36 protein-coding genes and 1 other annotated feature (1 of these 37 only partly in view) are annotated in these 42331 nt (G+C 28.0%); of the genes, 4 read left to right on the top strand and 32 right to left on the bottom strand.

The window, feature by feature from the left end; all coding sequences use genetic code 11:
- Nucleotides 1–62: 62 nt before the first annotated feature.
- The 3 genes from NG904_RS12530 to eno all read right to left on the bottom strand — a co-directional run bounded on the left by NG904_RS12530 (nucleotide 63) and on the right by eno (nucleotide 4368).
- A complete protein-coding gene (locus tag NG904_RS12530) occupies nucleotides 63–2090 on the bottom strand; it encodes a sodium-translocating pyrophosphatase (RefSeq protein WP_252231819.1) in 2028 nt (675 codons plus the stop codon).
- 460 nt (nucleotides 2091–2550) lie between these two features.
- The gene (gene secG / locus NG904_RS12525) at nucleotides 2551–2784 is read right to left on the bottom strand and encodes a preprotein translocase subunit SecG (protein ID WP_252211960.1); all 234 of its coding nucleotides are present in this window, start codon (nucleotides 2782–2784) and stop codon (nucleotides 2551–2553) included.
- Between the two features lie 288 nt (nucleotides 2785–3072).
- Nucleotides 3073–4368 carry a phosphopyruvate hydratase gene (eno, locus tag NG904_RS12520; RefSeq protein ID WP_252231818.1) on the bottom strand — a complete coding sequence of 432 codons (1296 nt, stop codon included), beginning with the start codon at nucleotides 4366–4368 and terminating at the stop codon, nucleotides 3073–3075.
- A 334-nt stretch (nucleotides 4369–4702) separates the two neighbouring features.
- Between eno and NG904_RS12515 the strand changes: the two genes are divergently transcribed.
- Nucleotides 4703–6100, top strand: a complete 1398-nt coding sequence (locus NG904_RS12515; protein ID WP_252231817.1) for a hypothetical protein — start codon at nucleotides 4703–4705, stop codon at nucleotides 6098–6100.
- An 81-nt stretch (nucleotides 6101–6181) separates the two neighbouring features.
- On the opposite strand, the gene NG904_RS12510 is transcribed toward NG904_RS12515, so the two are convergent.
- From NG904_RS12510 to NG904_RS12500, 3 genes are all read right to left on the bottom strand, one after another.
- Nucleotides 6182–6766, bottom strand: coding sequence for a protein kinase (locus NG904_RS12510; RefSeq protein ID WP_252211955.1), 585 nt, complete (start codon nucleotides 6764–6766; stop codon nucleotides 6182–6184).
- A 195-nt stretch (nucleotides 6767–6961) separates the two neighbouring features.
- Nucleotides 6962–8500, bottom strand: coding sequence for a 2,3-bisphosphoglycerate-independent phosphoglycerate mutase (gpmI, locus tag NG904_RS12505; RefSeq protein WP_252231816.1), 1539 nt, complete (start codon nucleotides 8498–8500; stop codon nucleotides 6962–6964).
- Nucleotides 8501–8808: 308 nt separating this feature from the next.
- Complete coding sequence (locus NG904_RS12500) at nucleotides 8809–9411, bottom strand: HD-GYP domain-containing protein (protein WP_252211951.1); 603 nt, start codon at nucleotides 9409–9411, stop codon at nucleotides 8809–8811.
- 291 nt (nucleotides 9412–9702) lie between these two features.
- Between NG904_RS12500 and NG904_RS12495 the strand changes: the two genes are divergently transcribed.
- On the top strand, nucleotides 9703–10764 hold the full coding sequence (locus NG904_RS12495) for a PocR ligand-binding domain-containing protein (protein WP_252231815.1): 1062 nt from the start codon (nucleotides 9703–9705) through the stop codon (nucleotides 10762–10764).
- Between the two features lie 107 nt (nucleotides 10765–10871).
- Here the strand turns inward: NG904_RS12495 and tpiA are convergent, their stop codons facing one another.
- The 18 genes from tpiA to NG904_RS12405 all read right to left on the bottom strand — a co-directional run bounded on the left by tpiA (nucleotide 10872) and on the right by NG904_RS12405 (nucleotide 30958).
- Nucleotides 10872–11618, bottom strand: coding sequence for a triose-phosphate isomerase (tpiA, locus tag NG904_RS12490; RefSeq protein WP_003371300.1), 747 nt, complete (start codon nucleotides 11616–11618; stop codon nucleotides 10872–10874).
- Nucleotides 11619–11739: 121 nt separating this feature from the next.
- Complete coding sequence (locus tag NG904_RS12485; RefSeq protein ID WP_252231814.1) at nucleotides 11740–12930, bottom strand: phosphoglycerate kinase; 1191 nt, start codon at nucleotides 12928–12930, stop codon at nucleotides 11740–11742.
- A gap of 116 nt (nucleotides 12931–13046) precedes the next feature.
- A complete protein-coding gene (gene gap, locus NG904_RS12480) occupies nucleotides 13047–14063 on the bottom strand; it encodes a type I glyceraldehyde-3-phosphate dehydrogenase (RefSeq protein WP_252211945.1) in 1017 nt (338 codons plus the stop codon).
- 72 nt (nucleotides 14064–14135) lie between these two features.
- Nucleotides 14136–15167 carry a sugar-binding transcriptional regulator gene (locus NG904_RS12475; protein ID WP_252211943.1) on the bottom strand — a complete coding sequence of 344 codons (1032 nt, stop codon included), beginning with the start codon at nucleotides 15165–15167 and terminating at the stop codon, nucleotides 14136–14138.
- A 240-nt stretch (nucleotides 15168–15407) separates the two neighbouring features.
- A complete protein-coding gene (gene rpoN / locus NG904_RS12470) occupies nucleotides 15408–16790 on the bottom strand; it encodes an RNA polymerase factor sigma-54 (protein WP_252211941.1) in 1383 nt (460 codons plus the stop codon).
- A gap of 390 nt (nucleotides 16791–17180) precedes the next feature.
- Nucleotides 17181–18017 (bottom strand): DegV family protein, encoded by an 837-nt coding sequence (locus NG904_RS12465; protein WP_252231842.1) that lies wholly within the window; start codon nucleotides 18015–18017, stop codon nucleotides 17181–17183.
- An 18-nt stretch (nucleotides 18018–18035) separates the two neighbouring features.
- Complete coding sequence (locus tag NG904_RS12460; protein ID WP_252211940.1) at nucleotides 18036–18497, bottom strand: tRNA (cytidine(34)-2'-O)-methyltransferase; 462 nt, start codon at nucleotides 18495–18497, stop codon at nucleotides 18036–18038.
- Between the two features lie 175 nt (nucleotides 18498–18672).
- Nucleotides 18673–20196, bottom strand: a complete 1524-nt coding sequence (locus NG904_RS12455; protein ID WP_252211939.1) for a VanW family protein — start codon at nucleotides 20194–20196, stop codon at nucleotides 18673–18675.
- A 203-nt stretch (nucleotides 20197–20399) separates the two neighbouring features.
- Nucleotides 20400–21341, bottom strand: coding sequence for a glycoside hydrolase family 25 protein (locus tag NG904_RS12450; RefSeq protein ID WP_252211938.1), 942 nt, complete (start codon nucleotides 21339–21341; stop codon nucleotides 20400–20402).
- An 83-nt stretch (nucleotides 21342–21424) separates the two neighbouring features.
- Complete coding sequence (locus NG904_RS12445) at nucleotides 21425–22948, bottom strand: sensor histidine kinase (RefSeq protein WP_252225553.1); 1524 nt, start codon at nucleotides 22946–22948, stop codon at nucleotides 21425–21427.
- Nucleotides 22938–23648, bottom strand: a complete 711-nt coding sequence (locus NG904_RS12440) for a response regulator (RefSeq protein ID WP_252211935.1) — start codon at nucleotides 23646–23648, stop codon at nucleotides 22938–22940. Before NG904_RS12440 ends, NG904_RS12445 begins: the two co-directional genes overlap by 11 nt.
- 315 nt (nucleotides 23649–23963) lie before the next feature.
- Nucleotides 23964–24869, bottom strand: coding sequence for a D-alanine--D-alanine ligase (locus NG904_RS12435; protein WP_252211933.1), 906 nt, complete (start codon nucleotides 24867–24869; stop codon nucleotides 23964–23966).
- Nucleotides 24870–25084: 215 nt separating this feature from the next.
- Nucleotides 25085–25711, bottom strand: coding sequence for an endonuclease III (gene nth / locus NG904_RS12430; RefSeq protein WP_252227142.1), 627 nt, complete (start codon nucleotides 25709–25711; stop codon nucleotides 25085–25087).
- Between the two features lie 18 nt (nucleotides 25712–25729).
- A complete protein-coding gene (locus NG904_RS12425) occupies nucleotides 25730–26434 on the bottom strand; it encodes a lysophospholipid acyltransferase family protein (protein WP_252211931.1) in 705 nt (234 codons plus the stop codon).
- Nucleotides 26435–26478: 44 nt separating this feature from the next.
- Nucleotides 26479–27480, bottom strand: coding sequence for a tRNA epoxyqueuosine(34) reductase QueG (gene queG, locus NG904_RS12420; protein ID WP_252211929.1), 1002 nt, complete (start codon nucleotides 27478–27480; stop codon nucleotides 26479–26481).
- Between the two features lie 11 nt (nucleotides 27481–27491).
- Nucleotides 27492–28076, bottom strand: coding sequence for a serine O-acetyltransferase EpsC (epsC, locus tag NG904_RS12415; RefSeq protein ID WP_252211928.1), 585 nt, complete (start codon nucleotides 28074–28076; stop codon nucleotides 27492–27494).
- Nucleotides 28077–28216: 140 nt separating this feature from the next.
- Nucleotides 28217–29128 (bottom strand): cysteine synthase A, encoded by a 912-nt coding sequence (gene cysK, locus NG904_RS12410; RefSeq protein WP_252227140.1) that lies wholly within the window; start codon nucleotides 29126–29128, stop codon nucleotides 28217–28219.
- 239 nt (nucleotides 29129–29367) lie between these two features.
- Nucleotides 29368–29628 (bottom strand) — a binding site (T-box leader).
- A 79-nt stretch (nucleotides 29629–29707) separates the two neighbouring features.
- Nucleotides 29708–30958, bottom strand: a complete 1251-nt coding sequence (locus NG904_RS12405) for a magnesium transporter MgtE N-terminal domain-containing protein (RefSeq protein ID WP_252211925.1) — start codon at nucleotides 30956–30958, stop codon at nucleotides 29708–29710.
- A 614-nt stretch (nucleotides 30959–31572) separates the two neighbouring features.
- Between NG904_RS12405 and NG904_RS12400 the strand changes: the two genes are divergently transcribed.
- Nucleotides 31573–33621 carry a YgiQ family radical SAM protein gene (locus NG904_RS12400; RefSeq protein WP_252231813.1) on the top strand — a complete coding sequence of 683 codons (2049 nt, stop codon included), beginning with the start codon at nucleotides 31573–31575 and terminating at the stop codon, nucleotides 33619–33621.
- 64 nt (nucleotides 33622–33685) lie between these two features.
- Here the strand turns inward: NG904_RS12400 and NG904_RS12395 are convergent, their stop codons facing one another.
- Nucleotides 33686–34342, bottom strand: a complete 657-nt coding sequence (locus NG904_RS12395) for a hypothetical protein (protein ID WP_252211922.1) — start codon at nucleotides 34340–34342, stop codon at nucleotides 33686–33688.
- An 87-nt stretch (nucleotides 34343–34429) separates the two neighbouring features.
- Entirely contained in the window at nucleotides 34430–35308 is an 879-nt protein-coding gene (locus NG904_RS12390; protein ID WP_252231812.1) for a YegS/Rv2252/BmrU family lipid kinase, read from the bottom strand.
- Nucleotides 35309–35527: 219 nt separating this feature from the next.
- Here NG904_RS12390 and pssA point away from each other — a divergent pair, with 219 nt between their 5' ends.
- Nucleotides 35528–36049, top strand: coding sequence for a CDP-diacylglycerol--serine O-phosphatidyltransferase (pssA, locus tag NG904_RS12385; protein ID WP_252231811.1), 522 nt, complete (start codon nucleotides 35528–35530; stop codon nucleotides 36047–36049).
- Between the two features lie 134 nt (nucleotides 36050–36183).
- Here the strand turns inward: pssA and NG904_RS12380 are convergent, their stop codons facing one another.
- The 6 genes from NG904_RS12380 to NG904_RS12355 form a co-directional block, all read right to left on the bottom strand.
- A complete protein-coding gene (locus NG904_RS12380) occupies nucleotides 36184–36549 on the bottom strand; it encodes a hypothetical protein (RefSeq protein ID WP_252211917.1) in 366 nt (121 codons plus the stop codon).
- A gap of 303 nt (nucleotides 36550–36852) precedes the next feature.
- A complete protein-coding gene (locus NG904_RS12375) occupies nucleotides 36853–37257 on the bottom strand; it encodes a hypothetical protein (RefSeq protein WP_252231810.1) in 405 nt (134 codons plus the stop codon).
- 14 nt (nucleotides 37258–37271) lie between these two features.
- Complete coding sequence (locus NG904_RS12370; protein WP_252231809.1) at nucleotides 37272–37817, bottom strand: rubrerythrin family protein; 546 nt, start codon at nucleotides 37815–37817, stop codon at nucleotides 37272–37274.
- Between the two features lie 201 nt (nucleotides 37818–38018).
- Nucleotides 38019–39389, bottom strand: coding sequence for a SpoVR family protein (locus tag NG904_RS12365; RefSeq protein ID WP_252231808.1), 1371 nt, complete (start codon nucleotides 39387–39389; stop codon nucleotides 38019–38021).
- 4 nt (nucleotides 39390–39393) lie between these two features.
- Nucleotides 39394–40569 carry a YeaH/YhbH family protein gene (locus NG904_RS12360; RefSeq protein WP_252231807.1) on the bottom strand — a complete coding sequence of 392 codons (1176 nt, stop codon included), beginning with the start codon at nucleotides 40567–40569 and terminating at the stop codon, nucleotides 39394–39396.
- Between the two features lie 8 nt (nucleotides 40570–40577).
- Nucleotides 40578–42331, bottom strand: partial view of a PrkA family serine protein kinase gene (locus NG904_RS12355; RefSeq protein WP_252231806.1) — the 3' portion only. Its footprint extends 169 nt past the window's final position; the window shows 1754 of its 1923 coding nt (coding positions 170–1923); the start codon falls outside the window, past its right edge; it ends in the stop codon at nucleotides 40578–40580.

Below are 42331 nucleotides of genomic sequence, written 5' to 3'. Positions count from 1 at the left end.
TCTGCTAAAACAGAGCCTTAAATTTAATTTGCAATCTTTTTAATTTATTTTAAACTAATTATTTATTTAATAAATAGATTTATCAAAACTCCACCATATTTTAATATTACTGGTGCAAATACTACTGAAACTATTGTCATAAGTTTTATTAAAATATTCATAGATGGGCCAGAAGTATCTTTAAATGGATCTCCAACTGTATCTCCAACAACACCTGCTTTATGAGCATCACTGCCTTTTCCACCATGTACTCCACTTTCAATGTATTTCTTAGCATTATCCCATGCTCCACCAGCATTTGCCATCATAATTGCTAGCATAACGCCTGTAACTACGCCACCACCAATTAGACCTGCAAGAGCTTCTGCTCCTAATAATATCCCAACTAATAATGGTACTAATATAGCTAGTAATCCTGGAACAATCATTTCTTTTAATGCTGCATTGGTTGATATTTCAACACATTTTGAATAGTCAGGTTTTTGTGTTCCTTTTAATATTCTATCATCTTCTCTAAATTGTCTTCTTACTTCTTCAACCATTTGAGTTGCAGCTTTTCCTACAGATTCCATAGTTAATGCACCAAAAAGAAATGGCAACATACCACCAATTAAAACACCTACCAATGTCAATGGATTAAGTAAATTTATAGTTTCTAGATTTACTATTTGTGAATATGATGCGAAAAGTGCTAATGCTGTAAGTGCAGCTGAACCTATAGCAAAACCTTTACCTATAGCTGCTGTTGTATTACCAACAGAATCTAATTTATCAGTTATTTCTCTAATACTTTCGTCTAATTCACACATTTCTGCTATTCCACCAGCATTATCTGCTATTGGGCCATATGCATCAACTGCAACAGTTATAGCTGTTGTTGAAAGCATTCCTACAGCTGATAAAGCTATACCATATAATCCTAACGCAGTATCTTTTGCTCCACCTATTGCAAAAAATGATATTATTATGCCTATAACAATTAGTAATATAGGTATAACTGTTGATCTCATTCCAACTGATAATCCTGCTATAATATTTGTTGCAGCACCTGTCTCTGACTCATTTGCAATGAATTTAACTGACTTGTAATCAGCAGAAGTATAATATTCAGTAATTTTACCAATTAGTAGCCCTACAAGTAATCCAGCTATTACAGGTAAGAAAATTTTGTAGTTTCCAAGTAAAGATTTACAAGCTATAAATCCTACTATTAATACTATTACACCTGAAATTGTACTACCTAAATTTAAAGCTTTTTGTGGATTGTCTCCTTTATATGATTTTACAAATATAATTCCTATCAATGATGCCAAGATGCCTATTGACGATAAAACTAAAGGAAAAATTACTATTTCTTTTCCCCATGCACTAACCAATACAGCACCTAGTGTTATTGCAGATATAATTGAACCAACATAAGATTCAAACAAATCTGCGCCCATACCTGCAACGTCGCCAACATTATCACCAACATTATCAGCTATAACCGCTGGGTTTCTTGGATCATCTTCTGGAATGCCAGCTTCAACTTTACCAACTAAATCTGCTCCGACATCAGCTGCTTTGGTATAAATCCCACCACCAACTCTTGCAAATAAAGCAATAGAGGATGCACCTAATCCAAATCCAGTTATATACTCTACATTTAAATCAAATACAATTGAAAAAATACTTAATCCAATTATACCTAGTCCTACTACACATAATCCCATTACTGTTCCACCTGAAAAAGCAACTGATAGTGCTTCTTTTATTCCTGATTTCGCAGCTTCGGCTGTTCTAACATTAGATTTTACAGCTATTCTCATGCCAATATAACCTGCTATAATTGAAAATAGTGCACCAACAACAAATGCTATTGCTGTTTTATAATTTAAAAATACTAGTATAGCAATAGCAACTACTACTATAAACACACATAAGTAAGAATATTCCTTTCTTAAAAAAGCCATTGCGCCTTCTTCAATGTAACCAGAAATTTCAATCATTTTTTCATTTCCAGGGCTTTTTTTCAAGATATCCTTTGCTAAAAAAATGACAACAATAAGAGCAATAAAACCAGCAATTAATGAAACGTATAATAGATTCATACATTTCCTCCTTATATTTTATTGGTTTTCGTATATCATTTATTCTTATGTATAATTTTTGTATTTCATGACAACAAAATAATTTTATTTGTCTATTTAGTATACATTATTATATTATATGTCTATTAGTACAAAATCTTAGTTTCATATTTTATTTAAGTAAAGAACTCTTAATTTTAAGTTAAGCCTTTAGCATATAGACTTTTAGATTTTAAATATCTTATATTTTACTATACATAAAAAATCATTAAGGCTACTTTATCATAATTCCTTTTACATATTTTATATTCGTATTCTTTAATGTAATTATTTTTATTTTAATCTATATTTATATATATGCAATAGGTTAAATATCATTGCAATTTAACTTTTGCAATTCTTAATCATATATTGTTATATTTACTGATTTTATAATTTTCTAAAAAAATAAAAGTAAGGACTACTNNAGTAGTCCTTACTTTTATTTCATAAAGTTTAATATTAATGTATTAAGTGCAAATAATGCTGTAAAAATCCAAGTTAATCTTACAAGCATTACTTCCTTAGTTCTTGCTTTATTTTTTGAAAAGAATGTATCTTTTGATCCACCTTGTATTAATCCACTTAAAGCATCAGCTTTACTAGGTTGCATAAATATAGTTACTACTATTAATAAACCTAATAGTACTTCTACACCCATTAACATACTTCGCATAGGTAATCCCTCCTATATAGTTAACTCGTTACAAATAATATATCTATTAAAATTGTAACATAACATTTATTTTATTACAACTTTTCATTAATGTAAAGCTTCTAAATTTATACAGAATAAATCTTTTCAAATCCAAATTTCTAATATATAAATAATACTTAATTCCTGTTGGTATTGCCATTATTTGAATTAACATCTTCTAGAAATCATAAAACTAAAAAACAGCTACAAATTGCAGCCGTTTTTTAGTTTTGTTAGATGCTATATATCTTATTTCGTTTTATAAATTTATTTTTTTATATTAAAAAATGCTTTTCTTCCTCTATATTCAGCTACATCTTCTAACTCTTCTTCTATTCTTAACAATTGATTGTATTTTGCAACTCTTTCAGATCTAGCTGGTGCACCTGTTTTTATTTGACCTGCATTAACTGCAACAACTAAATCAGCAATTGTTGTATCTTCTGTTTCTCCTGATCTATGAGAAATAACAGCAGTATATCCTGCTCTATTAGCCATTTCTATTGCATTTAAAGTTTCAGTTAAAGTACCAATTTGATTTAACTTTATAAGAATTGAATTACCTGCACCAAGCTCTATTCCCTTTTCTAATCTTTCAGTGTTAGTAACAAATAAATCATCACCTACTAATTGAACTTTCTTTCCTAGTCTTTCAGTTAATAATTTCCATCCATCCCAATCTTCTTCTGCCATACCATCTTCAATTGAGATTATTGGATATTTATTTACCCAATCTTCAAAGAAGTCAACCATTTCAGCTGATGTTAATGTTTTTCCTTCATTTTCTAATACATATTTTCCATCTTTATAATATTCAGATGATGCTGCATCTATTGCAATAAATATATCTTCTCCTGCTTTATATCCTGCTTTTGTTATTGCTTCTATGATTACATCAATAGCTTCTGCATTTGATTTTAAATTAGGTGCAAATCCACCTTCATCACCAAGACCAGTAGCATATCCTTTATCTTTAAGAGTGTTCTTTAATGTATGATATACTTCAGCACACATTCTTAATGCATCACTAAAACTTGTCGCTCCCACTGGCATAATCATAAATTCTTGCAAATCTACTGAATTATCAGCATGAGATCCTCCATTTATTATGTTCATCATAGGTACTGGTAGTACTTTTGCATTTACACCACCAACATATTTATATAAAGATAATCCTAATGCATTAGCAGCAGCATTTGCAACAGCTAATGACACTCCTAAAATTGCATTAGCACCTAATTTTCCTTTATTATTAGTTCCATCTAATTCTATAAGCATTTTATCTATATATGGTTGATCAAATACATTACAACCTACTAAAGCTTCAGCAATTGTTTCGTTAACATTTTGTACTGCGGTTAATACACCCTTACCTAAGTAGTTAGCTTTATCTCCATCTCTTAGTTCTACAGCTTCATACATACCAGTTGAAGCACCTGATGGTACAGCAGCTCTTCCCATTGTTCCATCTTCAAGATATACCTCTACTTCTACAGTTGGAAAACATCTTGAGTCTAATATTTGTCTTGCAACAACGTCTATTATTTCTAAGTAATCGTTCATTTAATTACCCTCCTTTGAATTATATAAAGTTATTTGATAATGTTTATCAATATCATTTTAATATATAAAACATAAAATGAAAAGATTTTTTTTAATTACCTTAATATTATTGCTAATATTCAACCCTAATATTCAAAAAACATTTTTAAATATTTTTTCCACTAATCTACGTTTTAAGATGTGTTAATATATTAAATTACTCTATCCACTTTGCTTATGCATATATCAACATCCTTCTAAAATACAACCTTATATTTTAAAGTTTATTTTGGTACATATAGGAGTTATAAGTCATAATTTGTTAGTAAACAATATTATAGGAGCTTGTATCTATATGATTACATTATCAGCTATTCACTGGGTCTACTTAGTATTTATAGGATTAATCTTACTGTCTGTTATACTAAAAAAAGATATTTCAATTATATGTATAATAGGAATATTAGTAATATCATTTATGATTAAATTTTCCATTTCAGAATCTATTATGTCTGTTTTCAATGGTTTTCTTTATGCAATCAAAGAATTACTTCCTATAATACTCATAATTTCCGTAATTACTGCTCTTAGTAATCTTCTTTCTGTAACTGGAATAAATGAAGTTATGATTTCTCCTTTAGCTAAATTAATAAAAAATAAAGTATTAGCGTATTGGATTATTGGTATTTCAATGATGATAATTTCATGGTTTTTCTGGCCTTCTCCAGCCGTAGCACTAATTGGAGCTATTTTAGTTCCAGTAGCAGCAAAAGCAGGCTTACCTAAATTAGGTGCTGCAATTGCTATGAATATATTTGGACATGGTATTGCTTTATCAAGTGATATCATAATACAAGGTGCTCCAAAAATAACTTGTGACGCTGCTGGCATAGCTATTAATGAGTTTATGCCATCAATAATAATTCTAGAGTTAGTTATGGGATTTACTACAAGTATTTTAGCTTTTTATTTTATAATGAAAGATATTAAAAATAATAACCTTAATTCAATAAGTGATAGTACAGATTTAGAAACGGATTTTAAAGAGGATTTTAAAGATAATATATCTAATTGGAAGAAAAGATTTTTAGCTTTTCTAGTGTTATTTTCTTATGCACTAGATGTTACTTTTATGTTTTTACTATCTATTAAAGGTGAGAATGCAACTTCATTAATTGGTGGAACCACTTTATTTTTATTACTTATAATCTTTTTAAGTATATTTAAAGATATAAAAAAAACTCAACTAACATCTTACTTAATAGATGGTTTTCAGTTTGCATTTAAAGTTTTTGGTGCTGTAATTCCTATTGCTACATTTTTTTATTTGGGTGGTAGTGGTTTTGAACAAATTATAGGACATTCCTTATCTAATAACTCTCAAGGAATAATTAATGATTTAGGTGTTGCTCTTTCCAATGCTGTTCCTTTAAATAAAATCATTGCAACATTTACCGTTTCTGGTGTTGGAATATTAACTGGATTAGATGGTTCCGGTTTCTCTGGTCTCTCCCTTGTTGGTTCATCAACTAGGTTATTCTCTTCATCTCTAGCGCTAAACTCATCTCCATTAGCAGCTTTAGGTCAAATCTGTACAATTTGGATTGGTGGTGGAACTTTAATACCCTGGGCATTAATTCCTGTTGCTGCCGTCTGTAAAGTATCCCCATTTGAGCTAGCAAGAAAAAACTTTCTTCCTGTTACAATAGGATTAATTACAACTATGCTGTTTGCTTTAATTTTTCTAATCTAAAAATAAGACTATGTTTTAAAATAAAAATTACCGTTAATCTAAATGATTATATTATCAGTTAGATTAACGGCCTTAATTTTTTTATTTTTCATTGTCAAAATACCTGTCGAATTTAATGCTCCATTGATTTGCTTTGTTTTTATCTATTTCCTTAATGCCCTCAAGAAATTCATCTAAAACACCAATTCTTTTTAGTCCTTTCATTAAGTGTCTTGGATAATCTACTTTTCTAGAATATGCTTTTTTAGGATCAATTATCATTAGCTTTTCATCTTCAGATACAAATATATCCTTACATCTAGTATCAAGTTTAGTAAATTTAAGTTTTTTAAACTCTGTTAACAAATTATATATCTTTTTTATTAATTTTTTACTTAAACCATTTTTCTTAATATAGTAATCTAATCTTTCTCCATCAACTATTTCTCTTACTACATATAGTTTACCTCTTTTATAAAGTCTAGGAAAATATTTTGAACCATTTGTTCTATACAATATACCTCCCTCATCCTTACATACTTTTTGTGTCAAGAAAATTTTTACCACTTTATTTCCTGGTAATTCATAAACTATTCCGTTATTTCCTTGACCAAGATATTTCCCTTCTTTAAATAATTTTTCTGTCTTTTCATCAAAATCAGCAGAATAAGCAAAATTTCTTTTCATTTCATCAACCCTAAGCCTTTTTTATAAATATATTATATAAATTCTAACTTTATGCAAATAAAAAAATCTCTCTCAACTAAAAAAGCTTTCTATAATGAGGTTTTATCATATTTAATAGTAAAAATTTTCTATAATTTTATGTACAAAAAAGAGCTTAATAAGTTATACTTACTAAACTCTTTTAAAGATCATTTATTATTTAGTTGTCACTAAATTTTCCCCTGTCATTTCAACAGGAACTTCTAGTCCTAATTGATTTAACATTGTTGGAGCTATATCTGCTAGCTTACCATCTTTTATAGTTTTTCCTTCTGTGTTATTTGCAACCCAAACAAAAGGTACTGGATCTATTGTATGAGCTGTAAATGGATTTCCTGTTGAGAAGTCTATCATAGTTTCAGCATTACCGTGGTCAGCTGTTATGAATAAACATCCATCTTTTTCTAACATTTTGTTAGCAATTTTTCCTAAGCATTCATCAACAGATTCTATAGCTTTAACAGCTGCTGGAATAACCCCTGTATGTCCAACCATATCTGGATTTGCAAAGTTTAAAATTACCATATCATATTTATCTGAATCTAATCTATTTAATAGTTCATCAGTTACTTCGTATGCACTCATTTCTGGTTTTAAATCATATGTAGCAACTTTAGGTGATGGAATAACAACTCTTTCTTCACCTGGATTTTCTTTTTCAACTCCACCGTTAAAGAAGAATGTAACATGAGCATATTTTTCAGTCTCAGCAATTCTCAATTGATTTAATCCTTTTGAACTTACATATTCTCCAAGAGTATTAGCTAAAGTTTGAGGCTTATAAGCTACTTCAACACCTTCTAAAGTTTTGTCATATTGAGTCATTGTTACAAAAGTAAGATTTAAAGTTTCTCTCTTAAATCCATCAAATACTTTATCATTAATAGCTCTAGTTATTTCTCTTGCTCTATCTGGTCTAAAGTTAAAGAATATAACTGAATCTCCATTCTTTATTGTTGCTGTTGGAGCTCCATTTTCTAAAACTACTGTTGGTAAAACAAATTCATCAGTTTTATTATCATGGTAAGATTTTTCCATTGCTTCTACTGCACTATTAGCAGTTTCACCTTTACCTAATACTAATGCATTATAAGCAAGTTCTACTCTTTCCCATCTGTTGTCTCTATCCATAGCATAATATCTACCACTTATAGTAGCTATTTTACCTACGCCAACTTCAGCCATCATAGCTTCAGTTTTTTCTACAAATTCTTTACCTGATGATGGTGCAACGTCTCTACCATCCATAAATGCATGAACATATACATTTTGAATTCCTTCTTTTTTAGCGAATTCTAAAAGGCCTCTTAAATGTTCTATGTGTGAATGTACTCCACCATCTGATAACAATCCCATTAAATGTAATGTAGAATTATTCTTTTTAGCATTAGCCATAGCTTTCATTAAAGATTCATTTTCAAAGAAATCTCCATCTTTAATAGCTTTAGTAATTCTAGTTAATTCTTGATATACTATTCTACCAGAACCAATATTTAAATGACCTACTTCTGAATTTCCCATTTGTCCTTCTGGTAATCCAACTTCTAATCCACTTGCTTGTAATTGTGATGCTGGATAATTTTTTACTAATCTATCAAAATTAGGTTTTTTAGCTAAGCTTACAGCATTTCCTTCAGATTTTGGTGCTATTCCAAAACCATCTAATATCATTAACATAACCGGTCTTTTTGACATATTCCTATCCCTCCAGATTTATTATTAAAATATCATAATATACTAATATTATCTTTTATTCTCTATATTTTTAACCATTTTAATTATATTATTTTTTTAGATGTATTGCAACTTATAAAACTGTGAAGATTATATCTCCTTTAATGTATATCCTCAATAATATATATACTAAATTCTTTATGTAAAAGTTGAATTCATTATGTTTTATTTAAAATCTATTTTTTTTGTATAAGGCAAAAAGAGTCAAGTCTAAAAACAAATCTTAAAACTCATTTTAGATTTAACTCTATTCTATTAATCTATTAAGACTATAAACTGCCATAATACTTAGTTACTATATCATTCCAATTTTCTAATATACAATCTGTAATTTCAGGATCATACATTACTCCTCTATTTGTTAAAATTTCTTTAAAACATTCTTTATCACTTATTAAATCTCTATATGGTCTATTGCTCTTCATCGCATCTATAGAATCACAAATTGCTATTATTCTAGATCCTAATGGTATTTCATTTTTCTTTAAACCCTTAGGATACCCCTTTCCATCCCATCGTTCATGATGATGTAATACTATATAAGATATATTTTTCAAGCTCTTTGCTTTACTCAAAATTTTATACCCTATTTCAGGGTGTTTTTTCATCATTTGCCACTCTTCAAAATCTAATCTACCTTTTTTATTTAAAACATTATCTGAAACTCCTATCTTTCCTATATCATGCAAATGAGCAGCTATATGATACATTTCTAAAGTTTCCTCTGACAAATTCAAATGCTGACATAATTTATATGTCATATCACTTACTCTTGTAGAATGCCCTGATGTATATAAGTCTCGAGCTTCTAATGCTGCAACCATGCTCTCTATTATGTCATGATATATTATACCTTCATTTATTATTGACATTTTTATTACCTCTTTATTTAAATTTAACATGTTAATATTTACTAATATATTATCATATTATTCTTGTGTATTAAATAATTATTTTGATAATCATTATCATTTTTATTCAACATTTATATAACATTGTTTTATTATTTCAATAAATATTTTTTAAAAATTTATCTTACTTAATAAAATTTTTGCTATTTTTTGATTATTAATTATGTCTACTGTATAATATAGATCGATAAGGAATAATTGTTTTTTCTTGTTGAATTTTACAAAAATTAAATAAAAGGGAGCTTTTTTTATATGAAAAATACTAACTTATCTAATGTAAAGTTAACGGATGTAATAAATGTAGATACACTTCAAAAAATTTTAGATGCATTTTCAGATACTACTGGAATTTCAACAGTAGCTGTTGATCTTGACGGTCCTGTTACGAAAATGACTAAACCATCAAGGTTTTGTATGAATCTAACCCGAGGTACTTCTGAAGGGTTAAAAAGATGTAATGAATGTGATATTAAAGGTGGACTTAAATCTGGAAAATCAAAAAAACCTACTGTTTATTATTGTCATGCTGGATTAATGGATTTTGCTGCTCCAATTTTAATAGGAAATATTCAAATTGGTTCTTTAGTTGGTGGTCAAGTTTTGCCTCAAGCCCCTAAAGAAGATAAAATTAGAATAGTAGCAAAAGAAATAGGAATTAACGAAGATGAGTATATTGATGCAGTTAGAGAAATAAGAGTTCTTTCAAAAGAATCAATTGAAGCTGCTGCGAATTTACTTTTTATAATAGCTAATACTCTTTCAGATGTTGGATATCAAAAATATATAGGTAAGGATTTAACTAAAAAATTATTTGAAGTTTCTCATAATATATACGAAAGAATCACTGAAGTTGAAAGTTATGTGAATAAAGTCAATGAAATAAATAGTAATCTAGTAAATAGGTTTAACACATTAATTACTTCAGCTAATATTTCTGCTGATCAAGTAGAAGAAATTGATCAAGTTGCAAAATACATAAATAATGTTTCTTCACAGACTAATTTATTAGGACTTAATGCTTCAATAGAAGCTTCTAGAGCTAAAGAATTTGGTGCTGGATTTGGTGTTATTGCACAAGAAATAAGAAAATTATCTAATATGAATAGTGAACAATCTAAAAAAATAGGCACTGTTCTTCATAGTGTAAAAGATTCTATTTTTAATATGAGTGAGCAAATTCAGGATACTAACGAAAATGTTAATGAAAATGTTGAAGCTTTAAATCAAATTATTAATTCCATTTTCGAGCTTCATAAAGATGCAGAACTTCTTGAAACTTTTGGAAATAAACTATCCGATTTAAATAATAAGTAATAATTTATTTAAACACAAAATTTCATAAATTATTATAGGATTTCTAAATGTACATAATTTCTTAAAAACAAAAAAGGCTATGATTAAATCATAGCCTTTTATTGTTCTTAGTAGTTAACTATTCCAGAAAAATCTTCTGCTTTTAAGCTAGCTCCACCAACTAATGCTCCATCTATATCAGACATAGCCATTTGTTCAGTGATTGTGTTTGGTTTAACTGATCCACCGTATTGAATTCTTACTTTATCAGCAACTTCTTTACCGTACATTTCTACTACAACATTTCTGATTGCTAATATTGTTTCATTAGCTTGTTCCTTAGTAGCAGTTTTACCAGTTCCAATAGCCCAGATTGGTTCATAAGCTATAACAACTTTTTCAGCTTGTTCTTTAGTTAATCCAGCAATATCAACTTTAATTTGGCAAGCGATAAAGTTATTAGTAACTCCGCTTTCTCTTTGTTCTAAAGTTTCTCCACAACAAACTATTGGAGTAATATTGTGAGCAAATGCTGCTTTAACCTTTTTATTTATTGCTTCATCAGTTTCATTGAAGTATTCTCTTCTTTCACTGTGTCCTAAAACAACATATTCAATTCCCATAGCTTCTAACATTCCTGGAGCAACTTCTCCTGTAAATGCGCCACTTTCTTCAAAGTGCATGTTTTGAGCTGCAACTTTTATGTTTGATCCAGCTGTTGCTTTTTTAACAGCATCTAAACATACAAATGTAGGACATACAACTACATCACAAGTAGCATCCTTAACTAATGGTTTTAATTCTTCTACAACTTTAACTGCTTCATCAACAGTTTTATTCATTTTCCAATTTCCTGCAATAATTGCTTTTCTCATCGTTTTCACCTCATAATAAATTATAATAAAACATAAAGTTTTAAATTTCTATAATAACTAATTCTACATAGTAAGGTAAAACTCCTTTAAGAAGTTTTACCATTTATCAACTTATTTAATATTAGTCGTTTAATGCAGATATACCAGGTAACACTTTACCTTCTAAGAATTCAAGTGATGCTCCACCACCAGTTGAGATATGAGTCATCTTATCTCCGAATCCTAATATGTTAACAGCAGCTGCTGAATCTCCACCACCAATTATAGTAGTTGCATTTGAATCCGCCATTGCTTTAGCTACTGCAATAGTTCCTTTATTGAAGTTTTCAAATTCGAATACTCCCATTGGTCCATTCCAAATTACAGTCTTAGCATCTTTAATAGCATCAGCATATAATATTTCTGTCTTTGGTCCAATATCTAACCCCATGTTTCCAGCTGGAATATTTTGATCTTCTGTTACTGTAGCTTCAACATCTTTGAATTCTGCAGCAACTCTATGATCTACTGGTAATAAGAATTTAACACCTTTTTCTTCTGCTTTAGCTATCATTTCTTTAGCATAGTCAAGTCTATCTTCTTCAACTAATGAAGTTCCGATTTCATATCCTTGAGCTTTTAAGAATGTATAAGCCATTCCTCCACCGATTATAATAGTATCAACTTTATCTAACAGATTGTTGATAACAGCTATTTTATCAGAAACCTTAGCTCCACCTAATATAGCAACGAAAGGTTTTTCTGGAGTTTCAACTGCATTTCCTAAGAACTTTAATTCTTTTTGAATTAAGTATCCACATACAGCAGTATCAATATAATCAGTTACACCAACTGTTGAACAGTGAGCTCTGTGAGCAGTACCAAATGCATCATTAACAAAAATTTCAGCAAGTGATGCTAATTCTTTAGAGAATTCTTCACCATTCTTAGTTTCTTCTTTTCTATATCTAGTATTTTCAAGTAATACTACATCTCCATCTTTCATTTCAGCAACTGCTGCTTTAGCATTTTCGCCTACAACATTGTTATCTGGAGCGAATTTAACTTCTTTTCCAAGCATTTCACTTAATCTTTTAGCAACTGGTGCTAAAGTTAATTCTGGTTTTGGTTCTCCCTTTGGTTTACCCATATGTGAGCAAAGGATAACTTTTGCTCCATTATCAACTAAGTACTTTATTGTAGGAAGAGCTCCGTTTAATCTGTTTTCATCAGTTATAACACCATCTTTTAATGGTACATTAAAATCACATCTAACTAAGACTTTTTTTCCTTTTACTTGAATATCTTCAATTGTCTTTTTGTTAAAATTCATCTTGTTCACCTCTAATTATTAAATTTTTCAATATTTTAAAATAGTCTGGCCTTATAGCCTTATACTACAAAACCAGACTTATTTATAATTTTAATTACTTTAACTAAAAGCTCAAATTACTTTAAGAATTTAGCGAAGTATTTGATTGTTCTAACCATTTGGCTAGTGTATGAATTTTCGTTGTCATACCATGAAACAACTTGAACTTGGTATGTGTCTTCATCAACTTTAGCTACCATAGTTTGAGTTGCATCAAATAATGATCCAAATCTGATTCCTACGATATCAGAAGATACTAATTCTTCTTCAGTGTATCCAAATGATTCGTTAGAAGCAGCTTTCATAGCAGCATTTACGCTTTCAACTGTAATGTCTTTTCCTTTAACTACAGCAACTAAGATTGTAGTTGAACCAGTTGGAACTGGAACTCTTTGTGCAGATCCAATTAACTTACCGTTTAATTCTGGGATAACTAATCCGATAGCTTTAGCAGCACCAGTTGAGTTAGGAACGATATTTACAGCAGCAGCTCTTGCTCTTCTGAAATCTCCCTTTCTGTGTGGTCCGTCTAATACCATTTGGTCTCCAGTGTAAGCATGGATAGTTGACATAATACCAGTTTGAATTGGTGCTAAGTTATTAAGTGCTTGAGCCATTGGAGCTAAACAGTTAGTTGTACAAGAAGCTGCAGATATTATGTTATCTTCAGCAGTTAAGATATCTTGGTTAACGTTGAATACAACTGTTGGAAGGTCGTTTCCAGCTGGAGCTGATATAACAACTTTCTTAGCACCTGCATCAATATGAGCTTGAGATTTAGCTTTTGATACATAGAATCCAGTACATTCAAGTACTACATCTACACCAAGATCTCCCCAAGGAAGTTTTGAAGCATCAGCTTCAGCATAGATTTTGATTTCTTTTCCGTTAACAACGATTCCGTCTTCTTTAACTTCTACAGATTCTTCGTATCTACCTTGTGATGAATCATATTTTAATAAGTGAGCTAACATTTTAGGATCTGTTAAGTCGTTGATTGCAACCACTTCATATCCTTCTGCTCCAAACATTTGTCTAAATGCAAGACGTCCAATACGTCCAAAACCATTAATTGCTACTTTTACATTTGCCATTAAAATTACCTCCTAAAATAATGCTTTTTATAAAAAATAAATTTTACAAACTAAATTAATTTTATACATAAATTAACGATTTAATGTTTCTAGTATTTTTTTACCAGTTTCTTCGTCTGTGACTAAGATACCATTAATATCATTAAATTCTGTCGATATTATTGAATCTATTTTATTCTTTCCACCTGCTACTGCAATATGTGTTTTTATTTTTCTTGCTTCATTAATTTTTATTCCAATTGAGGTAGCTTCTGATATAATTTGGGATTTTTTGGTAAAGTAACATCCAAATGCTTCCCCAACCGCACCACTGTCTATAAGATTTTGGATTTTCGTTTCCGAAACCCCTCTTTTTTTAGCCATTTGTACAGCATTACCTATTCCATACATCAGTATATCAGCTTTATGTAAAGTATCTACTACTGTTTTTATTTCTTCTTCTTTAAGTAATGTATCTAATACATCTAAACTTAAATTTTCTGAAACATGTAACATTTTATAACTACCATTTAGCTTTTTTGCTAATAAAGCGGCTAAGGTATTGGCTTGAGTTTCTACATTCTTTCCTACTCCACCTCTTGCAGGTACTACTTGAATATTAGATAAATTATTTATTTTAGGAAATTCTTCTACCACTGCTTTTAATGTGCTTCCACCAGTTAATGCAATTATATCATTGCTAACTAATACATTTTTCACATAATGAGCACAAGCTTTTCCTAAATCTTTTAAAATTGAAGGATTATTATCTAAATCTCCCGGAACTATAATTACTTTCTTTAAATTAAGACTTTTTCTTAATTCTTCTTCTAGTTCTGAAAGTCCTTTTATTTCATGAATAAAATCCTTTAATTTATTTAGTATATTTTCACCTTCTTCAGTGACAGTCATTCCTGGAGTATTTATTTCTATTAAACCCTGCGAGCTCAAAAAACTTACTTCATTTCTTACCACTCTCTCACCAATCTTCAATTCATTGGCAAGAACTCTTCTACCTATTGGTTGATTATAGTATATAGTTCTCAGTACATTGTATCTCTTTTCTAATGTTTCAACAAGTTCAGGAACTATTTTTTTCTGTAACTCTAATATTTCATGCAACATAAACACTCCCTTGGTCTTTATGCGTCCCATGCACTTAAATCATGTCCCACAAATATTATTATAAAACACCTTATGAAATTTTTAAAGGCTTTAATTGAATTTTTTTTATATATTTTAAAAGTTGATTATATTAATAGTGAATTTTTAACACTTTTAAATATATTAAACATATAAATACTTAATTAATACTTAGAGATTAAATTTATCTTTCATAATCTCTAAATATTAATTCTTTAATACTTAGATTCTCTTTCTTTTTGATGAAGATTTAATGCCTAATTCTTCTCTATATTTTGCCACAGTTCTTCTAGAAATATTTATATTTTCTTTATTTAATATTTCAGAAATAATTTGATCTGAAAAAGGTTTGGATTTATTCTCTTTTTCTATTATCTTTTTTATTTCATTTTTTATCGTATTTGTAGCTATATCTCCTTCATTACTTAAAGAAAATCCACTCTCAAACAATGCTTTTATCTTTATTGTTCCATAACTAGTAAGCACATATTTATCTTTTATAGCTCTGCTTACTGTAGATTCATGCATTCCTATGTCTTCCGCAACTTCTTTTAAAGTTAAAGGTTTTATATAATCATAACCTTTATCAAAAAACTCTTTTTGTTTATTTAATAAACATTTTAAAACATTATATAAAGTGCTTTTTCTTTGTTCAATAGACTTTATTAGAAACATTGCTTTATTAATTTTTTCTTTAACATAACACACAGTTTCCTCATCTATATTTTTTTCTAAAACATTTTTATAAGTTTTATTTATAGTAAGTTTAGGTAATACGTTGTCATTCATTATAATGAAATATTCTTTTTCTATTTTTTTAATTTCAGCATCTGGTATTATATAACTTACTTGTTCTCCTGTATAAAATCCCCTAGATGGTTTTGGCTCTAATTTTTTAATTAAATCTCCATATCTTTGAGCTTCTTTAGGATTTATTCTTAAATCTTCACCTACAAGCTTATATTTATTATCTGCTATATTTCCTAAATGATTCTTTATTATTTTTTCCATAATATCATCTAATATACTTAATTTTTTGCTTTGAATCATTAGACACTCTTCTATATTCCTAGCACCTATACCATATGGCTCCAAATCTTGTACAATTTTTAATGCTTGTTCTACTTTAGTTTGACTTATATTAAGTTCATTGCTTATTTGAGTTGTTGATATTTCCAAATAACCTCTATTATCTAAGGATTCTATGATATATTTTGATACTACTACTAAATATGGATCAATATTTAGTTCAATTAATTGTTCTTGTAAAAACTCATTTAAAGATTTGCTCTTTTCAATATAATTCCAAGGTGTAGAATCTATTTCTTTATTATTTACATAATTATTATCAACTTCATTCTTATAATTATTAGATTCTAATTCCTTTATTAAATTTTTGTAATCATATTTATCTTTTGAAGTATTATTTTCTATGCCTTTATCTAGTTCATTAATTTCTAATATTGGATTTTCAGCATATTCATTATCGATAAACTCCCTTAAGTCATGCATAGACATTTGCAAAAGTTTTATCGACTGTTGCATACTTTGAGTTAATACAAGTTTTTGATCCTGGGTAATTTTCATACCATAATCTAATTTCATAAGCATCCTCTTTTCCTCATACCATTATAATAAAATTATTGAAACCCTTTTCTGAATATTGCTATTTTTATGCATATTGCTCTATAAATAGTATACTCTGATTTTGTTAATTAAAGCAAGTCATCTAAATATACACTATAAAGTATATTATAAAATAAAAGTTTAATGATAAAAATAATAAAAACCATGATTCAAACAAATTTAATAACTTTTTGTTTAAATCATAGCCTTTTATTATTTTGCCTATATTTTAATATGTGTTAATCTATGTAATAGGCAAAGTGGCATTGTTATTGTACTTTAAAAATAGTTATGTAAGTATTATTATATTTACTGCTTGTCTCGTTTTTTATATTGGGAGCAAGCTAAAATGGTACTATAGTTATTATTTTATTTAGTTAAATATACTAGTCCACAACAATTAGGTCCTGAATGAATACATACACTAGATCCTAATGGACATTCAGTATAGTTCATATTATTTTCTTGTAAGTATTCTAAAAGAGCTGCTTTAATTTCTACATTTTTGGCATCAACTAGTAATATTGGGACATCCTCATCTAATTGTGCTTCTTCTAATTCTGAAATTATTTTTTTAATAACCTTTTTGTTTCCTCTTATTTTATCTTTAACAGACATTAATCCATCTTTTATATCTAAGATTAATTTTATTCCAAATATGCTACCAACCATTCCAGCGGTTTTAGATATTCTTCCACCTCTTATAAGATATTCCAATGATTCAAAGCACATTAATGTTTTTATATTGTACTTAGCTGAATCAATCTCTTTAAATACATTTTCCAAACTATTTCCCTTATCTAAAAGTATAGATGCTTTTAGAACTAAAATCCCTAATGCTGGTGCTATATTTTGAGAATCCACCACCATTATATTATCACTTTCTAATGTATTTTTAGCTATACATGCAGATTGGTATGTTCCACTCATAGCAGAAGACATATGAATTGAAAGTATTTTATATCCATCATCTAAATATTTTTTATATGTTTCTACAAATCTACTAGGAATAACTTGACCTGTAGTAGGTAAAATATTATCTCTTTCTATTTTTTCAAAAACTTTAGATGGAGTTATTTCAACTCCATCTAAATAACTTTCTTCTTTAAAATTTATTAAAACTGGTAAAACTTCTATATCATACTTTTCATATATTTCTTTTGGTAAATCAGCAGTACTATCTGTGATAATTTTTATCTTCTCCATTTGCCTCATTCCCTTCTCCTATTTCATGTTTGGAAATCCAAATTGTCTTAAAGCTTCATACGCAACTATTGACACAGTATTAGATAAGTTTAAACTTCTAGTACTTGATTGAATCATTGGTATTCTCATACCAGTAATTACTTCATGGATTTCTTCTGGTACACCACTTGATTCCCTTCCAAACATTATAAAATCACCCTTTTGAAATGAAATTTCATTGTAATAATCTCCAGCATGAGTGCTTGATAAAAATATTCTTTCATTCTTGTATTTTTCCATAAATGCTTCATAGCTTTCATGAATTTCTAGGTTTAAATATTTCCAATAATCTAATCCTGCTCTTCTTACATGCTTTTCATCTATATCAAATCCTAACGGTTTTATTAAATGTAGCTTACTATCTGTAAGTACACAGGTTCTTGCTATATTCCCAGTATTTTGCGGAATTTCTGGTTGATATAATACTATATTTAAATTCAAAAGATCACCTTCTCTAATTACTTACTGTTGTTACCATCAGTATAATTAAAAAGTATACTATATGGTTTATTAACTGTCTAGTCGTAGCTTACTTAAGTTAAATTAAAATGAAAGTTACTAAAAATAGTTTACATAACAAAAATAAAAGGTACTAAAAGTACCTTTTATTTTTTCACTATTGAGCTACTGGTGGAGCTACTGAATCTTGTGATACAGGCGGTGTTACTGGTGGATTTGCAGGTGGAACAACACCTGGAGTTTGTTCTGTAGCTGCTGGTGGGACTAACGGTTGTGTTCCTTTTTTAACAACTATATCAACAGCTGTATAATAATCATTTGATATTAACTCTTTATTTGTTTGAACACCATTTTCATATGTTAATTGATAAGAATTAGTTTTATAACCTGTCATTCCACCACTTTCTGTAACCTCTTGTCCTTCTGGCAAAGTTGCATCTTCTACTACTTTTACAGTCGGTTCTATGGTCTGAATTATTTCATTTTCCATATCATAAGTTTTGCCTCCCAATGCAGAAACATCACCATATATATTATAAGTCATAACTTTATTGTATGTACTTCCTTGTATATAAATTGGAGAATCATAAGTATTTTTAAACTTGTAATCTATATCCCCATAAGAAACAGTTGCATCTAGTCCAGGTTTTGCATAACCTACAGACATGGAATGATTTCTTCTTTCTACCGCTCTTATATTAGCATGCATTACCGCTCTATAAAGCGCTGTTGATACTTGGCATATGCCTCCACCTATTCCTGGCTCTACCTTATTACCAACATAAGTTGCTGCTTCTTTATACCCTCTTTCCACTGTTCTAGGACCAACAACTTCATTGAAACTAAATACATCTCCTGGCATTAAAATCACTCCATTTATGGCTTTAGTTGCAAGATCTATATTAGCACTTCTTCCTTCAGATGACGTACCATAATTTGAAGAATATGAACCAATAATTCCATTTATTTTTGATAAATCCTTACTTGTAATTTTAGGTTGTACCGTTTCTAAATCCATTGAAACTACAATTTCTTCATTTATATGTCCTGTTATAATTTCTTTTAATTTTTTATCAAATTCATCCATATTTATACTTTTACCAACAACTTCGTCTACAATACTGAACCCGTTCCCATTAATTGAAAGAGTCGCATCTTTAGGCTCATCTTCAACTTTACTTTTCACCATTTCTTCATAAGCTTTTAATTTCTCTTCATCATATGATAAATTTAAATCAATTTCATGCTTATCTTTCCCCTTATTCTTTATGTAAGAATATTTTTTTAATACCGAATCATTTTTTCCAAAATTCATAGCATCATTTATCACATTATCAATATCATAAACTGGAGATATGTCCGAATATAAAAGCTCAAATTCTGACTCACCTATTTTTATAGATACTTTTTTATCTCCTATTTTTCCTTGAAGCTCTTGAATTAATTTTTCTCTTGCTTCTTCTTTTGTCATTCCTCCAATGTTCACATCTTGCACTGCAACACCTAAATATATCTTATTATTCCATTCTTCCACTATTTTATTAATAGATAAAAAATATCCAGTAAATAATGCCGAAATAATTACTATAAATGCACATATTCCTATTATTATTCTCTTTTTCTTTTTATTACTTGATATTTTTCTAAGGACTTTCCCCCTTTTTCCATTCTCTCCGTTCACATTTATTCCCCTTTCAATAAATATACTGAATTAACAGTTTAACACTATTAACATTTTTATAAAAAATTACATGTTCTAAACATAATTGCAAGTTTTATTATATCACATTATTTCTTATATTTAATAAGAATATTATCGTATAATTTACATAAAAATAAAGGTATCTTTTCATAAAATTAAGATACCTTTATCTTATATTTTATTTATAATTTAACTTTAGCTCTAGTTTTAGATGTTTCGCCATCATAATCAAATGCTTCAATTGTGATATTTATAGGATTCCCTTTAGGAATTTCTAGTTTATTTTTATCTATAACATATTTGGTTGCATTCTCATCTACAGTTGCTATCCAATAATTATTTACAAATATATTATATCCTAGCAAATCTATATCGGGTACCCTATTCCATGAAAGATATATATTATTTCCATTCATGCTGGCTTTAAATCCAGTCACATCATAAGGTTGAGTTAATAACCTTATATTATCAGGTCCCCAATTAGCATCTACTGGATTTCCTACTCCCATTACCTTTTGATCTTCGCTAAATTGCCAAATTCTCCATCTAGTCCATCCTCCAATATCAGGTGGATAAGGCGGATTAATTGGAACTTTTGTATACATAGCGATCCATAATGGCATGTTTTTCAAAGGATATCCCTTTCCTTTTACATAAAAATTATCATATAATTCTATGAAAAACAATCCCGTATAAAGCATAAGTCTTCTTCTAGTTTTTCTTTCAAATCTCACCCTAAATCTATCTATCCATTCCACTAGAGTCTTAGTTGGTATAGATTTATCTATAGGTACTTCAATATCTAATACTGGAAATAAATCTCCATAATCTTTATTTCCAAAACCTTGTTGTAATAAATTTATAAAATCATCACATTGTCTATCAGCATCTGTTAAGTCATATGACGGAACTCCAAAGTGATATGCACCTACAGGAATTCCATAATTTCTGCTTTCTTTTGCAAATTGAATAAATTTCTTATCTACTCTAAACCTACCTGTACCTGAGCCAGATGATCTTAAGTATAAAAAATCTATTTTGGTTGCTAAAACATTAAATTGAGTATTTTGAGTAAATTCATTAATATCTATTCCAAAAAGACTCTTATCATTTTTATTTTGCATACTTCCTCCTAAAAAAAGTAGTCTTATTATAAAATATTAAAGTTACTCAAAAAAAGTACCAATAAAATATAATTATATTTTTACTATAAATTTTCCATTTTTAAATTAACATAAAAACTTATATTATCATCAATACATTCAGCCCATATTTTACCTTCATGTAAATTAATTATATTCTTGGAAATAGCAAGTCCCAATCCTGATCCTCCTGTGGTAGTATTTCTTGATTCATCAACTCTATAAAACCTATCAAATACCTTGTCTAATTTCTCTTTAGATATATATTCTCCTTTATTTCTACATACAAAAGTTATATAATCATCTTTTTGATAAAGACCTATTATTATTTCACCAGGTTTAATTGAATACTTTACAGCATTCATTATTAAGTTTTCAAATACTCTAAGCATTTTTACTATATCTATAAAAACATATGCTTTATCAATATCAAATTTTTTATTTATATTTATTGAATTTTCATATACTATAGGTATCATTTCTTCTATCAATTGTGATAAAAGTTCACATAAATTAACTTTTTCTTTATTTAGTTTCATTCCATTATTGTTAAGTTTTGTGTATTCAAATAAATCTTCGATTAATATATTTAATTTTTGTGCCTTATTATAGGCTATATTTAAATATTCGTTCATTTCTTCTTTATTTTTATATCTATCTTCTTTTACAAGTCCTATATAACCCATAATAGAAGTTAGAGGCGTTCTTAAATCATGAGATACATTTGTAATCAAATCAGTTTTTGTTTTTTCTGCATCCCTTTCAGCTTGTATTTTTTCCCCAATCTCTTTAGCCATATTATTTATGTTGTTAGCTATCTTCCGAATTTCATCTCTTCCTTTTTCTTCAATCCTATAATTTAAATTCCCATTTGCTATTATTTTTAAACCAGATGCAATTTCATCTAAATACTTCATCTTATTATTTGTAATTATTACAAATGAAATTATAAAAATTATAAATGTAAGCGACAAAGCTAATGATGAATTAGACATTTCCACCGTATTATATACTATTTCTGCCTTTGGTATTTTAGAGTATATTAAATACAATCTAGTACTATCCATTTTTAATGGCATAATATGAACTCTTTCCCTTGCTGCATTACTAGTATCATTCTCATTAGAAATAATATCTCTAAATACACTATATATGTCTATGGTTTCTTCATAAACATTTGAGGTTTTGAAAATAACTTTTCCTTCAGTATTTGTAATATATATCTTACTATTATTATACATAGGAGAATTCAATATTTTTTCTATATCTTTAGAATCATCTATCTTTAAATGTTCCGTTCTCTCTAATTCCTTTAATAACATATTAGCTTCTTTTTCTGTAGATTCATAATCATAAAATACTTCTGGATTTCTATATTCTTTTTTTAACAATACATCTGTAAAATTATAAAATGTAAAAGATAACAAAAAGCATACTCCAATTACTAACATTAATTCAAATCTAATGCTTCTCTCAATATTTATTTTTAATCTTAAACATGTACTTCGAAAAAACTTGTAAAAATTTAAAGTAATTAATTTTTCATTATATTTTTTATAAAGATTTTTTAACTTTTCTTTATTTTTCAATTTTATACCCAACTCCCCATACGGTCTTTATAAATTTAGGGTTTCTTGGATCACTTTCTATTTTTTCTCTTATTTTTCTTATATGTACCATTACAGTATTATCTGAAGACATAAATTCTTGGTTCCAAACACTTTCATATATATTTTCTATTGAAAAAACTTTTCCTCTATTCTTAGCAAGTAACAATAATATATCAAATTCAGTAGGTGTTAATTTTACTAAATTGTTATTTAATATTACTTCATGTGTTTCTAAGTTTATTATTAATTCATCAATTTCTATTACACTTTCTTCTAACTCTCCATCATCAGAATGCTTTGTATTAAATTTGCAAAATCTTCTTAATTGTGATTTTACTCTAGCAACAAGTTCTAATGGATTAAATGGCTTTGTTAAATAATCATCAGCCCCCATATTAAGTCCTAATATTTTATCTATATCTTCACTTTTAGCTGATAACATTATTATTGGCATTTCTCTTTCTTCTCTTATCTTTAAGCATGTATCTATACCATTCAGTTTAGGCATCATAACATCTAATATTACTAAATCTATATCTTTATCCCTAATTACATCTAATGCCTCTTCACCATTACATGCTTTTATAGTAATATAACCTTCACTTTTTAAATATATTTCAACTAAATCTCTAATTTCTTTTTCATCATCAACGATTAAAATAGTTTTATTTTCTAGCATGTCCATTCCCCTTTTCTCACTTTAAATAAACATAATATTCCTTAACTATATTTTAACTTAAACTTCTAAAAAAAACCTCCGTAAACTTCTTAAGATTTTCTAAACTTAACTCATTCTTTTAATTATCGGTTATATATTAAATTAACTACACTAAAAACAGCTAAGCAACTTTGGATCTGTTTTAATAATATATTTTATCAAAGACAAAATAAATAGAGACAAGCATTTATACAGACGCTTATCTCTATGTTATATGATTATTATTTTATAATGGTTAAAATTTAGTTAAAGTTTTTATATCCAACTAAGTGTAGTTTATCTAATAACCTTCATTGACTCATCAATTATCATGTCTATAAGTTCTGGGAATGATATATTAAGTCCTGCTGCACTCTTAGGAATTAAACTATTAGGAGTCATTCCTGGCAAAGTATTAACTTCTAAAATATATGGAACTTTATCTTCAGTTACTATCATATCAACTCTTGAATAAACCTCACATTTTAATGCCTTATATGTTGCTAAAGCCATTTCTTCTACTTCTTCATGTAATTCTTTTGGAAGTTCTGTTACAAATTCATCTGATCCCCCATCTGCATATTTTGCAGTGAAATCAAAAAATTCAGCTTTTGGCTTTATTGCTACAACTGGTAACATCTTATCACCAAATACAGGGCAAGTTATTTCATCACCTTTTATAAATTTTTCTATAATAACTTCGCTGTCCCATTTAAAAGCTTCTGTCACGGCACTTTCTATATCTTTTTCTTCTTTTATTATAAATGTAGCAACACTTGATCCTCCATGGGTTGGTTTTACTACTACTGGATATCCCATTTTTTCTATTTCTTCATAATTTATTTGGTCATTTCTTCTTAAATTTATCCAAGGTGCTGTTCTTATGTTATCAGCTTTTAATATACATTTACTTATATCCTTATCCATGCACATAGAGCTACTTAATGGACCGCATCCTGAATATGGTATTCCAAGTGTTTGAAGAACTGATTGAACTGTTCCATCTTCTCCAAATTGACCATGTAATGCTAAAAGTGCAAAATCAATACCTTTAACTTTATTTATTATATCTTCTTTTTCATCAATAACTATAGAAATCACTTCATATTTATCTTTGTTTATACTATCAACTATTGATTTACCACTTTTTAAAGATATTTCTCTTTCTGATGAAATACCACCCATTATTACTCCAACTTTCATAAGTTACCTCCAATATCTTAGTTCAATAATTATTTTATATTAATCATATTCTATTAATTTTAATATACCTTATAATTATATATTAATAAATTTTTTGCCAAAATTAAAGAACCACTAATAATAACCTTTAAATTACTAGTGGTTCTAAATATGTTTTATTTAATTACTCAGTCCACTTTACTTATGCATACATAAAAACTTTGCTGAAACAGAGATTATTTAATATTATCATATTTACATACATTATTTAATGGACATTCCTTGCATTTAGGATTCCTAGATGTGCAACATCTTCTTCCATGAAATATTAGCAAATGATGAGTTAACGACCACTCACTTTTAGGTAACTCTTTTTGTAACTGCATTTCAACTTCTAATACATTTTCAGAACTTGCAAGACCTAGTCTATTTGACACTCTAAAAACATGCGTATCTACAGCTATTGACGGCACTTTAAAAGCATTTGATAAAACTACATTTGCAGTCTTTCTACCTGCTCCTGCAAGCGAAGTTATCCCTTCCATGGTTCTTGGAACTTCCCCATTAAAATTTTCTTTTAATTGTCTAAACATAAGTATTAAATTTTTAGACTTGTTACGATATAACCCTATTTGTTTTATTCTTTGCTCCAACTCTTCATTTGTTATATTTAAAAAAGAGTCTAAGTCAGGATAATCTTTAAATAAAGTTTGTGTAACTTCATTAACCTTTTTATCAGTAGTTTGTGCTGATAAAATTGTAGCTACTAACAACTGAAAAGGTGTTTCATAATTTAATTCACATTTAGCATCTGGGTAAGTTTCTTTTAGAATATCTAAAATCTTTTGTGTCCTTACTTTCATATTATTTATAATCTCCTCTTATTTATAAACTCCCCTGTATTCTTCAGGTAATAAGTTTGCTATACTCTTCATTAATATATGGAGACATCTATCATCATATTCATGTTTATCTTCATTTTCATTTTTCTTTGGAAGTTCTATTTTTTGTCCTATATTTATATTAACATCTGCATTTCGCCAGTTTTCTCCACCCATGTCACCACTTTCACTTATTGGAAGAAGCTTTTCTGTTCCACACATCCCAATAGGAATTATTTCTGCTTTTGACATTCTTGCCATTAATAATATTCCTTTTTTACCTTCAATCATAGCACCAGTTCTACTTCTAGTTCCTTCTGGAAAAATTAAAATATCATTCCCAGCTCTAAGAGTCTTAACAATTCTTGTTATAGCATCTTTGTCTGGTGAATTAGGCTTTATAGGAATATTTTTTATAACCTTTGTTCCTATTCTAGTTATAAGATCATCACTTAACTTAGCACCTGCAATAAAATATGGATCACTTTTTTGTCTTAATATTCGATCTAACACTAATCCATCTGCATTACTTAAATGATTACATATAAAAATTCTAGGTTTTTTAACTTTATCTATATTTTCAATTCCTTTTAAGGTTATGTTTGCATATTTTTTTATATAATTCGCAATTTTCATTTTACCAAAATTCACAAGAAAACTTTCTGGTAACATTTCTAATATTTTTACTATAGTTGGTGATAGCATATTTCTCACTCCCGCTCTAATCTCTATATCTCTTTATATAATAATTATATTCTAGTTTTTTGGAAAAGTCTATTTATATACTCATTTAAATATGGTGATTCAAACTTTTGATTTTGGTTTAAATTATTATTTTTTAAATACATTTTACTTCTGATCAAGGCATTTCTTTTTAAGATATTTTTTCCTCTCCATCCACAAGATGTATTCTTAAAACTCTCTTTAAACTGTCCATTTTCCATATTAATAATAAACTCCTCATTATCCTTAACCATAAAATCAAATGGTAAAAATTCAGGTATTCTAGACAATTCTTTTTCTATATTATAAGGACATACCAATTGACATGTATCACAACCAAACATTCTTCCTTGTAATTTTTCTATTTCCCAATCAGCTAAATCTTTTTTTTGAGTAATATAAGATAAACATATGTTACAATTTTTTTTGTTAGAATTAATGGCTTTCGTTGGACATGCTGCGTAGCACTCTTCACATTTACCACATTCTTTAAATAAATTCATCTCTTCAAATGTACCTTTATCCTCATCATAAATCTCTAAATCAGTTATTATCTCACCTAAAAAAATATATGACCCATATTTCTTATTTATAAGTAAATTATTTTTCCCAACAAATCCAACTCCACCCAAATAAGCTATATATCTTTCAGGTAACGAATTGCTATCAACAAAACTTTTAGCAATGCCCCCATTAGATTCTATTATTTCACAAATAATTTTTAAGTATTTATTTACTACATAGTGATAATCCTTCCCCTTTGTGTATACAGAAAAACCATTATTATTATTTGACTCAGAAGTCAAATAAGGGAAAGCTATAGAAATTATAGTTTTCCCCTCTTCTAAATATTGAATTGGATTTATTCTTTTATCTATATCATCCTCTTCAAATTCATTTTGTAAATTTAAATCTTTTCTATTTTTATAAAAGTTCTTTAGTTCATCAAATTTCCTACACTTTATAAAACCTATTGAATCTATACCTAAAGAAGAACAGGTTTTAATTATTTGATCTTTTACTCCCATCGTATATTCCTCTAAATTATCATTTCGTTATAAATTTTTTTCTTTCTTCCTTTTAAATCTTCTATTTCAATTATAGAAGCCTTAGTTCTAATAATATTTCTAGCAGAAACTCCTACTGTTGTTGCCCCCTGTGGAACATCATGCAATACAACGGCATTAGAACCTATTTTAGCATTGTCTCCAATATTAATTGGCCCCAAAACTTTTGCTCCTGCCCCTATAAGAACATTATTTCCTACTGTTGGATGTCTCTTACCTTTATCTTTACCAGTTCCACCAAGAGTTACTCCATGATATAAAATAACATCATTACCAATTTCAGCAGTTTCTCCAATTACAACTCCCATTCCATGATCTATAAATAGCCCTTTTCCTATAGTTGCGCCTGGGTGAATTTCTATTCCAGTAAGAAATCGTGCTAATTGAGAAATAAATCTAGCTAAAAAGAAAAACTTGTGCTTATATAAAAAATGTGAAACTCTATAAGATATAAGAGCATGAATACATGGATATAAAAGTAATACTTCTACCTTACTTTTAGCAGCCGGATCATTTATTAAAACCCTTTCCAAATCATAATTTAAATTTTTAAACACAATTCCATTCTCCTTCTTCAATAAAATTCAATAGAATTTAAATTTAGTTTATATTCTAATATAGTTTTGATATATGCAATAGGTAAAACTCAATTACTCAGTCCAGCTTTTCTTATGCATATATCAAAAGATAATCTAAATTAATCGTATATACCCATTGATATATATTTTTCTCCTCCATCTGGTGCAATGGCTAATACTTTCTTTCCTTTTCCTAGTTTTTGAGCTATTTCAATAGCTCCGTATATAGCAGCTCCAGCTGATATTCCTACTAAAACACCTTCTGTTTGTGCAACATTCTTAGCAACTTTTAACGCATCCTCATCTTTTACTTTTAAGATTTCATCTATATATTTTTCATCATATATTCCAGGTATAAATCCTGCTCCTATACCCTGTATTTTGTGAGCTCCTGGTTTTCCTCCACTTAATACTGGTGATGAAAATGGCTCTACTGCCACTGCTTTGATTTGCGGATTTTTAGTTTTTAAGCTTTTTGATATTCCAACTAATGTTCCACCAGTTCCAACACCAGCAACAATTGCATCTAAATCCGGTATATCTTTATGAATTTCTTCTGCTGTTGTTTCATAGTGTTTTTCTGGATTAGCTATATTCTCAAATTGTTGAGGAATAAAATACTCATCTCCAACACCAATTTCTAGTGCTTTTTCAATAGCACCTTTCATACCTTTACTTCCATCTGTTAATATTAATTCTGCCCCATATGCCTTAATTAAATCTCTTCTTTCCTTACTCATTGTTTCAGGCATAACTATTATAACTTTATATCCCTTTAATTTTCCTATTAAAGCAAGTGCTATACCTGTATTTCCGCTTGTAGGTTCAACTATTGTTGAGCCTTTTTTTAATAGTCCTTCCTTTTCAGCTTTTTCTATCATACCAAGTGCTGCTCTATCTTTAACACTTCCACCTGGATTAAATTTTTCTAGTTTAACATAAACCTCTGCCATATTATCATCATTAACTAAATTGTTTAATTTTAAAATTGGTGTTTTTCCTATTAATTCTAGTATTCCATTATAAATCATCTTTTTTCCTCCTTAATACTTATCTTTTAAAATTTATATACTTCTTAAAAAACGTGCTATGCCACACTTTGTTAGTTAAAAGTGAAAAAATAAGAGTTATGAGTTATTGGTTGAAAGTACTTAGCTCTCCATTTTATCCTCTCAATTCTTAACTAATATTTTATTATAACCTTTAAGTTTGATTTTTAATATTTACAAATATTTTATATAAAATAAAAAAACTTCGTCTTCTATAAAAATATAGAGACGAAGTTGTATCCGCGGTTCCACTCTAATTGAATTAAATTAAAAATTTAATTCCTCTTCAAATTTAGCACAAATTTATGCATTATCACTATAACGGGTGATCCCGAAAAATCTTACTATAAACATTTAAATGCTTAATTCAGATTTCAACTCCAAAGTGCACTTCACATAAATTCTTGATAAAAAAATTTCAGCTAATTCTTTTCTCTCTGTAAACTTTCCTTTATGCTACTTTACTTTTTCACAGTTTTTAATTCTGAGTAAATTGATATGCTTTTATAATTTCATTATATGTTATTTCAAAAAAAAGTCAATATAATTTTTGAAATTTATTTAATTTTTCTTTTTCCAGAAAGGAAATAAAAATTCATCTATCAAATCATGGATTATTACTATTCCCGCCAGTCTATCTTCATCATCAACTACTGGTACAGTAACTAAATCATATTTAGCTGCTACTTCTATTACTTCATTTATTTCATCATCATGTTTTACACGAGAAACAGTTTCATCCATTATATCTTTTATTTTTTTACTGCTATCATTTATTATTAAATCTCTTAAAGAAATCATTCCTTCAATCTTGTCTTCTTCATTTGTTATATATATATAATACATAACTTCTTCATCAGGCTGCATTTCTTTAAGTATATCTAATGCATCAGAAATTGTTATATCTAAGTTTAATGATATAAATTCTTTACTCATAATACTACCAACAGTTTCATCTTCATATTCTAGTAATTCTTTAACTTCTTTTGCATCTTCTTTTTCTAAATTTATTAATATTTTTTCTCTTTCTTCTTCATCTAAATCATCTAATAAATCAGCAATTTCATCATTAGCCATATTTTCTAACAACTCAGCAGCTTTAGTTTCTGATAAATCCTTAATTATACTCCCCTTATATTCAGGGTCTATTTCTTCTAATGTATCTGCTGCTAAATCCTCATCTAATGATTCAAATATTTGTTTTCTAGATCTTGCATCTAAATCTTCTAATATATCTGCAAGGTCAGCTGGATGAAGTGTAGATAATTTTTGATATGGTAATACTAATTTTAAATTATTATCAACCATTTCCAATGATTCAACATCTTCCCACATTAAAACTTTATCTTCATAATCTTTACCTAAGACTTTATATACACATTTAGCAAGTCCTGCAATATTCAATCTTCTATATCTTGCTAGAGGTCCTGTTTCAACTGCCACAACTCTATATTCTCCTGCTATTTCAGCAATTCTCAAATCATTAACTCGTACTACTTGTTTGCCATTTATATCTACTATTTTTTTATCCAACAAATTTTTTGAAAGAAGATAAGTATAAGTCATTGGAAGTATTTCTTTGCTTCCTCTTGTTTTTATTTTTACATTTCCATTATCATCTAAAAATTCTATATATCTAAATTCATAATGAAATGTGATGCCATCTTTCCTAAGTTTATAGCCTATAACTCTTGGATATCCCTCTTCAGTTGTTACATAAACATCTCTTAGCTCTCCAAGAACGTCCCCAAATTCATCGTAAATATTTTTAGATAAAATATTTGTATATAAAAATACTGATAATTTCTTCATGAAAGATTCCTCCTCTATGTTTTCAGGAAGAACTTTCATTACATTTAAATAGATGAATAGCTCTTCCTAAATATATTAAGTTGTAATTTAAAATCATTAATAATCTGAGGTCCAGCCTCCATCTTTTACACCACCTTATAATCTATAATCTAATTTTTAAACTAAATTTACAAATAGTCCTATTATTATAATTAATGTACACCTAATAAATAAGCATGCTCATTTATCTCATACTACTGCAATTAAGAAATTTTTAAACTACTAATTTATGAGATAAATATAAAAATTTAAATTACGTCATCATCTTTGTTTATTTCTACTAATTATTATATTACATAGACGCAAAAAGGCAACAAATTTTTTCTGCCAAAGCCCCTTGTATTATGATGTTACTGTTATTTTGAAATGTATAGTTATTATTTATTTAAAACTTGCGACTATTTTACTAAAATAATAATTATTGTTATTTGTAAAGTAATCTTGCGTATGTTAATATAAACTGAGTTATTATTCATAGGTTAAATGTGTCTTAACCCTTGATAAATGCTTGTTAAATGCTATATACCTTAGTAATATAAATTTAAATTAATATATGAATTGGAGTTAATTAATATATGAAACTTTGTAAAGAATTTTTACCTATATGTAAAGAAGATTTAATAAAAAGAAATATTGAGCAATTAGATTTTATAATTGTAACTGGAGATGCCTATGTTGATCATCCATCTTTTGGTACTGCTATAATTGGAAGAACCCTTGAATCAGAAGGATTTACCGTTGGAATTATTGCACAACCTAACTGGAATGATTGTGAAGATTTCAAAAAATTAGGGCGTCCTAAATATGGATTTTTAGTTAATTCAGGTAATATAGATTCTATGGTTAACCATTATACTGCTGCCAAAAGACATAGAAGCGAAGATTTATATTCTCCAGGTGGTAAATCAGGACATAGACCTGATAGAGCTGTAATTGTTTATTGCAATAGAATAAGAGAAGCTTTTAAAGATGTAGCAATTGCAATTGGTGGAATAGAAGCAAGTCTTAGAAGATTTGCTCATTATGATTATTGGGATAATAAAATAAGAAGAAGTGTCCTTCTAGATTCTAAAGCAGATTTATTGATGTATGGTATGGGTGAAAAAACAGTAGTTCAAATTGCAGACTTATTAAGATATGGTGCAAATATAAAGAATATCACTAACGTTAGAGGTACATGTTACTTAACTAATGATATATCACATATTGAAAATCCAGTTATCGTTCCATCATATGAAGAAGTGGTAAATGATAAAAATGCTTATTCAGAAGCTTATAAATTAGAATATTATGAACAAGATTCAATTATTGGTAAAACAGTAATACAAAAATATGGTGATAGATATCTAGTTCAAAATCCACCTCAAGAAAACTTAACCCAAGAGGAAATGGATATTACATATAATTTACCTTATACAAGGACTTATCATCCAATATATGAAGCTGAAGGTGGAATACCTGCAATTCAAGAAGTTAAATTCTCAATTACAAGTCATAGAGGATGTTTTGGTTCATGCTCATTTTGCGCATTAACATTCCATCAAGGAAGAGTAATTCAAAATAGAAGCCAAAATTCTATAATTGATGAAGCAACATTATTAACTACTCTCCCTGATTTTAAAGGATACATTCATGATATTGGTGGTCCAACTGCTGATTTCAGACATAGAGCTTGTAAAAAACAAGAAGTACATGGAACATGTAAGACTAAGCAGTGTATGTTTCCAGCACCTTGTAAAAATTTAAAGATTGATCATACTGAATATCTTTCTTTATTAAAAAAAGTTAGAAAATTACCTGGTATAAAAAAAGTGTTTATTCGTTCAGGTATAAGATATGATTATTTAATTCATGATAAAAATGACTCTTTCTTCAAAGAATTATGTGAACATCATATAAGCGGTCAATTAAAAGTAGCCCCAGAACATGTTGTTCCAAAAGTATTAAATCAAATGGGAAAACCAACAAGAGAAGTATATGATAGATTTGTAGATAAATACTTTAATATAAATAAAAAATTAAATAAGAAACAATTCCTTGTACCTTATTTAATGTCTTCTCATCCTGGTTCTGATTTAAATGCAGCAATAGAACTAGCACAATATGTTAAAGAAATGGGATATACTCCAGAACAAGTACAAGATTTTTACCCTACTCCTGGAAGCTTGTCAACTACTATGTACTACACTGGATTTAACCCTCTTACTGGAGAAGAAGTTTATGTTCCTAGAACTCCTGAAGAAAAAGAAATGCAAAGAGCTTTAATTCAATTTGCTGTACCTAAAAATCATAAAAAGGTAAAAAAGGCCTTAATTGCAGCACATAGAGAAGATTTAATTGGTAATGATAAAGATTGTTTGATTGGTTTTACACCAGCTAAACTTGGATATCAAGGTAAAAATAATAAAAATAAATCATCTAATAATGATGGCGAAAAGAGTTCACATACAAATGGCACTAGAACTTCTAATAAGAATAATGCAAAATCTAATTCAAGTGCTAAAAGTATAACTCAAAGTTCTAAATCTAATTCAAAAGATAAAAATGTAGAAAATAGAAAAAAATCTTTAAGAAAAAAATCTAAAAGTAATTTTAAACCTAAAACTTCTACTAGAAGAAAATAATTTTAACTATATAAAAAGACTAATGTTTCTGTTTGTTTTGGAATCATTAGTCTTTTCTTATTTTTTATTGTATTTCTCTAATTTTTTTAAAACCATTCAGTACTAAACTCATAATTATAAGAAATATAAAATCTCCTATAACTGGATATGGGAAAACTCTTATTCCCCCTAAAATAATAATATCTTCAATCATTACAATTGAAATTGATAAAATTATAAGCCATATGCCCTTTTTATTTACAAAAGGTTTATCTAGTATAATTACATTAAAAATAAGTAGTATTCCTAATAATATTAATGAAAATAAGAATATTAATGTTTCTTTATCTATTTTTAAAATAAAACCATACAAAGTGTTTACTTGCACTGTTGATTTAGAAAAATAGATTATTAAGCCATAAACAACTGATATTATTACAGCAATAATATAGTTAGTGCTAAATTTTAAATTTTCAGATCTAAGATACACATATGTTATAGCTAAAATCATTAGAGGCACTGATATATGGTTTAAGAAAATTACAGATTTAAAATAGTATACAATTGTACTATTTTTAAGTATGCATAAAATAAATAATGTTATATGTCTTAATAAAAATAATGTAATTACAATAGTCACATATATTTTTATTTTCTTAGGTGAAACCTGTATATTCTTTTTTAAAAGTATCAGACATAAAAAAATTATAAGTAACAAAAATAAATAATATGCAAAATTCACAAATTACACTCCTATCTACATTCCTGTTACTTATATTTATTATATAATTACATATTTTATACCTATAACTACTTAATAATTACTTTACTAATCAATTCCTAAAACTTTAATTCCACTTTTAATACATTTAATATTTAATGGGAAATCTGGTCCTCGTTCTCCATCAATATCTGTAACTATATTCTCTTTAGATTCAATATATAAATCATCTGTTTTAAAGTATACTACTTTTTTAGAATCTAAATGCTCTCCTTTTAATACTTTAATAAATAATGGTATTAATTCAATAATTGGAATGGCTTTAAATATAATTACATCAAGCTTACCATCTGTCATATTTGCTTCTGTAGCTAATCTAAAGTTACCAGCACTTTCTCCATTGAATACTAATAAAAGATACATTTCACCATCATAAGTACACTCTTTAGACGTTATATTGACTTTTAGTCTTCTAAAGTTAGGTAACTCTTCTATGCCTTTTAAGTAGTACGCTAATTTACCTATAGTGTTCTTTAAGTTTACATCGGTCTTCTGAGAAACATCAGTAAAAAGTCCTGTACTTGCTACATTTATAAAATACTTATCATTTATTTTGCCAAGGTCAACTCCAACAGGTTTTGAATTTAATATTTTATTACAAGCATCTGTAATGTTATTTGGTATATTAATAAATTTACCAAAATCATTTGCAGTTCCTACTGGTAATATTCCTATTGGCAAATCTAGTTTCTTTTGTTTCATTGCATTTACAACTGAATCAACAGTACCATCGCCACCAGCTATTAATATATATTCGTAAGTATCATCTATGTCATCTAAGGCTTCATATAATGACTTTCCTTTTTGAATCCTATATGGAATTATTTGAAATTCCGCTTCTTCATGTAGTTTTATAACATTATCTAGTTCATTAACTATAATATTTTCTCCTGAGTACGGGTTATATATGAATTTAACCTTTTTCATAAATATAAATTCCCTCCAACCAAATTCGTTATACAGCTGATTATATCATTTTGTACTTTTAATGTCGATAATATATTATCTTTTATGTATTTTTATGGTATAAATTTCTTATTTTATAAATTAAGAAAATATTAATTAAATTACACCTTATATTTTAAGAACATGTATGCTATAATAATATTTCGTAAATGATTTTTAATAAATTCAGGAGTGATTTTTATGAGAAAAAGTTGTATTCCTAATATATTCACATTTATAAATCTATCTTGTGGTGTTCTTTCAATACTATCGGTTATGTATGATAGAATAGATCTTGCAAGTATTTTTATATTAATTGCCGGCTTAGTTGATAGATATGATGGTAGAGTCGCACGTTTTTTAAACGTATCTAGTGATTTAGGCAAAGAATTAGATTCTTTAGCTGATTTAGTTTCTTTTGGTGTAGCGCCATCTATACTAATATATATATTATTTGAATTTACAAATTTAGGACCAAAAGGATCTATTGGATTAATATTATTATTATTATTTCCAATATGTGGTGCATTTAGACTTGCCAGATATAATACATCTGACTTCGACGGAGTTTTTACTGGAATACCTATTACAATTGCAGGGTGTCTTTTAGCACTTTTTGCATTATTTAATTTAAAAGCTCAATCACCTATTTATATTGCAATTATACTTATGCTTGCATTTTCATATTTAATGATAAGCAATTTTAGATTAAAAAAACTTTAAAATTTAAGGGTGTATTAAGAACCATTTCTTAATACACCCTTTTCTTTTATGTTGCTATATTTTAAATAAAGGCTCTGTTTTAAATGTGTGTTGATATATGCAATAGGTAAANNCATTTACTGCTTGTCCTAATTTTATATTTCTTCGTACTCATCTTCATCTCTATTCTTATTATCTTTAAAATCCAACTCATTATCTATTTCTGTAAGTATAATATCCTTCTCTGATTTTACTGAAATATAATCACTTTTAATTTTACAATATTTTATATATCCACTTTCACACTTATCTAATGATACTATTAACTTATCAATCAACTCCCCTAATTCACTAATCCTGTCTAGTGCTTTTTTAACTTCACTTTTTTTGGCGATATTTACATTATATAATTCTGATGCTCCCCCTATAAGTAATCTATAAGAATCAACATAAGTTTTAAGTAATTGACTTAAAACAGTTATATCTTGACTCTGTTCATTTATCAAATTCCTATATTTCATAAAATATTGACCTCACACAATATAATATTTTCAAATTAATATATTATATTAATTTTATTTTTAGTAAGTATTTTTTATGTCCTTGTTGTATAAACTCACTCCTAAAAGACTGTACTACATCTCTTAATTAAAAGCGGAGAGATACAAATTTATCATTATAATTTAAACTTTGCAAATTTGCTAAAATAGTATATTTTTGAAATTTCACTCTGACTTTTTACTAGCTCTCCACTTTTTCTTTATAATTTCCTATATAACATTAAATTTTATCATATTTTTAAATTTAAACTTTTATCATTTTTACTATTTCATCAATTGACTCTCTGAATATTCTTCATCTATTTCTTCCCATATTTTTTTATTTTTAATGTCTTTTAATCCTTCTTCGATAGAAATGCCTTCTTTTCTTTCTACTTCTTCTATGATTTCTTTTTGTGTAATTTTACATTCATCTGAAAAATCACATTTACTTGCTATAAATTCACTAAATTCCTCATCATTTATTACTTCATCAATTCCTTTTAATCCACGTTTACTTAAAAGTACTTCTTCTTTTTCTTCTTTAATTTCCTCTTCTATTACTTCGTTTATCTCTTCTTCAATTTCTTCACTTTTATCTATTCTTAAATTTTCTATATCCAAATTATCTATTAAATCACTTACTGATTTAACAGGGATTAAAAAATCATTTGGAAATTTAAAATACATAATCAATTATCCCCCTATTTTTTCACATCTTTATCACAGATTTTCTCAAAGTATGCTCTAGGATATTTACATAATGGACATACATTTGGAGCTTCATTTCCTTCGTAAATATATCCGCAATTTAAGCATTTCCAATAACATGTCTCTTCACATTTAAACAATATACCTAACTTAACTTTTTCAGCTAATTCTAAATATCTTTTTTCATGTGATTCTTCAACCTCTCTAAGTTCTTTATAAAAGTCAGCTATTTCTAAAAATCCTTCATCTCTAGCAGCCTCTTCAAATTCCTTATAAATATTTTTATTTTCATTTGCCTCTCCAATTGCAGCTGATACTAAATTTTCTTCTGTTGTTTTTACATTACATAAATATCTCTTAAAAACTTCTCTTGAATGAGCGTATTCATTTTCAGCTGTTTCATCAAATACTTTAGCAATCCATCTGAATCCCTCTAACGTTGCTTTTTCTGCATATAAGTTATAAGTACTTCTAGCCCTACATTCTCCTGCAAAAGTCTTATATAAATTTTTTTCTGTTTTACTCCCCTTTAAATTCATGCTTATCTCCTAAATATTATTTAGACATTAATTAATCTTCTAATGTCATACCTTATATTAAAATATTCATTTTGTTTCTTTTTGTTACAACATCATTATGTTAACTAAACTTATAACATTTATAATATCTTTTACAAATTTTAATTAAACATAAAAGTAAAAGGATATAAGAAAAATCTCATATCCTTTTTGGGGAATAATTCAACTAATTGTAATTTCTTTATCCATATTACAAGTTATAATAACATCCTTTTTATCAGAGTCTTTAGTTATTAATTTTACTTTTTTACCCCATAACTCTTGAATGTATTTTAACGTTTCCTTTGCATAGCTTAATTCTAATTCTCTTCCATCAAATACATGCTCTAAAGTTAGTGTATAATCCTTAGTATTAAAATCAATAACTCTAATATAGGGAATTCCACCTATACCACAAGTATAACTTAAATTGTCTCTAATTGCTTTCCATCCATCTTCATCAGAAACTTCTTCAATAACAATATCAAATGTTCTTTTATTATACTCAAATAAATTAAGTTCTTCACACAATTCTCTAGTCAAATATCTTCTCAAGAATGAGCTATCTCTTTCAATTTCTCTTACTTCAAATATTTTTTCTTTTCCATACTTTTTATCTAAATCTTCAAATATCTTGAAACCTACATAATACGGATTTAACCCTCCTAATATAGGAGCTATAACGTCATTATGCCTCTTTAAGAATTCAAAATGTAATCCTTCGGGTAAGTTTAATTCTTTTAATATATTATAATGAGTATAACTTGCCCAGCCCTCATTCATTATCTTAGTTTCAATTTGTGGAAGAAAGTATTCTGTTTCTCTTTTTACAATTCTCAAAATTGTTCTTTCCCATTCTTGTAAATCTCCGTACTTTATTATAAAATCCACTACATCATCTTCTGGCTCTATAGGAATCTTGTCTAAATCCGGAAATTTAATCTCCTCACCTTGATTTAATATTCCTCTATTATCTAATTTACTTTCATAATCTTTAATCATATTTTCTTTTATTTCTTCATCTGATAACTTTTTAACCCCAATAACTCTTCCAATCTGATACCTTATAGCATGAGCTGCATCTAATATTCTCTCAACTTTTTTATATCCAATACTTGGATTATTAATATATCTTCTTATAATATCAGCATCTAGTTTAAACATTTCAATGGCATATTTTGCATTAGTTCCTTCTTTAAATAACCTATTATTCTTAAAAAAATCATTATGTCCATATACGTGAGCCATAGTCAATATTTGAAGTAATAGTGTATTTTCTTTCATTAAATATGCTAAACAAGGATCAGAATTAATTACCATTTCATAAGGAAGTCCTGTAAGATTCAATGAATATAACATTTTATTTTTTTCATAGGCTTTACCATAGCTCCAATGAGGATATCTTGATGGCATTCCTACATATGACTCATAACCTAGCATCTCATTAAAGTCTATAAACTCAAATTCTTGACTATAAAAATCTAAGCCATATTCTATTACTTTTTTCTCTATTTTATCATTCCATTCTTCAATCTCCCTTAAAGTGTAGCTCATTTTACTAATCCTCCTTTAATTCCTGTTTAAGCATAGTCTTTAAAGCTTCCCATAAATCCTTTTTCTCTTTAATAACTACAGAAATAAAATTCTTTTCATTAATGTCTTTATTGAATTTATAGTACATAGTTTGAGTATAAGTTGATGGTAAAAGCTCTGCATATCCAAACATATTACTAATCTTACAAATTTCCTTTACTGATTCTATTGCTTTTATATTATCTTCAGACCAATTATCACCATCACTCGCATAAACAGGATATATATTCCATTCACTTGGAGGATATTTTTCATCTATTAATTTTATAGCCTCTACTATTCCACTAGATATATACGTACCTCCTGATTCAGATTTGTGGAAAAATTCATATTCACTTACTCTTTTAGCAACAGTAGTATGGTATATAAATTCAAATGCTATATTGTTATATTTTCTTTTTAAAAATCTAGATAGTACAAAAAAATATGATCTTGCTAAATATTTCTTTGTTGAATCCATAGATCCTGAAGCATCCATGATAAATATCATAACTGCATTACTTGCTTTTTTAGGTTGCATTTTAACTTTATAATATCTAAGATCTTCTTCTCTAAACGGAAATCTTTCAGTTTTATAATCTCTGCCTTCTTCTATTAGGGCCCTTTTTTTACTTTGCTTTCTAGATATCTTAGCCATAACTGTTCTTTTTTTAGCAAGTCTTGGCCTTATTCCATGTCTTTGATATCCTTTTTTCTTCCCGCAGCTATCAGTTATTATTTCTGAATACTTCTTCTCATCTAAATTAGGTAGATTCAATTCATCCGATATATATTCCATAAGTTCATCAAGGGTAATTTCAGTTTCATAAACCTCATCACCCTCTTCATTGCCTGCACCCTTATTACCTTTTCCCATTGCTTTTTTAGAACCTGACTCTATTTTATCGCCACGTTTTTCCTCACCTGTTCCAGTAGCTACCCCTTTAGAATTTTTACCATATACAAATTGATATTCTTTAATACTTTTTATTGGTATTTTAAATTTTTTATTTTTACTTTGACCGACTATACTCTCTTCAGATAAGATATCGCCTAAATTTTCTTTAATTGATTTTTCAACTAATTGCCTATGTCTTCTTTTATCTTCTATTGCTCTATCGTGATCTACTTGCTTATCAGTTCTATCTCTAAAAATTGCCATATGCTAACTTAGTCCTTCCATAGGTTGTTAGCCGCATATTTTAATATTACATCACAACAATGAAGACAATAGCCATTTCGTTTCATTTCATCTACCATAGAATTATATTTTTCTGCTTGCTCTTCATTTCTAACTTTTGATTTTGTTATAATTCTAGACAAATCTTTAACTGAAGCTATAAGTTTCTTTTCTATTGCATCTTTAAGTGGTTCATATGAAGTATAATCAATCTTTCCACCATTTCTAACAACATAGAACATATATGAAGTGACATCACTTCTGAATCCTTTAGATGATGCATCATAAACTCCTATTTGCTCTTCGATACTTCTCATAAACTCTTCATCCGGATTAAGCTCTTCTCCAGTAGATACATCTTTAATTTTACTCTTATTTACAAAAGCCTCAGCATTATCTATATAATTATTAAATAAGCTTTCTGCTTGTTCTCTAAATGAAACTATAAATGCTTTTGTAATTTCTTTTTCTAAAACTTTATTATATTCTTTTCTTATAGTGTCTTGAATAAATCCTAGATACATCTTCTTTTCATCAGCTGATATATCCATTTCCTTAACTGATCTTATTAAACTTTCCATTATGCTTAAAGGATTTATACAATCGTATTCTGAATCAGCAAGAGCATTGTCTATAACCTTTATAATAAATCTAGTGCTAATTCCTTTCATACCTTCATACTGTCCAGCTTCTTCTCTTAATTCCAATATGTCGATCCTCTTAGTACTTCCCTTTTCTACAATCTCTTCACCATTATAAATCTTTAACTTAGTTATTGGATCAACTTTAGCTGATTGAGATAATCTTGATAAAATTGCAAACATAGCTGCTATCTCAATAGTATGAGGTGCTACATGAGCTTTGAAATTACTTCTATTTAAAATTTTCTTATATATTTTTACTTCCTCATCTAATTCTAAACAATAAGGAACTTCTATTTTCACTATTCTATCTAAAATAGCTTCATTTGTATGATCTGATTTAAATTTACTCCATTCTGCTTCATTTGAATGTGCTAATATTACTCCATCAAAATAAAGCATTGAGCCTTTTCCTGGTGAAGGTATTGATTTTTCTTGTGTTGCAGTAATAATAGTGTGAAGATATTCAACATCATTTTTGAAAACTTCTATAAATTCTACCATACCTCTATTTCCAACGTTAAATGCTCCGTTTAAAGAGAATATTCTTGGATCATCCTCAGAATATAAATCCATTTTAGATATATCAATAGATCCATTTAAAATAGAAGTATCTTGATTATTAGGATCTACTGGCGGCACAACACCTATTCCTTTTCTAGATCTTACTGAAAAGTCTGTTGTTTCAATTGGGAATTCTTCATATTTTCCTTTAAATTCATGATTTAATCTATATTTACATATAGGACATAAGTCTCCTTCAATTTGAACTCCTAACATCTCTTCAAATTTAGGTCTTAAATGCTTAGGTATAAGATGCAATGGTTCTTCATGCATAGGGCATCCCTCTAATGCATATATAGGATCACAATCTTCAAGTGCATTTTTTATACTTTCAACCAATGAAGATTTACCAGCTCCAACTGGACCTACAAGATATAATACTTGCCTTACTTCTTCACCTTTCATAGCTGCTGATTTAAAATAGTTACATATTTTCATGATTACTTTATCAATACCATAAAATTCATCCTTAAAAAATCCATATCTTCTTATTACATCATTGCCATATATTTTTCTTATTCTAGGATTTTCATCCCCTT

The organism is Clostridium sp. ZBS15 (assembly GCF_023845705.1).
GTDB classification, from domain to species: Bacteria; Bacillota; Clostridia; order Clostridiales; family Clostridiaceae; genus Clostridium; species Clostridium aquiflavi.
Note: the sequence above shows the minus strand (reverse complement) of the source record. Positions and strands in the feature narration are given on the sequence as shown.

Bases quoted from the DNA above. Each gene is read 5' to 3' on its own strand.
- NG904_RS12425 (WP_252211931.1), bottom strand. From the start codon at position 26,434: ATGCTATCACCAACTATAGTAAAAATATTAGAAATGTTACCAGAAAGT.
- NG904_RS12390 (WP_252231812.1), bottom strand. From the start codon at position 35,308: ATGAAAAAGGTTAAATTCATATATAACCCGTACTCAGGAGAAAATATT.
- NG904_RS12495 (WP_252231815.1), top strand. From the start codon at position 9,703: ATGAAAAATACTAACTTATCTAATGTAAAGTTAACGGATGTAATAAAT.
- NG904_RS12465 (WP_252231842.1), bottom strand. From the start codon at position 18,017: ATGGAGAAGATAAAAATTATCACAGATAGTACTGCTGATTTACCAAAA.
- tpiA (WP_003371300.1), bottom strand. From the start codon at position 11,618: ATGAGAAAAGCAATTATTGCAGGAAATTGGAAAATGAATAAAACTGTT.
- NG904_RS12515 (WP_252231817.1), top strand. From the start codon at position 4,703: ATGATTACATTATCAGCTATTCACTGGGTCTACTTAGTATTTATAGGA.
- NG904_RS12360 (WP_252231807.1), bottom strand. From the start codon at position 40,569: ATGGCAATTTTTAGAGATAGAACTGATAAGCAAGTAGATCACGATAGA.
- NG904_RS12530 (WP_252231819.1), bottom strand. From the start codon at position 2,090: ATGAATCTATTATACGTTTCATTAATTGCTGGTTTTATTGCTCTTATT.
- secG (WP_252211960.1), bottom strand. From the start codon at position 2,784: ATGCGAAGTATGTTAATGGGTGTAGAAGTACTATTAGGTTTATTAATA.
- pssA (WP_252231811.1), top strand. From the start codon at position 35,528: ATGAGAAAAAGTTGTATTCCTAATATATTCACATTTATAAATCTATCT.
- NG904_RS12380 (WP_252211917.1), bottom strand. From the start codon at position 36,549: ATGAAATATAGGAATTTGATAAATGAACAGAGTCAAGATATAACTGTT.
- gap (WP_252211945.1), bottom strand. From the start codon at position 14,063: ATGGCAAATGTAAAAGTAGCAATTAATGGTTTTGGACGTATTGGACGT.
- cysK (WP_252227140.1), bottom strand. From the start codon at position 29,128: ATGATTTATAATGGAATACTAGAATTAATAGGAAAAACACCAATTTTA.
- NG904_RS12440 (WP_252211935.1), bottom strand. From the start codon at position 23,648: ATGCTAGAAAATAAAACTATTTTAATCGTTGATGATGAAAAAGAAATT.
- NG904_RS12400 (WP_252231813.1), top strand. From the start codon at position 31,573: ATGAAACTTTGTAAAGAATTTTTACCTATATGTAAAGAAGATTTAATA.
- NG904_RS12485 (WP_252231814.1), bottom strand. From the start codon at position 12,930: ATGAATTTTAACAAAAAGACAATTGAAGATATTCAAGTAAAAGGAAAA.
- nth (WP_252227142.1), bottom strand. From the start codon at position 25,711: ATGAAAGTAAGGACACAAAAGATTTTAGATATTCTAAAAGAAACTTAC.
- NG904_RS12375 (WP_252231810.1), bottom strand. From the start codon at position 37,257: ATGTATTTTAAATTTCCAAATGATTTTTTAATCCCTGTTAAATCAGTA.
- NG904_RS12405 (WP_252211925.1), bottom strand. From the start codon at position 30,958: ATGAAGAAATTATCAGTATTTTTATATACAAATATTTTATCTAAAAAT.
- rpoN (WP_252211941.1), bottom strand. From the start codon at position 16,790: ATGAAATTAGATTATGGTATGAAAATTACCCAGGATCAAAAACTTGTA.
- NG904_RS12475 (WP_252211943.1), bottom strand. From the start codon at position 15,167: ATGTTGCATGAAATATTAGAGTTACAGAAAAAAATAGTTCCTGAACTT.
- NG904_RS12365 (WP_252231808.1), bottom strand. From the start codon at position 39,389: ATGAGCTACACTTTAAGGGAGATTGAAGAATGGAATGATAAAATAGAG.
- NG904_RS12450 (WP_252211938.1), bottom strand. From the start codon at position 21,341: ATGCAAAATAAAAATGATAAGAGTCTTTTTGGAATAGATATTAATGAA.
- NG904_RS12500 (WP_252211951.1), bottom strand. From the start codon at position 9,411: ATGTCAATAATAAATGAAGGTATAATATATCATGACATAATAGAGAGC.
- eno (WP_252231818.1), bottom strand. From the start codon at position 4,368: ATGAACGATTACTTAGAAATAATAGACGTTGTTGCAAGACAAATATTA.
- gpmI (WP_252231816.1), bottom strand. From the start codon at position 8,500: ATGTCAAAAAGACCGGTTATGTTAATGATATTAGATGGTTTTGGAATA.
- NG904_RS12510 (WP_252211955.1), bottom strand. From the start codon at position 6,766: ATGAAAAGAAATTTTGCTTATTCTGCTGATTTTGATGAAAAGACAGAA.
- NG904_RS12435 (WP_252211933.1), bottom strand. From the start codon at position 24,869: ATGAAAGTTGGAGTAATAATGGGTGGTATTTCATCAGAAAGAGAAATA.
- queG (WP_252211929.1), bottom strand. From the start codon at position 27,480: ATGGGAGTAAAAGATCAAATAATTAAAACCTGTTCTTCTTTAGGTATA.
- NG904_RS12370 (WP_252231809.1), bottom strand. From the start codon at position 37,817: ATGAATTTAAAGGGGAGTAAAACAGAAAAAAATTTATATAAGACTTTT.